58 protein-coding genes (2 of these 58 only partly in view) are annotated in these 54,311 nt (G+C 71.0%); 21 read left to right on the top strand and 37 right to left on the bottom strand.

Annotated elements, in window-relative coordinates; all coding sequences use genetic code 11:
- The 4 genes from ACIA8X_RS01430 to ACIA8X_RS01445 form a co-directional block, all read left to right on the top strand.
- On the top strand, positions 1-577 hold the 3' portion of the coding sequence (locus ACIA8X_RS01430; RefSeq protein WP_399457524.1) for an alpha/beta fold hydrolase. 2,315 nt of this gene lie to the left of the window's left edge; the window shows 577 of its 2,892 coding nt (coding positions 2,316-2,892); its start codon lies beyond the left edge, outside the window; it ends in the stop codon at positions 575-577.
- A gap of 146 nt (positions 578-723) precedes the next feature.
- A complete protein-coding gene (locus ACIA8X_RS01435; protein WP_393449686.1) occupies positions 724-954 on the top strand; it encodes a hypothetical protein in 231 nt (76 codons plus the stop codon).
- A gap of 37 nt (positions 955-991) precedes the next feature.
- A complete protein-coding gene (locus tag ACIA8X_RS01440) occupies positions 992-1,819 on the top strand; it encodes a proline hydroxylase (protein WP_393449689.1) in 828 nt (275 codons plus the stop codon).
- Between the two features lie 64 nt (positions 1,820-1,883).
- Positions 1,884-2,720: a PhzF family phenazine biosynthesis protein gene (locus tag ACIA8X_RS01445; RefSeq protein ID WP_393449692.1), complete on the top strand. Its 837-nt coding sequence runs from the start codon at positions 1,884-1,886 to the stop codon at positions 2,718-2,720.
- 48 nt (positions 2,721-2,768) lie between these two features.
- Here ACIA8X_RS01445 and ACIA8X_RS01450 read toward each other — a convergent pair whose 3' ends face one another.
- The 5 genes from ACIA8X_RS01450 to ACIA8X_RS01470 all read right to left on the bottom strand — a co-directional run bounded on the left by ACIA8X_RS01450 (position 2,769) and on the right by ACIA8X_RS01470 (position 5,554).
- Complete coding sequence (locus tag ACIA8X_RS01450; RefSeq protein WP_393449694.1) at positions 2,769-3,236, bottom strand: RidA family protein; 468 nt, start codon at positions 3,234-3,236, stop codon at positions 2,769-2,771.
- A gap of 54 nt (positions 3,237-3,290) precedes the next feature.
- Entirely contained in the window at positions 3,291-3,707 is a 417-nt protein-coding gene (locus tag ACIA8X_RS01455; RefSeq protein WP_399457525.1) for an SsgA family sporulation/cell division regulator, read from the bottom strand.
- A gap of 148 nt (positions 3,708-3,855) precedes the next feature.
- Entirely contained in the window at positions 3,856-4,518 is a 663-nt protein-coding gene (locus ACIA8X_RS01460) for a DUF5063 domain-containing protein (RefSeq protein WP_393449700.1), read from the bottom strand.
- Complete coding sequence (gene recR / locus ACIA8X_RS01465) at positions 4,511-5,110, bottom strand: recombination mediator RecR (RefSeq protein ID WP_393449703.1); 600 nt, start codon at positions 5,108-5,110, stop codon at positions 4,511-4,513. Before recR ends, ACIA8X_RS01460 begins: the two co-directional genes overlap by 8 nt.
- A gap of 99 nt (positions 5,111-5,209) precedes the next feature.
- On the bottom strand, positions 5,210-5,554 hold the full coding sequence (locus ACIA8X_RS01470) for a YbaB/EbfC family nucleoid-associated protein (RefSeq protein ID WP_048585591.1): 345 nt from the start codon (positions 5,552-5,554) through the stop codon (positions 5,210-5,212).
- 343 nt (positions 5,555-5,897) lie between these two features.
- On the opposite strand from ACIA8X_RS01470, the gene ACIA8X_RS01475 reads away from it, so the two are divergent.
- Complete coding sequence (locus ACIA8X_RS01475; RefSeq protein ID WP_093908685.1) at positions 5,898-6,650, top strand: SLATT domain-containing protein; 753 nt, start codon at positions 5,898-5,900, stop codon at positions 6,648-6,650.
- Positions 6,651-6,779: 129 nt separating this feature from the next.
- On the opposite strand, the gene ACIA8X_RS01480 is transcribed toward ACIA8X_RS01475, so the two are convergent.
- The 5 genes from ACIA8X_RS01480 to ACIA8X_RS01500 form a co-directional block, all read right to left on the bottom strand.
- Positions 6,780-8,213: a M28 family metallopeptidase gene (locus ACIA8X_RS01480; protein WP_399457526.1), complete on the bottom strand. Its 1,434-nt coding sequence runs from the start codon at positions 8,211-8,213 to the stop codon at positions 6,780-6,782.
- Positions 8,214-8,334: 121 nt separating this feature from the next.
- Positions 8,335-9,873 (bottom strand): PstS family phosphate ABC transporter substrate-binding protein, encoded by a 1,539-nt coding sequence (locus ACIA8X_RS01485; RefSeq protein ID WP_399457757.1) that lies wholly within the window; start codon positions 9,871-9,873, stop codon positions 8,335-8,337.
- 57 nt (positions 9,874-9,930) lie between these two features.
- Positions 9,931-11,772, bottom strand: coding sequence for a serine/threonine-protein kinase (locus ACIA8X_RS01490; RefSeq protein WP_399457758.1), 1,842 nt, complete (start codon positions 11,770-11,772; stop codon positions 9,931-9,933).
- A 92-nt stretch (positions 11,773-11,864) separates the two neighbouring features.
- Positions 11,865-12,329: a MarR family winged helix-turn-helix transcriptional regulator gene (locus ACIA8X_RS01495; protein WP_399457527.1), complete on the bottom strand. Its 465-nt coding sequence runs from the start codon at positions 12,327-12,329 to the stop codon at positions 11,865-11,867.
- Positions 12,326-12,952, bottom strand: a complete 627-nt coding sequence (locus ACIA8X_RS01500; RefSeq protein ID WP_399457528.1) for a type 1 glutamine amidotransferase family protein — start codon at positions 12,950-12,952, stop codon at positions 12,326-12,328. The genes ACIA8X_RS01495 and ACIA8X_RS01500 overlap by 4 nt, the downstream gene beginning before the upstream one ends.
- Before the next feature lie 189 nt (positions 12,953-13,141).
- On the opposite strand from ACIA8X_RS01500, the gene ACIA8X_RS01505 reads away from it, so the two are divergent.
- The 3 genes from ACIA8X_RS01505 to ACIA8X_RS01515 all read left to right on the top strand — a co-directional run bounded on the left by ACIA8X_RS01505 (position 13,142) and on the right by ACIA8X_RS01515 (position 16,433).
- A complete protein-coding gene (locus ACIA8X_RS01505; protein ID WP_399457529.1) occupies positions 13,142-14,497 on the top strand; it encodes an aspartate aminotransferase family protein in 1,356 nt (451 codons plus the stop codon).
- Between the two features lie 312 nt (positions 14,498-14,809).
- Positions 14,810-15,565: a GntR family transcriptional regulator gene (locus ACIA8X_RS01510; RefSeq protein WP_399457530.1), complete on the top strand. Its 756-nt coding sequence runs from the start codon at positions 14,810-14,812 to the stop codon at positions 15,563-15,565.
- A 217-nt stretch (positions 15,566-15,782) separates the two neighbouring features.
- The gene (locus ACIA8X_RS01515; RefSeq protein ID WP_393449722.1) at positions 15,783-16,433 is read left to right on the top strand and encodes a hypothetical protein; all 651 of its coding nucleotides are present in this window, start codon (positions 15,783-15,785) and stop codon (positions 16,431-16,433) included.
- A gap of 43 nt (positions 16,434-16,476) precedes the next feature.
- On the opposite strand, the gene ACIA8X_RS01520 is transcribed toward ACIA8X_RS01515, so the two are convergent.
- From ACIA8X_RS01520 to ACIA8X_RS01535, 4 genes are all read right to left on the bottom strand, one after another.
- Positions 16,477-16,890, bottom strand: coding sequence for a hypothetical protein (locus tag ACIA8X_RS01520; protein ID WP_393449725.1), 414 nt, complete (start codon positions 16,888-16,890; stop codon positions 16,477-16,479).
- A complete protein-coding gene (locus ACIA8X_RS01525; RefSeq protein WP_229915042.1) occupies positions 16,887-17,150 on the bottom strand; it encodes a hypothetical protein in 264 nt (87 codons plus the stop codon). Before ACIA8X_RS01525 ends, ACIA8X_RS01520 begins: the two co-directional genes overlap by 4 nt.
- A gap of 37 nt (positions 17,151-17,187) precedes the next feature.
- The gene (locus tag ACIA8X_RS01530; protein WP_399457531.1) at positions 17,188-17,820 is read right to left on the bottom strand and encodes a hypothetical protein; all 633 of its coding nucleotides are present in this window, start codon (positions 17,818-17,820) and stop codon (positions 17,188-17,190) included.
- A gap of 228 nt (positions 17,821-18,048) precedes the next feature.
- A complete protein-coding gene (locus ACIA8X_RS01535) occupies positions 18,049-18,444 on the bottom strand; it encodes a hypothetical protein (RefSeq protein ID WP_399457532.1) in 396 nt (131 codons plus the stop codon).
- 116 nt (positions 18,445-18,560) lie between these two features.
- Between ACIA8X_RS01535 and ACIA8X_RS01540 the strand changes: the two genes are divergently transcribed.
- The 4 genes from ACIA8X_RS01540 to ACIA8X_RS01555 all read left to right on the top strand — a co-directional run bounded on the left by ACIA8X_RS01540 (position 18,561) and on the right by ACIA8X_RS01555 (position 23,142).
- Complete coding sequence (locus ACIA8X_RS01540; RefSeq protein WP_399457533.1) at positions 18,561-19,406, top strand: Scr1 family TA system antitoxin-like transcriptional regulator; 846 nt, start codon at positions 18,561-18,563, stop codon at positions 19,404-19,406.
- Positions 19,403-19,663, top strand: coding sequence for a DUF397 domain-containing protein (locus tag ACIA8X_RS01545; RefSeq protein ID WP_399457534.1), 261 nt, complete (start codon positions 19,403-19,405; stop codon positions 19,661-19,663). The genes ACIA8X_RS01540 and ACIA8X_RS01545 overlap by 4 nt, the downstream gene beginning before the upstream one ends.
- 94 nt (positions 19,664-19,757) lie before the next feature.
- On the top strand, positions 19,758-21,569 hold the full coding sequence (locus ACIA8X_RS01550; protein WP_399457535.1) for an alpha/beta fold hydrolase: 1,812 nt from the start codon (positions 19,758-19,760) through the stop codon (positions 21,567-21,569).
- On the top strand, positions 21,562-23,142 hold the full coding sequence (locus tag ACIA8X_RS01555; RefSeq protein WP_399457536.1) for a serine hydrolase domain-containing protein: 1,581 nt from the start codon (positions 21,562-21,564) through the stop codon (positions 23,140-23,142). The genes ACIA8X_RS01550 and ACIA8X_RS01555 overlap by 8 nt, the downstream gene beginning before the upstream one ends.
- Here the strand turns inward: ACIA8X_RS01555 and ACIA8X_RS01560 are convergent.
- Positions 23,139-24,422, bottom strand: a complete 1,284-nt coding sequence (locus tag ACIA8X_RS01560) for an adenylosuccinate synthase (protein ID WP_399457537.1) — start codon at positions 24,420-24,422, stop codon at positions 23,139-23,141. The two genes, ACIA8X_RS01555 and ACIA8X_RS01560, sit on opposite strands and share 4 nt — an antisense overlap.
- A gap of 195 nt (positions 24,423-24,617) precedes the next feature.
- On the opposite strand from ACIA8X_RS01560, the gene ACIA8X_RS01565 reads away from it, so the two are divergent.
- Positions 24,618-25,520, top strand: coding sequence for a diacylglycerol kinase family protein (locus ACIA8X_RS01565; RefSeq protein WP_399457538.1), 903 nt, complete (start codon positions 24,618-24,620; stop codon positions 25,518-25,520).
- Positions 25,521-25,647: 127 nt separating this feature from the next.
- On the opposite strand, the gene eutC is transcribed toward ACIA8X_RS01565, so the two are convergent.
- Together eutC and ACIA8X_RS01575 are read right to left on the bottom strand one after the other, a co-directional pair.
- Positions 25,648-26,433 (bottom strand): ethanolamine ammonia-lyase subunit EutC, encoded by a 786-nt coding sequence (eutC, locus tag ACIA8X_RS01570; protein ID WP_399457759.1) that lies wholly within the window; start codon positions 26,431-26,433, stop codon positions 25,648-25,650.
- 20 nt (positions 26,434-26,453) lie between these two features.
- Positions 26,454-27,851 carry an ethanolamine ammonia-lyase subunit EutB gene (locus tag ACIA8X_RS01575; protein ID WP_399457539.1) on the bottom strand — a complete coding sequence of 466 codons (1,398 nt, stop codon included), beginning with the start codon at positions 27,849-27,851 and terminating at the stop codon, positions 26,454-26,456.
- A 253-nt stretch (positions 27,852-28,104) separates the two neighbouring features.
- On the opposite strand from ACIA8X_RS01575, the gene ACIA8X_RS01580 reads away from it, so the two are divergent.
- On the top strand, positions 28,105-29,613 hold the full coding sequence (locus ACIA8X_RS01580; RefSeq protein ID WP_399457540.1) for an APC family permease: 1,509 nt from the start codon (positions 28,105-28,107) through the stop codon (positions 29,611-29,613).
- A gap of 36 nt (positions 29,614-29,649) precedes the next feature.
- On the opposite strand, the gene ACIA8X_RS01585 is transcribed toward ACIA8X_RS01580, so the two are convergent.
- Complete coding sequence (locus ACIA8X_RS01585; protein WP_393449758.1) at positions 29,650-30,147, bottom strand: GbsR/MarR family transcriptional regulator; 498 nt, start codon at positions 30,145-30,147, stop codon at positions 29,650-29,652.
- A gap of 105 nt (positions 30,148-30,252) precedes the next feature.
- Here ACIA8X_RS01585 and ACIA8X_RS01590 point away from each other — a divergent pair, with 105 nt between their 5' ends.
- Positions 30,253-31,161 carry an ATP-binding cassette domain-containing protein gene (locus ACIA8X_RS01590; protein WP_399457541.1) on the top strand — a complete coding sequence of 303 codons (909 nt, stop codon included), beginning with the start codon at positions 30,253-30,255 and terminating at the stop codon, positions 31,159-31,161.
- A complete protein-coding gene (locus ACIA8X_RS01595) occupies positions 31,158-32,762 on the top strand; it encodes an ABC transporter permease (RefSeq protein WP_399457542.1) in 1,605 nt (534 codons plus the stop codon). Before ACIA8X_RS01590 ends, ACIA8X_RS01595 begins: the two co-directional genes overlap by 4 nt.
- Before the next feature lie 292 nt (positions 32,763-33,054).
- Here ACIA8X_RS01595 and ACIA8X_RS01600 read toward each other — a convergent pair whose 3' ends face one another.
- Positions 33,055-34,260, bottom strand: a complete 1,206-nt coding sequence (locus ACIA8X_RS01600; RefSeq protein ID WP_393449766.1) for a cytochrome P450 — start codon at positions 34,258-34,260, stop codon at positions 33,055-33,057.
- Between the two features lie 157 nt (positions 34,261-34,417).
- On the opposite strand from ACIA8X_RS01600, the gene ACIA8X_RS01605 reads away from it, so the two are divergent.
- Positions 34,418-34,702, top strand: coding sequence for a hypothetical protein (locus tag ACIA8X_RS01605; RefSeq protein WP_393449769.1), 285 nt, complete (start codon positions 34,418-34,420; stop codon positions 34,700-34,702).
- On the opposite strand, the gene ACIA8X_RS01610 is transcribed toward ACIA8X_RS01605, so the two are convergent.
- From ACIA8X_RS01610 to ACIA8X_RS01620, 3 genes are read right to left on the bottom strand one after another with little or no spacing between them, the layout of a single operon-like run.
- Positions 34,699-35,133, bottom strand: coding sequence for a VOC family protein (locus tag ACIA8X_RS01610; protein ID WP_393449772.1), 435 nt, complete (start codon positions 35,131-35,133; stop codon positions 34,699-34,701). The two genes, ACIA8X_RS01605 and ACIA8X_RS01610, sit on opposite strands and share 4 nt — an antisense overlap.
- Positions 35,112-35,309 (bottom strand): DUF397 domain-containing protein, encoded by a 198-nt coding sequence (locus ACIA8X_RS01615; RefSeq protein ID WP_393449775.1) that lies wholly within the window; start codon positions 35,307-35,309, stop codon positions 35,112-35,114. The genes ACIA8X_RS01610 and ACIA8X_RS01615 overlap by 22 nt, the downstream gene beginning before the upstream one ends.
- Positions 35,309-36,160, bottom strand: a complete 852-nt coding sequence (locus ACIA8X_RS01620; protein ID WP_393449778.1) for a helix-turn-helix domain-containing protein — start codon at positions 36,158-36,160, stop codon at positions 35,309-35,311. Before ACIA8X_RS01620 ends, ACIA8X_RS01615 begins: the two co-directional genes overlap by 1 nt.
- Positions 36,161-36,382: 222 nt before the next feature.
- On the opposite strand from ACIA8X_RS01620, the gene ACIA8X_RS01625 reads away from it, so the two are divergent.
- The 3 genes from ACIA8X_RS01625 to ACIA8X_RS01635 all read left to right on the top strand — a co-directional run bounded on the left by ACIA8X_RS01625 (position 36,383) and on the right by ACIA8X_RS01635 (position 37,502).
- A complete protein-coding gene (locus ACIA8X_RS01625) occupies positions 36,383-36,808 on the top strand; it encodes an ATP-binding protein (RefSeq protein WP_393449781.1) in 426 nt (141 codons plus the stop codon).
- A 137-nt stretch (positions 36,809-36,945) separates the two neighbouring features.
- Positions 36,946-37,191: a hypothetical protein gene (locus tag ACIA8X_RS01630; protein WP_393449784.1), complete on the top strand. Its 246-nt coding sequence runs from the start codon at positions 36,946-36,948 to the stop codon at positions 37,189-37,191.
- On the top strand, positions 37,188-37,502 hold the full coding sequence (locus ACIA8X_RS01635; protein ID WP_393449787.1) for a hypothetical protein: 315 nt from the start codon (positions 37,188-37,190) through the stop codon (positions 37,500-37,502). Before ACIA8X_RS01630 ends, ACIA8X_RS01635 begins: the two co-directional genes overlap by 4 nt.
- A 25-nt stretch (positions 37,503-37,527) precedes the next feature.
- Here ACIA8X_RS01635 and ACIA8X_RS01640 read toward each other — a convergent pair whose 3' ends face one another.
- The 7 genes from ACIA8X_RS01640 to ACIA8X_RS01670 all read right to left on the bottom strand — a co-directional run bounded on the left by ACIA8X_RS01640 (position 37,528) and on the right by ACIA8X_RS01670 (position 45,319).
- Entirely contained in the window at positions 37,528-38,193 is a 666-nt protein-coding gene (locus ACIA8X_RS01640; RefSeq protein WP_393449790.1) for a response regulator, read from the bottom strand.
- Positions 38,190-39,524 (bottom strand): sensor histidine kinase, encoded by a 1,335-nt coding sequence (locus ACIA8X_RS01645; protein ID WP_393449793.1) that lies wholly within the window; start codon positions 39,522-39,524, stop codon positions 38,190-38,192. The genes ACIA8X_RS01640 and ACIA8X_RS01645 overlap by 4 nt, the downstream gene beginning before the upstream one ends.
- A 146-nt stretch (positions 39,525-39,670) precedes the next feature.
- Positions 39,671-40,345, bottom strand: coding sequence for a response regulator (locus ACIA8X_RS01650; RefSeq protein WP_393449796.1), 675 nt, complete (start codon positions 40,343-40,345; stop codon positions 39,671-39,673).
- Positions 40,342-41,754 (bottom strand): sensor histidine kinase, encoded by a 1,413-nt coding sequence (locus tag ACIA8X_RS01655; protein ID WP_393449799.1) that lies wholly within the window; start codon positions 41,752-41,754, stop codon positions 40,342-40,344. The genes ACIA8X_RS01650 and ACIA8X_RS01655 overlap by 4 nt, the downstream gene beginning before the upstream one ends.
- A gap of 10 nt (positions 41,755-41,764) precedes the next feature.
- A complete protein-coding gene (locus ACIA8X_RS01660; RefSeq protein ID WP_399457543.1) occupies positions 41,765-43,006 on the bottom strand; it encodes an acyltransferase in 1,242 nt (413 codons plus the stop codon).
- Positions 43,007-43,010: 4 nt separating this feature from the next.
- Entirely contained in the window at positions 43,011-44,141 is a 1,131-nt protein-coding gene (locus ACIA8X_RS01665; protein WP_393449805.1) for an alpha/beta hydrolase, read from the bottom strand.
- Between the two features lie 212 nt (positions 44,142-44,353).
- Positions 44,354-45,319, bottom strand: a complete 966-nt coding sequence (locus ACIA8X_RS01670; RefSeq protein ID WP_393449808.1) for an alpha/beta hydrolase family protein — start codon at positions 45,317-45,319, stop codon at positions 44,354-44,356.
- Positions 45,320-45,544: 225 nt separating this feature from the next.
- On the opposite strand from ACIA8X_RS01670, the gene ACIA8X_RS01675 reads away from it, so the two are divergent.
- Positions 45,545-46,156 (top strand): TetR/AcrR family transcriptional regulator, encoded by a 612-nt coding sequence (locus tag ACIA8X_RS01675; protein ID WP_393449810.1) that lies wholly within the window; start codon positions 45,545-45,547, stop codon positions 46,154-46,156.
- Positions 46,157-46,171: 15 nt separating this feature from the next.
- Here ACIA8X_RS01675 and kynU read toward each other — a convergent pair whose 3' ends face one another.
- From kynU to ACIA8X_RS01715, 8 genes are all read right to left on the bottom strand, one after another.
- Positions 46,172-47,389 carry a kynureninase gene (gene kynU, locus ACIA8X_RS01680; protein WP_393449813.1) on the bottom strand — a complete coding sequence of 406 codons (1,218 nt, stop codon included), beginning with the start codon at positions 47,387-47,389 and terminating at the stop codon, positions 46,172-46,174.
- Positions 47,382-48,254 (bottom strand): tryptophan 2,3-dioxygenase family protein, encoded by an 873-nt coding sequence (locus ACIA8X_RS01685; protein WP_393449816.1) that lies wholly within the window; start codon positions 48,252-48,254, stop codon positions 47,382-47,384. Before ACIA8X_RS01685 ends, kynU begins: the two co-directional genes overlap by 8 nt.
- 180 nt (positions 48,255-48,434) lie before the next feature.
- Positions 48,435-48,848: a DUF3151 domain-containing protein gene (locus tag ACIA8X_RS01690; RefSeq protein WP_393449819.1), complete on the bottom strand. Its 414-nt coding sequence runs from the start codon at positions 48,846-48,848 to the stop codon at positions 48,435-48,437.
- A gap of 278 nt (positions 48,849-49,126) precedes the next feature.
- The gene (locus ACIA8X_RS01695; RefSeq protein WP_393449822.1) at positions 49,127-50,590 is read right to left on the bottom strand and encodes an MFS transporter; all 1,464 of its coding nucleotides are present in this window, start codon (positions 50,588-50,590) and stop codon (positions 49,127-49,129) included.
- Between the two features lie 103 nt (positions 50,591-50,693).
- On the bottom strand, positions 50,694-51,716 hold the full coding sequence (fbaA, locus tag ACIA8X_RS01700) for a class II fructose-bisphosphate aldolase (protein ID WP_399457544.1): 1,023 nt from the start codon (positions 51,714-51,716) through the stop codon (positions 50,694-50,696).
- Between the two features lie 156 nt (positions 51,717-51,872).
- Positions 51,873-52,421 carry an orotate phosphoribosyltransferase gene (gene pyrE / locus ACIA8X_RS01705; RefSeq protein ID WP_393449828.1) on the bottom strand — a complete coding sequence of 183 codons (549 nt, stop codon included), beginning with the start codon at positions 52,419-52,421 and terminating at the stop codon, positions 51,873-51,875.
- A gap of 18 nt (positions 52,422-52,439) precedes the next feature.
- On the bottom strand, positions 52,440-53,237 hold the full coding sequence (locus tag ACIA8X_RS01710) for an aldose 1-epimerase (protein ID WP_399457545.1): 798 nt from the start codon (positions 53,235-53,237) through the stop codon (positions 52,440-52,442).
- A gap of 383 nt (positions 53,238-53,620) precedes the next feature.
- Positions 53,621-54,311, bottom strand: the 3' portion of a protein-coding gene (locus ACIA8X_RS01715) for an SRPBCC domain-containing protein (protein ID WP_399457546.1). 128 nt of this gene lie beyond the right edge of the window; the window shows 691 of its 819 coding nt (coding positions 129-819); its start codon lies beyond the right edge, outside the window; the stop codon is at positions 53,621-53,623.

Raw genomic sequence — 54,311 nt, forward strand, 5'->3', positions numbered from 1 at the left:
GACGGAGATTCTGACCGACCGCCACCACGACACCCTGGCCAGCCGCCACAAGCTGGCCCGGGCCATCCTGGAGCAGGACCGGGCACCCGAGGCCGAGAAGATCCTGCGGTCGGTCGTGGAGCACGAGAAGGGCGTCCGGGGCCCCGAACACGCCGACACCATGGTCGTACGGCACACCCACGCGCGCGCCCTGCTCGCGCTGGACTCGCTCGCCGAGGCGGAGACCCATCTGCGCGAGATCCTGGAGATCAGGCTGCGCAAGTGGGCACCCGGCACGCCGGAGACCCTGCACGTCCGGGAGAGTCTGGGGTGCGCGCTGCTGGAGCAGCTGAAGGTGGACGAGGCCTTCGCCATGATCGACAGCGGGCTCCGGGACGCCCGGCAGTCCCTCGACTCCCACCCGGTGATGCGGCTGCGCTACGTCCGGGGCAAGGCCCTGCTGATGCGCGGACAGGTCGAGGAGGCCACCACCGCCCTGAACTCACTGCTCGCGGACCAGGTGCGGGTCCTCGGAGAAGCGCATCGCGAAGTACGCCTGACGCGGTACCTGCTCAACCGTATGGACGAAAACCTCTAGCAAAGGCCTTGGGACTGCTGTGAGTTGGCAGGAAACAACGCCCGGATGGGGGCTTGCGTCCTACCATCGACACCCCTCACTCTCTGAATGCTGAGGGTGACACAACCGTGACACCGCATGAACGACATAGCACCAGGGGGGCCTGTGTGAAACACGTCGACGACAGGGACAAGGATCCCGAGCACGACGAAGCCTTAGCGGCAGAGAAAACCTTGGCGGCGGAGCCGGAACAGGAAAAGCCGGACCACTCCGCGGAGTTATCCCGACACGAGATCGCACGACAGATCGCCCTCGACGCCCTGCGGTCCGACCGTCATGTCCTGGAGACCAGCGCGGCCACCGCCTTCCGGGACTTCAGCTACGCCCACCAGGCGTGACACACCGTACGGTCCTGCGAGAGACGGGGTGCCAGACATGCGTCTTGCCGACTTGTCCGCTCATCCTCAAGCCGTACCGCACGACCCCCACTTCTCCGTGGTGTCCACCACGGCCTTCTCCCGCGAGCACATAGCCGACCTCGCGGCCGGCCGTCGCGCCGCCGTCCGGGTGCCCGGCCTCATGCCCGCCACCACGTGCGCGGAGATCCTTCGCGCGCTGGAGAGTTCCCCCTTCGAGTCGTACGGCAGACAGCGCGTCCAGCCGCCCGTGCTGCGGTTCGGCGTCGGCGTCAGCGACCACCGCGCGAACGGCGCTATAGCCGACAGCTACTGGCCCGCGGTCGCCTCCAGCCGAGAGGCCTGGCAGCGCCTCGGACTCCCCTACGACCCCTTCGCGCTGTGCCGCGAGGCACTCGGCGCCCAGTGGCCCGGCAGGGTGGCGGTCGGCACCAACGGCGGGCGGGAGCTGACGCCCGGCGTCGCCCGCGAACCCAACTACGGCTTCCAGGTCCACTTCGACGAGGCACTGCGCGAGTTCCAGGGAGATCTGCTGGACTCCCCACTGGTCGCCCAGTTCGCGTTCAACCTGTATCTGTCCGTCCCGGACACCGGCGGCGAGACGGTCATCTGGCGGCACCGCTGGCACCCCGCCGACGAGGCCCACCGGCTGCCGCACTCCTACGGCTATGCCGAGACGGTCGTCAGCGACGCGGAGTCGGTCGAGATCAGGCCCGCCGTCGGCGAGGCCCTGCTCCTCGACCCGCGCAACTTCCATGCCGTACGCCCGAGCGAGGGGGGCCGCCGTATCGCACTGGGGTTCTCGATGGGACTGAGCATCACGGGCGACCTGCTCACCTGGGGCTGACCGGTCGCCGTCAACTCCACCCGATCCGCTGGCGCTTGACAGCCTCCGCCGCTACGGTCGGCGGATGGAGGTTCTACGCTACGTAGCGTTCGCCACCGACCCCGCCGGAGGCAACCCGGCGGGTGTCGTGCTGGACGCCACCGGGGTCGACGAGGCGGCGATGCTGGCGACCGCGGCCGACGTCGGCTACTCCGAGACCGCGTTCATGCTGCCGTCCACCGACGGCACCCTGGGCGTCAGGTACTTCAGCCCGCTCGCCGAGGTGCCGTTCTGCGGCCACGCGACCATCGCGGCCGCCGTCGCCTACGCGCACCGGCACGGCCCCGGGCCGCTGCGGCTGCGCACCAAGGCGGGCCCGGTACCCGTCACCACGACCGTCGAGGCGGACGGCTCCCTGGTCGCCTCCCTGGTGAGCGTCGAACCCCGGAGCGCACCGATCCCCCAGGACGACCTGGCCGAGCTGCTCACCGCCCTGCACTGGCCCGCCGAGGACCTCGATCCGGCGCTGCCGCCGCGCGCCGCGTACGCCGGCGCCTGGCATCCGGTGGTCGCCGCCGCCGACCGGGAACGCCTGGCCGACCTGGACTACGACATGCCCGCGCTCTCCGCCCTCATGGACCGCAAGGGCTGGGCCACCGTCGACCTGATCTGGCGGGAGTCGGCGACGGTGTTCCACGCCCGCAATCCGTTCCCGCCCGGCGGTGTCGTCGAGGACCCCGCCACCGGCGCGGCGGCCGCCGCTCTCGGCGGCTACCTGAGGGAGCTGCGGCTCGTGCCCACGCCGGCCACCCTGACCGTCCATCAGGGCGCGGACATGGGGCGCCCCAGCACGATCTCGGTGTCGATTCCGCACGAGCCCGGCAGCGGCATCGGAATCACGGGCACCGCTGTCCGTATGTGAACCGACCCGCCCTCGGTCCACCGATCCCCGTCCGGGCCGGCGGGCGTCTCACGCGGTCTCGAAGACGACCTCGATCTCGACGGGAGCGCCCAGCGGCAGCTCCGCGACGCCGACCGCACTGCGCGCGTGACGGCCCGCCTCGCCGAAGACCGCGAGGAAGAGATCGCTCGCACCGTCGACGACACCGGGCTGCCCGGTGAACCCGTCGGCGGACGCCACATACCCGACCACCTTCACCACACCCACCACGGCCCGCTCCCCCGCGACGGAGACGGCCGCGGCCAGGGCGGCGAGCGCACAGCGCCGACTGAGCGCGTATCCCTCCTCGGTGGTCACACCGTCCCCGACCTTGCCGGTGGCCACCAACTCGCCGTCCGCCATGGGCACCTGGCCGGCCACAAACACGAGGGAGCCGCTGCGCACCGCCGGCACGTAGGCACCCCGAGGCGGGCTGACCTCCGGCAGGCGCAGGCCCAACTGGGCGAGTCGGCCGGTGAGTTCGACATCGATACTCATACCGACGACGTTACCCGCTGCGCCCGGTCCGGCACCCCGTGCAGTGGCCGCGCATCACACCCGCCCCCCGAACAGCGCCACGAGACCCTGGTCCAGCTCCGCCCCGACCGTCTCCTCACCGGGGGCGATCACGGTGTAGGTGCGGGCCAGGAAGCGGTACAGGTCCGCGGTGGCGAAGCGGAGCACGGCCGTGCCCTCCGACGAGTGGAACTCGACGTACGTGTGCGACTCCCCGCACGGCCGGACGCGCACGGTGCCGAGCCCGGCGGGGGTGCCCAGCCCCTCACCCAGGAGCGTGCGGGCGAACGTCCATGTCACACCCTCGCCGTCGAGGGTGACATGGGGCGGGAAGACGATGTGCACGGCGAGCGGGTCGGCGGAGGTGTAGCGGAGGGTCGCGGGTATCGCGATGTCCTGGTCCGCGGCGGTGATCAGGCGGGCGCCGGTCGGCTGCTCCAGGGTGACGTGCATGGGCGGGGCTCCGTTCGGGGGGGGCGGGGCACCGGTCGGGTGGGCCAACCGGTGTGCCAGTGAGACCCCCCGAGGGGTCGGAGCATTACGCCACTTCAGAGGCCTTTCTCTGTAACCCGCGTCACACGGTGCGCGCGGGCCACATGGGTCACTTCGCCGGGCGCAGCCCCAACTGGTCGCCGATCTCCTGCTGCATCACCCTGCCGGCCTCGAATTCGAGGGTCTCGTCGCCCATCACACCCTGGTCCGTGTCCAGGCCGTCCAGCTCCTCCAGCGGCTGGTTGAGGCGGACGTGGGCCAGGACCGAGTGCAGGGCGCGCAGGGTCGCGGACGCCGTGGAGCCCCAGTTGGAGAAGTACGAGAACTGCCACCACCACAGGGCCTCCGCGGTGCGGCCGGCGCGGTAGTGGGCCATGCCGTGGCGCAGGTCGGTGATGACGTCGGCCAGGTCGTCGGAGATGCGGGCCGGGACCGGGGCCTTGCGGGGCTCGTAGGGGTCGAAGACCTCCGAGTAGACGTCCACCGGGTCCAGCAGGCGGGCGAGGTTCATGCGGAGTTCGTCCACGTCCGGCTCCGGGCCCAGGTCGGGCTCGTAGCGCTCGTCGGGGACGATGTCCTCGTGGGCGCCCAGGCGGCCGCCGGCCAGGAGGAGTTGGGAGACCTCCAGGAGGAGGAAGGGCACGGTCGAGCCCGGCTCGTCGCCCTTCGCGACCTCCGTGACGGCGACCAGGAAGCTCTCGATCTGGTCCGAGATCTGGACCGCGAAGTCGTCCGGGTTCTGCTCGGTCGCGTGCAGCGTGGCGTCAGACATCTAGGAGTCGTCTCCCCTCGAAGGCGCGGCCGAGGGTGACCTCGTCCGCGTATTCCAGGTCGCCACCCACCGGGAGGCCGCTGGCCAGGCGGGTGACCTTCAGGCCCATGGGCTTGATCATGCGGGCGAGGTACGTGGCCGTGGCCTCGCCTTCCAGGTTCGGGTCCGTGGCCAGGATGAGTTCCGTGACCGCACCGTCGGCCAACCGCGCGAGAAGTTCTCGTATACGCAGGTCGTCCGGCCCGACACCCTCGATCGGGCTGATCGCGCCGCCGAGGACGTGGTAACGGCCGCGGAACTCTCGGGTCCGCTCGATCGCGACGACGTCCTTCGGCTCCTCGACCACACAGATCACCGCCGGGTCGCGGCGCGGGTCCCGGCAGATGTTGCACAGCTCCTCCTGCGCGATGTTGCCGCATGTCGCGCAGAAGCGGACCTTCGCCTTGACCTCCATCAGGGCCTGGGCGAGGCGCCGTACGTCCGTCGGTTCCGCCTGGAGGATGTGGAAGGCGATCCGCTGCGCGCTCTTGGGACCGACGCCGGGCAGCCGCCCCAGTTCGTCGATGAGGTCCTGGACCACGCCTTCGTACAACGGACTGCCGTCCTTCCTGGGTCCTGCGGTTCCTTACGGTACGTACCGTAGTTGGCGGCGGCCCGTCTTAGAAAGGCAAGCCGGGCAACACCCGCGGCGTCAGAAGGGCAGGCCGGGGATGCCGCTGCCGCCGCCCAGGCCCTGGGCCAGCGGGCCCAGCTTCTGCTGCTGGAGCGTCTGCGCGTTCTCGTTGGCCGCCTGTACGGCCGCGATGACCAGGTCGGCGAGGGTCTCGGTGTCCTCCGGGTCCACCGCCTTCGGGTCGATCTTCAGCGCCCGCAGCTCGCCGGAGCCCGTCACCGTGGCCTTCACCAGGCCGCCGCCCGCCTGGCCCTCGACCTCCGTCTGCGCCAGTTCCTCCTGCGCCCTCGCCAGGTCCTGCTGCATCTTCTGGGCCTGCTGGAGCAGCTGCTGCATGTTGGGCTGGCCACCACCGGGGATCACGATCAGCTCCTTGCGTCTGTCCCGCGTGTCTCTACGCGTGCCTGCACGGGTTGTCCGTACGGGATTCCCGCTCGGCTTTGCCGTTCAGCACGAGCCTACGTGGTCCGCGCGGCCGTCGCCCCAGCACTCTTTCGAGTGAGAGGAACTGAAGGTCTATACCTGATCAAGGCCCCCTTCCGGGCGGAAAAGAGGCGAAAGGCATCTCTTCGCCACCCATTGGGCGGTAGGAAGGATTCCGGCGCGTCAGCCTCAGGTGCTGCGTGACGTTCTGTGCATTACGGGGGTCGATTTCACCGCGTAGTTCGCATGTGATGTCACGCACCGTGACAGTAGGGAGTGCCGGGTGGGTCAGCCGGAGATGCAGCCCGAGAGGTCACCGCAGGACGGGCGGGGCGGCGAAGGGGCGGCCGGACTGCGGCCGGGTGATCTGACGGGGCGGGCGTTTCCGCATGGCGACTGGGGGGAGACCGCGGTACGGCTGGACGAGCTGTACCGGTGGGTGGAGCGGGGGGCGATGAACACCGCCGCGTGGTATCTCGCGGATCGGGTGTGGAAGCGGCGGGGGGCTCGGGCGTTGCGGGGCGGGGCGGCGGTGGGGGCGGTTGTGGGGGCCGCGCTTCCTCTGCTGGATCTGACGGGGGTGGCGAGCGGGACGGCGCCGTGGGGGTATCTCGCGCTGGTGCTGGGGGTGGCGTGTATGGCGGTCGACCGGTTCTTCGGGGTGACGTCCGGGTGGATAAGGGACGTCGCCACCGCGCAGGCCGTGCAGCGGCGGCTGCAGGTGTTGCAGTTCGACTGGGCGACGGAGAGTGTGCGGGAGGTGCTGGGGCCGGCGGAGGGGACGGCCGGGGAGGCGGCGGAGCGGTGTCTGGGGGTGTTGCGGCGGTTCTCCGAGGACGTGACGGAGTTGGTGCGGGCGGAGACGGCGGACTGGATGGTGGAGTTCCGGACCGGGTCCGCGCCGATGGGGATTCAGTCGGCGGTGGCCGGGGGGACTCGGCAGGATGCGGGGGTGGGGGTGGGGCGGTTCGCGGTGCCGCCGGGGAATGGGGCGCGGCCGAACATGCCCCGGCAGCGGCCGCCCGAGCCGCGGTGAGGTGACGCGGGGTTCTTCTCGCCCCCGCCGCCCCTACCCGTCCCGTCCCTGGGGGCTGCCGCCCCCAGACCCCCGCTTCGGCCCCGAAAGGGCCTCGTCCTCAAACGCCGGACAGGCTGAAATGCCTGCCTACGCCTGTGGGGCCGGGAAAGCCACCGGACTCCGCAGGCCCGCCCGGTTCACCGCTCTCACCCCGACGAACACGTTGTCCTTCGACAGGTCCACCTCGTGGGTCGTCACGTCGCCCGCCGGGAGGACGTGGGTCCAGTTCGGGGATGTCGTCTCGCGCCAGACGATCTCGTAGCCGGTGAGGTCGGGTTCCAGGCCCTTCGTCCAGGTCAGGGTGGTGGAGTTCGTCAGGTCGGTGGTGATGATTTTCGCGGCTTTCGGGGTGCCGGGGGCCTGGGACAGGGTCCACAGGGTCGCCGCGTTCACCCTTGCCACCCTCGCCGTGTAGGCGAAGTCGCAGAACTCCGGCAGGTCGCCGTACTGCTTGCCGGTCTCGTCGACGCGGACGTCCTGGTGCTGGTGGGCGAAGTCCTCGGCCGGCTCGGTGAAGCGGGCGGCCGGGTAGCCACGTTCGAGGAAGGGGATGTGGTCGCCGCCCCGGCGGTAGCGGTCTCTGCGGTAGATGACCCGGATGTTCATGGCTGTCGCGTCGTTTTCGGCTACGTCCGCGACGAATCGGGCCAGTTGGCGGGTCGGTGAGTCGTTCTCGCCGCCCACCGAGCGGCGGGTCGCCGCCTCCTCGGGGGTTTCGGAGGACGGGACGCCCTCGGCGAACAGGCGGATCGTGTACGGGTCGCGCGTGCCGTCGTCCGCCGTGGAGCTGCCGACGATGTCGTTCGTGAACATGGCCTGGACGTCCGCGCCTGATGACTTCAACTGCTGTGCCAGGTGCGCCGCGCCATACAGTCCCTGCTCCTCCCCCGCCACCGCCGCGAACACGATCGTCGACGCCGGGCGGCGTTTCGCCATCACCCGCGCCAGCTCCAGTACGACGGCCACGCCGGACGCGTCGTCGTCCGCGCCCGGCGCGTCGGAGGTCGCGTCCATGACGTCCGTGACGCGGGAGTCGTAGTGGCCGGAGACGACGTAGACGCGGTCGGGCGTCACCGCGCCGCGGAGGGTCGCGATCACGTTCGTGATGCGGGTGGCGGTGGGGATGCGCGGGGCCGGTTCCTGGACGTACGACTGGAGTTCCACCGTCATCCGGCCGCCCGAGGCCGCCGCGTACGACCTCAGCTCCGCCGCCAGCCAGTCGCGGGCCGCGCCGATGCCGCGTACGGGGTCGTCCTGGACGGAGAGGGTGTGCCGGGTGCCGAAGGAGACCAGTTTGCGGGTGGTGGCCTCGATGCGGGCGGGGTCGATCTCCCGGAGGAGCGTGCGGAGTTCGCGGGTGGGGCGCTGGGCGGTGGCGGGCGGGTGATCGCCGGTTGGCGGGGGGTTGTCGGCTGCGGGCGACTCCGGTGCCGCGGCCGCCGTCCCCGCCGCTCCCAACGCCGCGACGCCCGTCGCCGCCGTCGTGGTCAGAACCGTTCTCCTGGTGGGGCTGGGACGCATGTGTCCTCCCGGGGCTGCCGATGCCGACCGACGTCGTCCGTCATGGTTGTGGACACAACAACAGACGCAACAACAGACAGCAAGAGCGCCTCAGTTGCCTCAGTAGCGCTACCGCAGCGCCTCAGTTGCACAACCTCACCCCTACCGGCGTCCCGCACGGCAGATGCCCCCGCGTGCGGATCACCTGCCGGCTGCTCTCCTCGTCCAGGTAGGCGAGGAACCCGGCCGTGAGGGAGTCGTCAGGGGGCGTGCCGTCGGTGTAGGCGTACTCGATGTCGCGGTACGGGTAGGAGCCGTCGCCGCGCTCGATCTCGTCCACGTTCGCGCGGTCGCCGTCGAGCGCCACCGTCCGCACGCCCTTGTGCTCGGCGGCGACGGTCAGCTCGCTGTACCCGATGGCGCCGGGCTGTTCGGCGACCTTGTCCAGGACGTCGCTCGTGCCGGCGAGTTCGCACCGCGTCACGGCGGTGACCGTGCCCTTGGGCGGACGGCAGTCCAGCGACGTGCTCTGCGCCTGCTCCCACTGCCCCAGCACCCGGTCCTGGAAGACCTGCCGCGTCCCCGAGCTGTCGCTCCGGCTGACGAGGACGATGGGCAGGTCGGCGAGCGCCTTTCCGGCGTCCGGGATCACCTCGCCCCAGCGCTTGTACCGGCCCTTGTAGAGGTCCCGCACCTGCCGCACGGTCAGGCCGGCCGGCCCGAGATCGATCCCGTCGTTGACGACGAGCGTGAAGACGGACAGCGCGACCTTCTTCCCCCTCAGGCCCAGGCGGTCGCCCAGCGGACCGTCGGAGAACGCGATCACCGACCGCGCCCCCGACGTCGACCGGTCGGCCAGGGCGGCGAGTTCGGCGACGCCCGCCTCGCTGCCGCGCGTCTGGACGTCGATCTCGGCGCCCGCGCACTTGCGTTCGTAGCTCTTCTCCAGCGTCTCGATCACCGGCTCGAAGGCGGTCGAGCCGATCACCGTCAGCTCGCCCTCCTCGCACTCGATCGGATTGCCGTCCCGGAAGACGACGATGCCCGCGAGGGCGAGGACGGAGAGGGTGAGCAGTCCGGTGAAGATCCTGGCCGGGAGGCTGAACACCGGCGCCTTGTCGTCCGGCGTCGCGCTGCGGTTGGGGTGCACCTCGCCGCCCCGGATGCCGCCGCGCACCCGGATGTCACAGCCCACGTCACCGCCGGACAGCATCACCAGCAGCTTGTAGTGGTCGCCGGGGTTGAGCGGGACGCGCGGGACGCGCAGCCGGTTGCCCTCGTAGCCGAAGCCCCGTTGGGCGGTGAAGTGGTCCATCAGGTGGTCGATGTCGGTCGGCTGGGTGACCGAGACGCCCCGGATGGTGCGGTCGGTGAACACCGCGGTGAGGCCGTGCGGTTCGGGGCCGGTGTAGTCGTCGCGGTCGATGCTCTGCGAGCCGTCGTTCTCGACGCGCAGCAGTACGAGGGTCGCGTCGTCCATGTCGGCGTCGAACAGGCCGAGCCGGACGTTGGCCCGGCCCGACCGCACGTCATCGCCTATGGGGTTGTCCATCTGGACGCGGTACCCGATGCGCTTCTTGCGCGGCACCCGCCGCTCGTACCAGACCATGACACCGGACGCGACGACGCCGAGCACCGCGGTGCCGACGGCCACGACGTTCTCCGCGCTCAGCCACTCCACCGGGGTCACAGTAGGTTCCTGTGACCTCAACGGCCTTACGCGCACAGGTATTTGGGGTTACTGCCTGGTGTACGTCAGTTTCTCCCCGCTGCTCGTGTTCACGCGCTCCAGCGTGCCGTCGGGCAGCAGCCTGATCTCGGTGGCCTCGCCCGGCGAGCACGCGGAGGCCGGCTCGCCGGTCCTCACGGTGGACGGACCGATCGCCAACGGGCCGGCGTCGCCGGGCTCTTCGGCCAGCGGCGCCTCGAACTCGCAGTGGTAGGTGCCGGTGCCGGCTGGTCCCTCGGCGACGAGGGAGAGGACCGGGTCGCCCACCTCGCCCTGCCGGATGGTCAGCCGACGGGTGTTCTCGCCGGTGGCGTTGTCGATGGAGGCCGTCCAGGTGCCCAGGTAGTCGGCGGGGATCGTGCCGTCCGCCGAGGTCGAGGGGGTTGGGGTGGGGGACGTACTGGGCTCGGTGGTGTCGGTGGTCGTGGTGACGGTCGGGGTGGCGGTCGGATCACCGCCGGCCCTGTCGTCACCGCTGCCGTTCATGAGGGCGTACACCGAGCCACCGGCCGCGAGCGCGACGACCAGCGCGATGAGGACGAGCGCCACTGTGGTGCGGCCGTTTCGCTGGGGTGGTTCGGGCGGGGTGGTGGGGAGGAACGGCGGGGGTGGGCCGTAGGGCGGGGTGGGGCTGTACGGCGAGTTCGGGCTGTACGGCGAGTTCGGGCCGTATGACGGGGACGGGCTGTAGGGCGGGTTCGGGCTGCCGTACGACGAGCTCGGGGCGTACGGCGCCGGTGGGCCGGCCGGAGCGGGCGCCCCGGGCGGCGAGGGCGGGCCCGTCTGCGGATAGCCGTACGCCGGGTGCTGCGGATGCTGGGGGTGCTGCGGGTGCTGCTGCGGGGAGGCCTGCCCGTTCTGGGTGGCGGCCATGGTGGGGAGTTGGTCCGGCGGCGTCACGCCGGACGCGGGAGCGTGCTCGGGGGAGGCAGTCGGATCCTCGGTGTCCAGCAGCCGCACCGCATGCCGCCCCAACTGCGCCACCAGCGCACTCGGCAGCCACGGATCCCGGGACCGTCCGTCCGAGACGGTGTCCTGGGCCCCCGTGCGTTCCAGGATCCGGTCCAGCGTCGGCCTGGTCCCCGGGTCCTTCCGCAGACAGTCCCGGACCAGTTCGGCGATCCCCTCGGGCACGCCCTCCAGATCGGGTTCCTCCTGGGCGATCCGGAACATCACGGCGTGCGCGCCGCTGTCGACGGATCCGAAGGGCAGGTTGCCGGTCGCGGCGTACGCGAGCACCGAGCCCAGGCAGAACACGTCGCAGGCGGGCGTGATCCGGTCGCCGCGCACCTGCTCGGGCGCCATGAACCCCGGCGACCCGACGAGCGCGCCGGTGCGGGTGAGCCCGCTCTCGTCCACCGTCTCCAGCGCGCGGGCGATCCCGAAGTCGATGACGCGGGGCCCGTCGATGGTGACGAGGACGTTGGACGGCTTCAGGTCCCGGTGCACTATCCCCGCGGCGTGGATGTCCTTGAGCGCGTGCGCCAGCCCCGCCGCCAGGATCCGTACCGAACGCTCGGGCAGCGCCCCGTGGTCGCGCCCGACGACCTGCTGGAGGCTGGGCCCGGCGACATACCCGGTGGCGACCCAGGGCACCTCGGCCTCGGTGTCCGCGTCGAGCACCGGCGCGGTCCAGAACCCACCGACCCGCCGAGCGGCCCCCACCTCCTGCCGGAACCGGGCCCGGAACTCCTCCTGGGCGGCCAGCTCACGCCGTACGAGTTTGACGGCGACGGTACGGCCGCGGTCCGACCGGGCGAGATAGACGTCGCCCATGCCGCCCGCGCCCAGCCGCGCCAGCAGCCGGTACACCCCGATCCCCTGCGGATCCCCCGCCCCCAGCTTCTCCATCGCACCCACGCCCCCACCCCGCCTACGCAAACCCCCGTCTACGCGACGGCCCCACGATAGTGCGGCAAATGGGGAGGTGAGCGGGTCGGCGTCTACGGTTCCGTAACAGGAACGCCAAGGTCGTCGAGGACTGTCGACAACCGTTCCAGAACCCGTACGGCATCGGCGAGTTCCGCCTCCCCGAAAGCCTGCGCCAGCTGGTCCGCGAAGGCCGCGTGGCCCGGGTCGATGCGACCGATCGCCGCGCGACCCTCCTCGGTGGGCGCGAGGAGCTTCGCGCGGCGGTGGGCGGGGTTCGGCCGGTACTCGGCCAGCCCTTTCTCCACCAGCAGGTCGGCGATGCGCTGCACGCTCTGCCGGGTGATGCCCATGACACGGGCGACGCCGGAGACGGGGAGGGGCTCGCCGAGTACCGCGCCCAGGACCTGCCACCAGGCCGCCGTCAGCCCGGCCGGCCGGGCCAACTCCTCGGCGACCGCGAGGAACTGGCCGTTGAGCCTGAAGACACCGAGCGCGCTGCGGCTGAGCAGGTCCTGGGGTCGGGGTTCGCGGCTCACAGGACCCCGGCCTTCTCCAGTACGGCGTAGGCCTCGACGTCCGAGTCGTGGAACAGGCGGTACCAGGCGTCGACGGCCTCGTCCTCGTACACCTTCAGCAGTCGCAGGATCTCCCGGGCGAAGGCGACGGGCTCGGTCGGTCCTGCGGTGACGAGTCCCCTGTCGGTGACGGCGTCGGCCTCGACGTACCGCTCGCCGCCGCCGTACCCGGTCGCGGCCAGGTAGAAGGAGACAGCGCTGGTGTGGTCCCGGTCGTCGAGCAGCCCCTCGCGGGCCACACCGACCGTCGCCCCGCAGATCGCGGCCACCGGCACTCCGGCGTCCAGGAAGGCGCGGGCCGTGCGGGCGAAGGGGGCGAGTGCGTCGCCGGCGTCCCAGAGGTCGGCGCCCGGGAGGATCAGCAGGGACGCGTCGGACGGGCGTACGTCGTCCAGGGCCAGGTCGGGCTGGATGCGCAGGCCGCCGACGGTCGTGACGGGTTCGCGGGTCGGGCCGACGGTGCGGATCCCGTATCCGGCGCGGGCCAGCTGGGCGGTGGCGTGGCCGGGCTCCCAGTCGGCGAGGGTGTCGTAGACGGCGAGGTACACGGGCTTGCGGGTGGTGCCGGTGCTGCTGCTGGTCATGACTCCTCCTGGAGCCTCGAAGACAACCCAAAGATGACAACACGCTGTCACTTGGACAGCTTACTGTCAATACTCGGTGTCCCTCGTCCCCTCCGTGTGGCCGATGTCGACAACTTGTCGCGGAATCCCCCCGACCGCAGACATGACGCCGATACCTCCGCCACACCCCCCGCTCCTACGCTCGCCCGCATGACCCCTCAGCCAAATCCCGAGGTCGGCGCCGCCGTGAAGGCCGCGGACCGTGCGCATGTGTTCCACTCCTGGTCCGCACAGGAGCTCATCGACCCGCTCGCCGTCGCCGGTGCGGAGGGTTCGTACTTCTGGGACTACGACGGCAGGCGCTACCTGGACTTCACCAGTGGGCTCGTCTTCACGAACATCGGCTACCAGCACCCGAAGGTCGTCGCCGCGATCCAGGAGCAGGCCGCGCGGATGACGACCTTCGCGCCCGCGTTCGCGGTCGAGGCGCGGTCGGAGGCGGCGCGGCTGATCGCCGAGCGGACGCCGGGTGACCTGGACAAGATCTTCTTCACCAACGGCGGCGCGGACGCCGTGGAGCACGCGGTGCGCATGGCACGGCTGCACACCGGCCGCGCGAAGGTGCTGTCGGCGTACCGCTCCTACCACGGCGGCACCCAGCAGGCCGTGAACATCACCGGCGACCCGCGCCGCTGGGCCTCCGACAGCGCGGCGGCCGGAGTCGTGCACTTCTGGGCGCCCTTCCTCTACCGCTCCCGCTTCTACGCGGAGACCGAGGAGCAGGAGTGCGCGCGGGCGCTGGAGCACCTGGAGACGACGATCGCCTTCGAGGGCCCGTCGACGGTGGCCGCGATCATCCTCGAAACGATCCCAGGGACGGCCGGGATCATGATCCCGCCGCCCGGATACCTCGCCGGCGTCCGCGAGATCTGCGACAAGTACGGGATCGTCTTCATCCTGGACGAGGTCATGGCCGGGTTCGGGCGGACCGGGGAGTGGTTCGCGGCGGACCTCTTCGACGTGACCCCCGACCTGATGACCTTCGCGAAGGGCGTGAACTCCGGGTATGTCCCGCTGGGCGGCGTCGCCATCTCGGGAGCCATCGCCGAGACCTTCGGCAAGCGCCCCTACCCCGGCGGCCTGACCTACTCCGGGCACCCGCTGGCCTGCGCCGCCGCCGTCGCGACGATCGAGGTCATGGCGGAGGAGGGCGTCGTCGAGAACGCCGCCCGGCTCGGCACGGAGGTGCTCGCACCGGCGCTGCGTGAGCTGGCCGCGCGTCACCCCAGCGTGGGCGAGGTACGCGGCGTCGGCATGTTCTGGGCACTGGAACTGGTACGGAACCGAGAGACCCGCGAACCGCTGGTCCCCTACAACGCGACCGGCGAGGCGAACGCCCCCATGGCAGCGTTCGCCTCCGCGGCGAAGGCCTCCGGCATCTGGCCGTTCATCAACATGAGCCGCACCCACGTAGTACCGCCGTGCAACGTGAACGAGGCGGAACTGAAGGAGGGCCTGGCAGCGCTGGACGCTGCGCTGGCTGTGGCGGACGAGTACGCGGAGTAGGCCCCCACACCGCGAAGGGGCGCTGCCCCGTCAACCCCGCCAGGGGGCTATGCCCCCTGGACCCCCGCTCCTCAAACGCCGGAGGCGCTGGCCCAGGCATTTCAGCCCGTCCGGCGTTTGAGGACGAGGCCCCTTAAGGGCCGAAACGGGGGTCTGGGGGCGGAGCCCCCAGGGACGGGAAGGGGCGGCGGGGGCGAGAAAAAGCACCCCTGCCCGCAGAAACGTCCCACCGAACCCGAACGCGTAAGGTGGCGTGCTCGTAGACATATACGTGTACGCCCCCTCATCGCGACGACGGGAGACGCCCTGACCATGCCCGGCACCGGCAGCAACGGCTCCGTGACCCGGAGCACCCTGCGGCAGCAGCTCGCGGACGCCCTTCGGGACGAGGTGCTGGCCGGACGGCTGCAGGCAGGGCGAGAGTTCACGGTGAAGGAGATCGCCGAGCAGTACGGCGTCTCCGCGACCCCCGTACGCGAGGCCCTCGTCGATCTCTCCGCACAGGGCCTGCTGGAAGCCGACCAGCACCGCGGCTTCCGCGTCCACGAGTACTCCCTGGACGACTACCGCGGCATCATCGAGGCCCGCGGCCTGGTCATCGACGGCATCTTCCAGGTCCTCGCCGCCGAACGCGCCACCAACCGCACCACCGACCCCACTTCCGGCCGCCCCGGCGCACCCGGCCGCCCGAGCCACCGCGACCCCGACGACCCCCGCGTCCTCGCCGCGGTAGTCGGCGTACGCCGCCGCGCCGAAGAAGCCCAGCGCGCCGCCACCGCCGGCGACCTCACCGTACTGATCGGCTACGACCTGCGCTTCTGGCGCGAACTCGGCGCCCTCTTCGGCAACCCCTACCTCGCCGACTTCCTGCACCGCCTGCGCGTGCAGTCCTGGGTCTGCGCGGTCCAGCACCTGCGCCGCCTCGACGACCTGCGCGGCCACCTGTGGTCCGGGCACACCGACCTGGTCGACGCCCTGATGCGCCGCGACCTGCCCGCGGCCCGCTCGATCATCACCGCGCACGACGCGGACTCCCTCGCCCTGATCGAGCGGCTGGCATCAGGATGAGCCAAGCTCTGTAGAAGTTGGCGGGGTGGAGAAGTTGATGGGCGGCCCGGGGAGGTGGGTCGCCGGGGTGTGGGTATGGGACCTGCACGAAACAGGGACTCGCCCCAGGGGCCTGCCGAAGGATCCGGATCAGGACGATGAGCCCGCACAGGGGGTCCGCCCACGACCCGCACCGACTACCCTTCCCTGACCACTGTGCTACCTGAGGAGCCCTCTTTTGGCCTGTGACCTGTGGCTGGTACCGCTCGTCGACGTGTTGTGCCACACCCCCGACAACCCGTTCGCCGAGGAACTCGCGGAATACAACAAAGTCCTCGCCGAGGCCGGGCTGCCGCCGGTGCCGGTGTACCAGTACATGCCGGGCCTGTCCGGCGACGTCGCGCCGGTCGCCGGTTTCGACTACGACGCGCTGCACTTCCTGCGCCGCGCCTACCTGCTCCAGGTCTGCGGGCTCCCGGTCACCCCGGTCGACGACCTGGGCGGCGACTACGAGCAGCTCCTGGAGATGTTCGAGTCGACGGCCCAGCAGTCGCACCTGGTCTGGCACTACGACCACGCGGGCGCCTACGTCCCCGTCGACTTCCCGGCCCCGCTCTCCAGCGACGAACTCCTCGCGGGCGGCGGCCCCTTGGGCTCCTCGCAGGCCCTCCTGCGCGAGCTGGACTTCGTGGCCCAGGTGATCGGCATCGACCCGGCCAACCCTCCGGCGGCCCCCCAACCCCCGGCGGCCCCCACGGCCCTGGAGGAACCGGCCAACCCCGCCCCCTACGACCCGAGCCCCTTCGCCCGCGAACGGCATGTCTGGCTGGGGCTGCACGCGGCGGCGACGCGGAGTCTGGCGCAGGGTTCGATGATCGTCTTCAGCTGACGCCGGGGCGGGGAGGGCACCGGGCGGGCGCCCTCCCCTCGCTTTATCGCTGGTGTGGCAACCTGATGGTCCGTACGAGGGGCATCTCCGCGTACAGGTCGGGGTCGGCGGTCAGCACATGACGCCCGTCCGGCCAGTCCGGCGTCGGCCGGGAGAGATGGATCGCGTGGCCGAGCCGCCACTCCACCCCGCCACGCAACAGCGCACCCACGGTGGACGCCCCGGAGAAGTCCAACTCGACGATCTCCACGGCGGGCAGCGATCCGACATGCTCGGCGAGCCCCTTGCGCATACCGTCGGCAGCGGCCAGGCACAGCGCCGGAACATACACGTGCCGGATGGGCCCGTGCTCGGTGTTCGCGACGAACTGAGAAGCCAGTGAGTTCCCCGAGCCGAGCGCCAGCAGGGCCGACTCGTCGAAGACGACGCCGGTCGACCCGGCCTTCGTCGCGCTCACAGGCTGTCCACGGGCCGGCCGGCCTCAAGGTCCTGCCAGACCTTCTCCACCCTGTCGTGGTCCTCGTCCGTGAGCGTCACACCGAAGTGCGTCTCGCAGTACGCCTTGGTCGCCTCGTACCGCTTCCGCAGCTCCTCCTTGGTCGGCGTGGCCCCCGCCAGCTCTGCGATCAGGTCACGCATGGTCATCCCGCGCTCGCGGGCGAGGACCATGAGGCGGTCACGGACAGCGGGATCGACCTTGACGGTGGTGTCAGCCATGAGCGCAGTATACCCACGGTATACCACGTCGGGCCGCTCAAGTACGACGGTCATCGAAAACGCTCCATTTCTCTCGAAGAACTCGAAGGAATCGCCGGACGAGGCCGCCCGACTCACGGAAATCAACCTCAACGGCCGTAATCTGCAAGGCCGTTGGCGCCACGGGACGGCGCCGCCCACCCCGCAGCCGAGCCTCGACATGGCCGTACGCCGACCCCACCCACCGCGGCCAACCCCCCGTCACCGCAGCGCGCACCTCGGCACTGCTCGCCCCCCGCCGCCACCACTCCTCCACCAGCGGCGCAAGCCGCAGCGCCTCGGCGGCGTCGAGCGTGAGGCGCCGGTCGAACCCCCCGAGCGAGAGCAGCAGATGCGCGGCTACGACGGCCCGGTCGCCCCTCGACGCACACCGGTCCGGCACTTTTTCGGTTTCACCCGTTCGTGGCACGGCCTCGTACGGGGCGTCGAACACGTCGTAAACGACGGAGAGTTGCCCCGCCTCCCCACCCTCGCTCCCCGCGCGCACCACCCGGCGCAGATACCGCCGTTCCTCCAGTTCACGAAGGGCGGCGACGACCCGTGACCGCCCATCGACACCTGGCGCGGCAAGCGCGCGAAGGGTGACGCGGGTGGGGTTCGGGAGGGCCAGCAAGTACGTCAGTACGCTCACCGCGCACCAGGAGATGCTCCGGTCGCGGAGAAGGGCGGCAGAGAAGCCTGAAAAGACGCGCGCAGGCGTCGTACGATGAGTATGCATCCGGAGGGGTTTCTCCTGGGTGACGAGCCCCCGGATGTTGGCGCATCGCGGGGGCATTTCGTTGTTGGCGTGACTCTAAGGCCACGCAGAGCGACGATTGCAAGTCGAAACCGTCTTTTCCCGGGCGGAAGTTCGCGTTCTTCACTCCTGCGAGTGAAGGGCTGTGCACAGCAGACGCGTGTGGACGAGGCGGTCGGGGGCCGTGGGCCGATAGCGCCAACTCAAGGGCCAGGTCAGGCCGTCGAGCGCGGGCACCGGGACGTACGAGACATGGCCCGGGCCTGCGATGAAGCGGGTGACTCCATCGGGCCAGGCGCGGTGGGACGTACTGCCGACCGGCACGAGGAAGTACACCCCGCGCCGACCCGTCGCCGTCTCGACGATCGGCCCCGGATCCCCGCCGGTCATCCGCGCGAGCCAGTCGGCGACGTCCCGACCCCGCTCACCGTCGACTCTGATCGCGTCGAACTGGACGCCCGCCTTGCGGAGTTGAACGCCGGATTCCGGGAGCCAGGTCAGCTCACTTTGCGTATTCACGGGGCCAGTTTGCGGGTGCGGAGCTAGCGTGATCCATGACTCTGAGTCGCTGGTTGACCACGGTTGGGCACCGAGGGCTGGGAGTTGTGACCGGTTGAGTTCGGTTGAGTTCGGAGGTGACCGCAATGGCGCGGGCGGAGAACAAGGCGCAGGCGGGCGGTACGGCGCATCTGGTCGCCGCTTTGGCGAAGGCGTTGCGGGAGCAACAGGGGCTGACGCAGCCGCAGTTGGGCGACAAGCTCGGGTATACGGCAGCGGCGATCAGCGCGATGGAGACCTGTGCGCAGCCCGCGAGCGATCAGATGCTGGTGGGGTTGGAGGTGGAGATCGGGGCCGGGCTGGGCGTCTTCGAGAAGGCGCGCAAGTGGATGCTGTTGGAGAAGTACCCGGCTCGCTTCCGTGGGTTCTCGGAGCTGGAGGCCGGGGCGGTCACGCTGTGCTCGTACCAGACGCTCATCGTCGACGGCCTGTTCCAGACCGAGGACTACGCGCGGGCGCTGATCGGCGGCAGCTATCCACCCGTATCAGAGCAGAGGCGCGAGGAACTGGTGGAGGCCCGGCTGGCCCGCAGGGCGCTCTTCGACCGGGATCCATCCCCGCACATCGAGCTGATCCTCGAAGAAAGCGTGCTGCGGCGGCCGTTCGGCAGCTGGGACATCATGCGCGGGCAACTCCACTCGCTCGCCGAAGACGCCCAGCGGGACAATGTCTTCGTACAGGTGCTGCCCCTGGACCGTGGGCTGCGTGGAACGTATGCGGGCGATCGCGGCGCCATGCAGCTCGTGGAGACCAAGGACCACGAGCACGTCGTCTACATGGAGATCGAGGACCAGGGCATCCTGATCAACGATCCGGCCGAGGTGTCCCATCTCGCGCGCCGCTATGCAAGTATCCGTGCACAGGCCCTGAGTCCCGACGAATCACTGGCCTACATCGAGAAGTTGGCAGGAGAGGAACGATGACCGGCACCGGAAGCCTTCGCTGGTTCAAGTCGAGCTACAGCGACGGGGGCGGCGGCCAGTGCGTCGAAGTCGCCTACGCCTGGCGCAAGTCGTCGTACAGCGACAGCGGTGGCGGGGCCTGCGTCGAAGTCGCCACCTGCCCGCACACCGCCACCACCATCCACATCCGCGACTCCAAGACCCCCGACGGCCCGAACCTCACCGTCTCCGGCAAGGCCTGGTCCGCCTTCATCGCGCCCGCGTCGTCGGTCGGCTAGGGAGCTTTCCCCGGGCTGCGCGGCGGGGGCCGCGCGTGACCCCATTGGCCGTGCCGGAGTGCGGCGCGCGTGTGGCCTTCGCAGCATGGACGGCATGCCGATACGCAACCGCCGCACGGCTGCCGCGGCCGCCATGTTCCTGGCCAGTCTGACGGTGCCGTGCGCGCCCCCGGTCCACGGTGCGCCCGGCGCGGTCACCGCCCGCCAGCCGGCCAGGGAGCCCACACCGCCCGCGGACTCGAAGGCCGCCGCGCACACCGTCGCCTCCGGCGACACACTGTGGGACATCGCCCAGCAGGCCCTCGGCAGCGGACAGCGGTGGGACAGCGTCTACAGCCTCAACCGGCAGACCATCGAGGACGCGGCCCGACGGCGCGGATACGCCTCCAGTGACCGCGGCCACTGGATCTTCCCCGGAACCGTGCTCGACCTGCCCCAGCCCTCGACGTCTCAGACGCTGCCGGCGTCGCGGTTCGAGGCCGGTCCGTGCCCGACCAGGTACGAAGAGCTGACGGACGACGTCCGCTGCGGGTTCCTCGTCGTACCGGAGAACCGAGCCCGTCCGTCCTCGCGGACCCTTCGCCTGGCCGTTGCGAGGGTCCCCTCGGCGTCGCCGACGCCACACCCCGATCCGATCGTGTTCCTCGCCGGCGGGCCCGGCGCGGACGCCCTCGGGGACATACCGGAACTCACCGAGGCCGGTCTGAACCGTGACCGCGATCTGGTCGTCATGTCGCAGCGCGGGACGCTGCCGTCCCGGCCGACGCCGCTGACGTGTCCTGAGATCGACCGGTTCTACCAGCAGCGTGTCCAGCTGCTCTATGACGCTCCCTCCACCGGACGCGGCTATGCCCGGGCGGCGGCCCGGTGCCACGATCGCCTGACAGCCCAGGGAGTCGACCTCTCGGCCTACAACACCACCGAGAATGCCGCGGACTTCGCGGATCTGCGCAGGGCCCTGGGAATCCGGCGGTGGAATGTCCTTTCACATTCCTACGGGACGCAGTTGGCGCTCACCTACATGCGCATGTTCCCGGAAGGAATCCGCTCCGTGACCATCGACGGCGTCGTACCGCCGTTCGTGGCGACGCCCGGGTGGACGTGGAGCAGCGTGAAGGAGTCGCTCGACGCGATCCTGCGTGCCTGCGCGGCCCAGCCCTCCTGCCGGCAGCGCTACCCGGACCTCGGTGACGGGTTCCTCCGCCTGGTGCGTCGGCTGGAGGCCCGTCCGGTCACCACCTATGTGACGGTGCCGCAGGCCGGGAAGGTGAAGGTGGTGCTCGACGGTGGGGCGCTGCTGAACTGGATGGTCCGTGCCAGTCACGAGGCCGAGATCTTCCCGTTGGCCCTCGACGAGTTGGCTCACGGCCGCCCTCAGCGCGTCGCCGAGATGTGGGCGGCCATGCGTATTCCCGGCACGGTGGGGGAGTTCGCTCACGGGCTGTCGCTCAGCGTGTGGTGCAGCGAATGGGTTCCGTACGAGACCCCTCGCGAACAGCTTGCCCGCGGGCAGCGCGCCTTTCCCGGCCTCCCCCACTCGGTCCTGGCCCAGCCGCCCCAGCTGGCGTTCCTGCGGCAGGCATGCCAGGCCTGGAAGGTCCCGAAGGCACCCGCCTCCTATCGTGCGGTCACGCGCGGCGACATCCCGACCCTGGCCCTCTCCGGAAGTTTCGACGCCCAGACCGGGGCTCAGTGGGGGCGCTACGCGGCTCGGACGCTTTCCCGCTCCAAGGTGGTGACCCTGCCCGGTCTCGCCCACGGGGGGACGTTGTTCACCAGCGCGTGCGGGGTACAGGTGGTCACCTCCTTCTTCGACAAGCCCGAGAACCCCGACACCGGATGCGTGGCCTCGGTGAAAGCGAAACCGTTCGTCCCCGGCGTTGCGGGAGGCGGTACCGGTGAGTGAAGGCCCCGCACACTGGTCCCGCCGCGGCATTCTGAAGGCGGCGGCCGCGGTGGGCTGCGCGACCGTTTCACTGGCTCCGGCGGCGGCGTCGACCGCGTCCCCGCGATCCGCTGTTTCCGGCGGCGACACCGGCGACACCGGCGACACCGGCGAGACAGGGGGCACAGCCGGCAGGGGGGCGGCGCTGTTCAGCGAGCTCGACGCCAAGATCGAGGAGGCCATGAAGGCCTACGTGATCCCCGGGGCGGCGGTGGGCGTGCTCCTGAACGGCGAGGAGTACGTCAAGGGTTACGGGATCACCAGCGTCGACAACCCGGTCCCGGTCGACGGTGACACCGTCTTCCGGGTCGGCTCGACAACCAAGACCTTCACCGGTACGACACTGATGCGGCTGGTCGAGCAGGGCAAGGTCGAGCTGGACGCCCCGGTGCGCCGCTATCTGCCCGAGTTCGCGGTGGCCGACCCGGACGCGTCGGCGCGGGTCACCGTGCGGCAGTTGCTCAACCACAGCGCCGGCTGGCTGGGCGACGACTACCAGGAATTCGGCCCCGGCGACGACGCGCTGGCCCGCTTCGTGACGTCCATGGCCCGCCTGCCCCAACTCACGCCCCCTGGAGAGGTGTTCGCCTACAACAACGCGGGCCTGTGCGTGGCCGGACGGATCATCGAGGAGCTGACCGGCACGACCTACGAGGCGGCGGTGCGCAAGCTGGTCATCGATCCGCTCGGGCTCGACCACAGCCGCTTCTTCAGTGACGAGATCGTGGGCTTCAAGGTCGCGGCGTCACACAACGTCGTCGACGGCAAGGCCGTACTGGACCCGGCCTTCTGGCCCCTGCCACGCAGCCTCACACCGACCGGCGGCCTGATCTCCAGCGTGCGCGACCAGCTGAGCTGGGCCCGCTTCCACCTCGGCAACGGCACGGCCCCCGACGGCACCCGGCTGCTGAGCAGGGCGTCGTTGGCCCAGATGCGCTCGCGGCCCGGCCCCGGCGGCACGCTGGTCGTGGAACTCGACGGGATGGGAGTCACGTGGATGCTGCGCCCGACGGCGCAGGGACCACGGATCGTGCAGCACGGCGGGACCTGGCCAGGCCAGATCTCGGGCTTCCTGATGGTCCCCGGCCGGGGCTTCGCGCTGACCCTGCTGACCAACTCGGAAGGCGGGACGCGGCTCAGGGACGAGCTGTTCACCGAGGACTGGGCCCTGAGCCGGTTCGCCGGGGTGACCAACCGGCCGGCCACGGCCACCACGTTCAGCGGCCGGGAGCTGGCACCTTACGAGGGCCGCTACATGGCACAGCGGATCAATGAGAAGGGCGCGATGGAGGACACCGTCATCGAAGTCGACCGGCTGGGCGGCCGGCTGGGCGGTACCCAGACGTCCCAGGGGCAGACCGGCGAGTTCGGTGTCGCTCTCTACCGAAAGGACTTCGGGCTGGACCTCGGCCCCGACGGCAAGCCGATCGGCACGCGTTCCGACTTCGTGCGCGGACCCGACGGGAAGGTGGCCTGGTGGCGCTACCACGGACGGCTGCACCGCCACCAGACACCTTCAGAGCCTGCGAACTAGAGGAACGAGTTGATCTCGATCGTCTCGTCCCGACCCGGCCCCACACCGATCGCGGAGATCGGCGCCCCTGACATCTCCTCCAGCGCCTTGACGTAGTTCTGCGCGTTCTTCGGGAGGTCCGAGAAGGACTTGGCCGACGTGATGTCCTCCGACCAGCCGGGCAGGGTCTCGTAGACCGGCTTGGCGTGGTGGAAGTCGGACTGGGAGTACGGGAGTTCCTCGACGCGCTTGCCGTCGATCTCGTACGCCACGCAGACCGGGATCTCCTCCCAGCCGGTCAGGACGTCCAGCTTGGTGAGGAAGAAGTCGGTCAGGCCGTTGACGCGGGTGGCGTAGCGGGCGATGACCGCGTCGAACCAGCCGCAGCGGCGGTCACGGCCGGTCGTCACGCCCCGCTCGCCACCGATGCGGCGCAGCGCCTCGCCGTCCGCGTCGAACAGCTCGGTCGGGAAGGGACCGGAGCCGACGCGGGTCGTGTACGCCTTGAGGATGCCGATGACGCGGCTGATCTTCGTGGGGCCGACGCCCGCGCCCGTGCACGCACCACCGGCGGTGGGGTTGGACGACGTGACGAAGGGATAGGTCCCGTGGTCGATGTCGAGGAGCGTGCCCTGGCCGCCCTCGAAGAGGACCACCTTGTCCTGCTCCAGGGCCTGGTTGAGCACCAGGACCGTGTCGGCGACGTACGGTGCGAGCTTGTCGGCGTAGCCCAGCAGCTCCTCGACCACCTGGTCGACGGCGATCGCGCGCCGGTTGTAGAGCTTGGTGAGGATCTGGTTCTTGGCGTCGAGGGCCGCCTCGACCTTCTGGGTCAGGATCGACTCGTCGTAGAGGTCCTGGACCCGGATCCCGACGCGGTTGATCTTGTCCGCGTAGGTCGGGCCGATACCGCGGCCGGTCGTCCCGATCTTCCGCTTCCCGAGGAAGCGTTCCGTCACCTTGTCCACCGTCACGTTGTACGGCGTGATGATGTGAGCGTTACCGCTGATCAGGAGCTTCGACGTGTCGACGCCGCGCTCGTTCAGCCCGTTCAGCTCGGAGAACAGGACCGACGGGTCGACGACGACACCGTTGCCGATGACCGGGGTGCACCCCGGGGACAGGATTCCGGAAGGGAGCAGGTGGAGGGCGTACTTCTGATCACCCACGACTACCGTGTGGCCGGCGTTGTTGCCGCCCTGGTAGCGCACCACATAGTCGACGGATCCGCCTAGCAGGTCCGTCGCCTTTCCCTTGCCTTCGTCACCCCACTGAGCACCGAGCAGCACAAGTGCGGGCACGCGCGTACACCCCTTCCGGGCGGGGCATGTCCAAGGTCAGGGGTGCACGCGTAGTGTTCCGCCGCGTGCACCACCGCCGGCCGCGACCGTCGTTGGGCGCGAACCGTCGTACCGGATGGCCCCGGAATAGACGAAGCCCCTGGCGCAATAGCGCAAGGGGCTCTTGCACAAAGATGCTACCCGAGGAAGCGAGGCATGGCCGAGGTGGCGACTTTCGCGATGTCCGACCAGCTGCTGGTGGTGATCGATCCGGTCGCTCGGATGACGGACGGGGAGTCGGTCAGGATCGCGAAAGACGTGCTCAGCGCGGGTGCGGCGACGAAAGTGTGCCTGCCGGACGATCCCCACGAGTTCGCCCGGGCCCTGGCGCGCCGTGGGTTGCGGCGGCCCGTGGTCGTCGGCGACGACCGGGCGCTGACGCGCGCGGTGACCCTGCTGCACCGGCAGCGGGAGCTGGCCGAATGCGCACTGTCGGTGGTGCCGGTCGGGGGTGCGCTGTCGCTGGCCGGATCCCTCGGGGTGCCGACGAGCGCGGTGGCGGCGGCCCGGGCCGTGCTGGAGGGCGTGGAGCGGCGGCTCGATCTGCTCGTGGACGACAGCGACGGGGTGGTGCTGGGCGCGCTGCGGATCCCGCCGGTACGGGAGCCCGTCGCGCCGGACGGCGCCGAGGGGGAGGGGCTGGGGTCGGGTGCGGGCTCGGGTGCGGGGTTCGGGGTCGGGCGGCCGTGGTTGCGGACGTGCCAGTCGTTCGTACGGACGCTGGTGCCTGCGCGTCCTGCCTCCGGCGCCGGGTCCGGGTCCGGGGCCGGGCCGTCGCGGCTGCGGGTCGAGGTGGACGGCGTGATGCTGGTGGATCTCGACCAGCCGGTGGAGGCGATGTCGGTGACGCCGGGGATCGCCGGTGTGGCCGCGGTGGAAGTACGGCCGGTGTCGGTGGGCGCAGAGGCCACACCGCTGCGGGCCGAGGGGCGGACCGTGACCGTCTCGGGCGCGGATTTCCGGTACCGGGCGGATGCGGTGGTGGCGGGGCCGGTACGGCGGCGGACGTGGACGGTGCGGGAGGGGGCTTGGGGGTTGACGTTGCCGGCGTCGGGGTGAGGTCGGGCGAGGGGCGGGTGCGGCGCTACGACGGGCAGGTGCGGCGCTACGACGGGCAGGTGCGGCGCTACGACGGGCAGGTGCGGCGCTACGACGGGCGGATGCGGCGTTACGGCAGTGCCCGGCGCTACGGCAGCAAGGGCGTCGCGTCCGACTCGTCCTTCAGGCCCACCCCGGTTCCCCCCGCCTCCCGCGCCCTCCCCATCAGCCCCGCCAGCTTCCCCGCCGCCACCTCATAGGTCAGGCCCAGGGGCGGGCGGATGTTGGAGAGGCAGTTGCGGTCGGCGTCCGTCGTCACTGCCGGCACCGGCCGGTACGTCAGGTACGCGCCCAGCGAATCCGCCGCCGACATGCCCGGCCGCTCCCCGACCAGGACCACCACCAGCACCGCGCCCATCGCCGCCGCGATGTCGTCACCGAGGGCCACGCGGGCCTGCTCGGCGAGGACGACCGGGGCCACCTGCCAGTCGGCGGGGAGGCGGGCGACCGTCTCGCGGACCATCGTCGCCGCGTGGTCGTGCACCGCGCGGCTGGACAGGCCGTCCGCGATCACGAACAGCACGTCCCACTCCCCCACCGGGAGGTGTGCGCGGTCGGTCGGGTCGAGGCGTCGGCCCAGGTCCGGGCGCTGGAGGTACGTCAGCCGGTCGGGCGCCGCGCTGCGGACCCGTACCGTCGGCAGGCCGGGCAGCGCCGCCGCCACCGTGTCCGAGTCGAAGGGCGAGTGGACCGCGTCCCGCGCCGCCGCGTGCGCGGTCTGGAGTTCCAGGCGGTGCCGGGTCCGCAGCGAGGTGCCCGCCCGGCCCAGGCCGATGCGTGCCTGCGTGTGGCGGCGCAGGGCAGCCCACAAGGGCGCGTCGGGCTTACGGTCACCTGCCCTTGCCGTCGCCAAGTCAGCCGTAGCAGAAGGCATTTGATGTCCCGTCATGTCCGTCATGCCGCCAGCTCCCTTCCGATCGCTGTCAGCGGATGCGCCCCCGCCGTGTCCGAGACGTCCCGGATCGCGCCCCGTTCGTCCAGCAGGCCCATCGACTCCAGCCACGCCTCGAACTCCGGAGCCGCGCGCAGCCCCAGGACCTCCCGCAGGTACAGCGCGTCGTGATACGAGGCCGACTGGTAGTTGAGCATGATGTCGTCGCCGCCCGGCGTGCAGATCACGAAGGACGCGCCCGCGACGCCGAGCATGGTCAGCATCGTCGCCACGTCGTCGTCATCGGCGTCCGCGTGGTTCGTGTAGCAGATGTCCAGGCCCATGGGCAGGCCGAGCAGCTTGCCGCAGAAATGGTCCTCCAGGGCCGCGCGGAGGATCTGCCGGCCGTCGTAGAGGTATTCCGGGCCGATGAAGCCGACCACCGTGTTCACCAGCAACGGCCGATAGCGGCGGGCCACCGCGTACGCCCGCGCCTCCACCGTCTGCTGGTCCACCCCGTGGTGCGCGTCGGCCGAGAGTGCGGCGCCCTGGCCGGTCTCGAAGTACATGACGTTTTGGCCGACCGTCCCCCGGTCCAGCGCGAGCGCCGCCTCGTACGCCTCGTCCAGCAGCGGCAGGGTCACTCCGAAGGAGGCGTTCGCCGCCTGCGTGCCCGCGATGGACTGGAAGACCAGGTCGACGGGGGCGCCCCGCTCCATCAGCCCGACGCTCGTCGTGACGTGGCACAGGACGCAGGACTGGGTGGGGATGGCGTACCGCTGGATCACCCCGTCGAGCAGCTCCAGCAGGTCGCGTACCGCCTTCGGGCTGTCCGTCGCCGGGTTGATGCCGATCACCGCGTCGCCGGAGCCGAGCAGCAGGCCGTCCAGCAGTGCGGCCGCCACTCCCGCCGGGTCGTCGGTGGGGTGGTTGGGCTGGAGGCGCGTCGCCAGCCGTCCGGGCAGGCCGATCGTCGAGCGGAACGCCGTCACCACCCGCACCTTGCGGGCGACGGCCACCAGATCCGCGTTGCCCATCAGCTTCGACACCGCCGCCACCATCTCCGGCGTCAGCCCGGGGGCCACGGCCGCCAGCGTCGTCGCGTCCACCGCCTCCGACAGCAGCCACTCCCGGAACTCACCGACCGTCATCCCGGCCACCGGCGTGAAGGCGGCCGGGTCATGGGTGTCCATGATCAGCCGGGTCACGTCGTCGGTCTCGTACGGGATCACCGGCTCGGCCAGGAAGGCCGTCAGCGGTACCTCCGCCAGCGCCCAGCGCGCCGCGACCCGCTCCTGGGCGCTCCCGGCCGCGAGCCCGGCCAACCGGTCCCCCGAGCGTTCGGGGCTCGCGGCGGCGAGCAGACGGGCGAGGGAGTCGAAGCGGTGGCGCTCGCCGCCGACCGTGGAGGTGTAGCTCATGGCGGCGACCGTACGAGGGGCCCGCGGGGCGGGTCCATGGCCCGCCGGAGAGTTAACAGAAGCGTTCGACCGGCCCGTCTTCCGGCAGCTTTCCAAAGGTATGGGTGACAAACATTTAACGCACCGACCCCCTTGGCCGACTCATTCGGACCGCAGAGTTCCACTCCGGAGTTGCACTCCCGAGCTCCATTCCGGAGTTCCGATCCGGCACCAGTGCGCAGCGCGACCACGGCAACCAGGAAGGGGCCACCCGATGGCAGTACAGGAGGGCGTCGTCCCGGAGGCGAAGGCGGGCGACACAGGAACCGTGCACCGGCTCAAGCCCAATGCCGTGGGCCTGCTGGGCGTGGTCTTCATGGCCGTCGCGACCGCCGCGCCGATCACCGCGATGACGGGCAACGTGCCCTTCATGGTCTCCGCCGGAAACGGCATCGGAGCCCCGGCGAGCTACCTGGTCGCAATGGTCGTCCTGGCAATCTTTTCCGTCGGCTTCACCTCGATGGCGAAGCACATCACCTCCACCGGGGCCTTCTACGGCTTCATCTCCCACGGCCTCGGCCGCTCGATCGGCCTGGCCTCGGGCCTGTTGGCGACCTTCGCGTACGTCGTCTTCGAGCCGGCCCTGATCGGCATCTTCTCGACCTTCGCGACGGAGACCCTCAAGGACCAGACGGGACTCGACGTCCCCTGGTGGGCGTTCGCGGCCCTGATGCTCGCGATCAACGCGACCGGCACCTGGTTCGGCGTCTCGGTCGCCGAGAAGCTGCTCGTCGTGCTGCTGGCGACCGAGGTGACGATCCTGGCCGCGATGGCGATCTCGGTCGCCCTCCACGGCGGCGGCCCGGACGGCTTCAGCATCGACCCGGTCAACCCGGTCAACGCCTTCACCGGCACGTCCGCCGGCCTCGGTCTGTTCTTCGCGTTCTGGTCGTGGGTCGGCTTCGAGTCGACGGCGATGTACGGCGAGGAGTCCCGCAACCCGAAGAAGATCATCCCCAAGGCGACGATGATCTCCGTCCTGGGCGTCGGCGTCTTCTACGTCTTCGTCTCCTGGATGGCCATCACGGGCACCGGCGAGTCGAATGCCGTGAAGGTCGCCACCGCCGACCCGCTGGCCCTCTTCTTCAACCCCACCGAGCAGTACGTCGGCCACTGGGCGGTCGTCGTCATGCAGTGGCTGATGATCACCGGCTCGCTGGCCTGCGGCATGGCCTTCCACAACTGCGCCGCCCGCTACATGTACGCCCTCGGCCGCGAGGGAGTCGTGCCTTCGCTGCGGAACACCGTGGGCCGCACCCACGCCAAGCACGGCTCCCCGCACGTCGCGGGCCTGGTCCAGACGGTCGTGAGCGGCGTGCTGATCGCCGCGTTCTGGATCGCGGGCAAGGACCCGTACACCGGTACGTACGTCCTCCTCGCCATCCTCGGCACCATGGCGATCCTCGTCGTGCAGGCGGTGTGCTCCTTCGCGGTGCTGTGGTACTTCCGCTCCCACCACCCCGAGAGCCGTCACTGGTTCAGGACGATGACCGCCCCGCTGGTGGGTGGCGTGGCCATGCTCGCGGTGGTCGTGCTGCTGGTGTCCAACATGGGGGTCGCGGCCGGCCCGGAATCCGGCTCACTGGTACTGAAGGCGACGCCGTGGATCGTCGCCCTGATCGCGCTGGGCGGCATCGGGTACGCGCAGTACCTCAAGCGCCGGTCGCCGGAGCGGTACGCGTTGCTGGGGCGGACCGTGCTGGAGGAGACGAGGGAGCGGTAACGCGGGGGAGGCGCGGGATCGGGGCCGGGGCCGGGGTCAGCCCTGGCCGAAGGTCTTGTCGCGGTGCTCCCGCCAGCGTTCCATCAGCTTGCCGAGTTCGCCCTCCAGGTACTCGAAAAAGGCCAGCGTCTCGGCGATGCGCAGGCCGCCGGGGGACTCGGCGCCGAGGTTGTCGACGCCCTCGCGCAGGGTCTGTTCCCAGCGCTTGAGGACGGCGTCCCGGTTGGTCAGCGCCTCGTACCACTGGTCGCTGTGCACCCGGTAGCGCTCACGCCGTGAGCCCGGCTCCCGCTCGCGGGACACCATGTGCACCTGGGCGAGGTAGCGCACCGCGCCGGAGATGGCGGCCGGGCTGACCTGGAGCTGTGCGCCGAGTTCGGCGGAGGTCATGGCGCCGGAGTCGGAGGCGAGCAGCGCGGCGAACACGCGCGCGGCCATGCGCTGCATCCCGGCCTCGACGAGCTGGGCCGCGAAGGCCTCCACGAACTTCGACAACGCCTCGGGGTCGCGCCCCGCCGCACTCGGTTCCGTCATCCGTAGATCATCTCCCCTGCGCCTTTCCCGTGCCGCCGAGTCTATCCGCGATTTATACGCTTCCTTAACTTCACAAATTCCTGAAAGAAGCGTACGTTCTGAAGCATGACGAAGGCCATCACCGTCGCCGGACTGCACAAGTCGTTCGGCGAGACACACGCGCTCGACGGGCTCGACCTGGACGTCGAGGCCGGCGAGGTCCACGGCTTCCTCGGCCCCAACGGCGCCGGCAAGTCCACCACCATCCGCGTCCTGCTCGGTCTGCTGCGTGCCGACTCGGGCGGCGCGCAGGTGCTCGGCCGCGACCCCTGGACGGACGCGGTGGAGGTGCACCGCCGGATCGCCTACGTGCCCGGTGACGTGACGCTGTGGCGGAACCTGTCCGGCGGTGAGGTCATCGACCTCTACGGCCGTCTCCGCGGGGGTCTGGACACCCGCCGCCGGGCCGAGCTGATCGAACGGTTCGAGCTGGACCCGACGAAGAAGGGCCGCACCTACTCCAAGGGCAACCGGCAGAAGGTCGCCCTGGTCGCGGCGTTCGCCTCGGACGTGGACCTGCTCATCCTCGACGAGCCGACCTCGGGCCTCGACCCGCTGATGGAAGAGGTCTTCCAGCACTGCGTGGAGGAGGCGCGGGACAGGGGCCGTACGGTCCTGCTCTCCTCGCACATCCTCAGCGAGGTCGAGGAGCTCTGCGACCGGGTCAGCATCATCCGCAAGGGCCGTACGGTCGAGAGCGGTTCGCTCGCCGACCTGCGCCACCTGACCCGGACGAGCGTCACGGCCGAGCTGGCGGGGGCGCCCAACGGGCTGTCCCATCTCCCGGGCGTCCACGACCTGGACGTACAGGGGCGTCGCGTCCGCCTCCAGGTCGACACCGACAAACTGGACGCCGTACTGCGCTCGCTGAGCGAGTCCGGCGTGCGCTCCCTGACGTCGACACCGCCGACGCTGGAGGAGCTGTTCCTGCGGCACTACCAGGACGACGTGCGGGAAGGGGTGGCCGCACGATGACCGCCACCGCCTTCGACGTACGACCGGGAGGCTCGCGCCAACTGGCGGGCACCGGAACGCTGTTGCGCTTCGCGCTGCGCCGCGACCGGTTGATGATCCCGGTCTGGGTGGGCGTGAACGCGCTCATGATCCTCTCCATGCCGAACACGCTGGAGAACCTGTACGACTCCCCGGCCGACCGCGCCAAGCTGCTGCAGGACACGGCGGGCAACGCCTCCTTCCGCGCGCTGATCGGCCCCGTCTTCGACGACTCGATCGGCGCCCTGACGGCCTGGCGGGTCGGCGTGTACGCGGGCGCCCTCGCGGCCGTGGTCAGCCTGCTCCTCGTCGTACGGCACACCCGGGACGAGGAGGAGAGCGGCCGTCAGGAGCTGGTGGCGTCCGGGATGGTGGGGCGCCGGGCCTCGCTGACGGCCGCGCTGCTGACGGCGGCGGTCGCGAACGCCGTGCTGGCCCTGCTGGTGACGGCCGGACTGGCCGGACAGGGCGCCTCCGGTGCGCTGGCCTTCGGGCTGGGCCTCGCCGGGGTCGGCATGGTGTTCGCCACGCTGGCGGCGATCGTCGCCCAGTTCACGGAGAGCGCCCGGCTGGCGCGGGGGCTGACGGCGGGGTTGGTGGGCGCCGCGTTCGTGCTGCGGGCGGCGGGCGACTCGGCGTCGGACGACGGTTCGTCGGCGCTGACGTGGGCGTCGCCGCTGGGCTGGCTGGAGAACCTGCGGGCCTTCGCGGACGAACGGTGGTGGGTGCTGCTGCTGTTCGCGGGGGCGGCTCTGGTGCAGGGCGCGGTGGCGTACGAGCTCGCCGGGCGCCGGGACGTGGGGATGAGCTTCCTGCCCGCCCGGCCGGGGCCCGCCTTCGGCCGTCTCGGCACGGCGGGGGCGCTGGCCTGGCGGCTGCAGCGGGGCAGCGTGCTCGGCTGGAGCATCGGTTTCTTCCTCGCCGGGGTCATCTACGGCGGGCTCACCGACGGGGTGGCCGATCTGGTCGGCGACAACGACAACGCGCGGGAGATCTTCGAGCGCATGGGCGGCCAGGCGGGGCTGACGGACGCGTTCCTCGCGTCGATGGTCGGCATGCTCGGGCTGATCGCGGCCCTGTATGTCGTGTCGTCGGTGCTGCGGCTGCATGGCGAGGAGACCTCGATGCGGGCCGAGCCGATCCTGGCGGGCGCGGTGAGCCGTGTGCGCTGGGCGGCCGGGCACCTCGTGATCGCCTTCGCCGGCTCGGCGCTGATCATGCTCCTCGCCGGCCTGGGCTTCGCCGTCGGCTACGGCAAGCAGGTCGGACCGGTCCTGGGCGCCTGCCTGGTCCAGCTTCCGGCGGTGTGGGTCGTCGGTGGGCTGGCGGTGCTGCTGTACGGGGTGCTGCCGCGGGCCGCGATGGCGGCGTGGGGTGTGGCCGGGGCGGTGCTGCTGATCGGCTGGGTGGGTCCTGCGCTCGATGTCCCGCAGGCGGTGCTTGATCTGTCGCCGTTCGGTCATCTGCCGAAGTTGCCGGGTGGGGGGATGGAGTGGGGGGCGGTGCTGGTCTTGCTGGGGCTGGCGGTTGTGCTGGTGGTTGGGGGGCTGGTGGGGGTGCGGCGGCGGGATCTGACGACGTGAGGGGTGGTGGTGGGGGTGCGGGTGGGGTTCTTCTCGCCCCCGCCGCCCCTACCCGTCCCGTCCCTGGGGGCCTGCGGCCCCCAGACCCCCGCTTCGGCCCTTAAGGGGCCTTGTCCTCAAACGCCGGACGGGTTGGAATGCCCTGACCGGCGCCGAGAATTTCAGCCCCTCCGGCGTTTGAGGAGCGGGGGTCCAGGGGGCAGAGCCCCCTGGCGGGGTCGAAGGGGCGGAGCCCCTGGAGGACGGGACGGGTAGGGGCGGCGGGGGCGAGATCGGGACGGGCTGAACTTGCCTACGCCGGCTCGACCAGCAGGCCCTCCAACCCCCGGATCACGAAGTTCGGCTTCCGCTGCGGCTCCGCCGTCAGGCGTAGTGTCGGGGCCTGCTCCAGCAAGGCCGTCATCGATGCCGCCAACTCGATGCGGGCGAGCGGCGCGCCGATGCAGTAGTGGATACCGGCGCTGAAGGAGATGTGCGGGTTCTCCTTGCGGGTGAGGTTCAGCCGGGACGGGGACTCGAAGACCTCCGGGTCATGGTTCGCGGAGCCGAAGAGCATGGCGATCTCCGCGCCGCGCGGGATCGTCGTGCCGTCGATCTCGATCTCGTCCAGGACCCAGCGTTCGAAGAGCTGGAGCGGGGTGTCGTAGCGCATCAGCTCCTCGATCGCGGAGGGGATCAGGGAGTGGTCGGCGCGTAGGGCGGCCAGCTGGTCGGGGTTGCGGAACAGGGCGTACCAGCCGTTGACGGTGGCGTTGACCGTGGCCTCGTGCCCCGCGTTCAGCAGCAGCACGCACGTCGAGATCATCTCCTGCTCGGTGAGCCGGTCGCCCTCGTCGTGGGCGGCGATGAGCCCGGAGATGAGGTCGTCACCCGGCTCCTTGCGCCGCTCGGCGATCAGCTCGCGCAGGTAGTCGGAGAACTCGACGGACGCCCGCACCGCCTTGGCGGCGACATCCTCCGCCGGGTTGAGCTCGTACATCCCGCAGATGTCGGCCGACCAGGGCCTCAGAGGCGCACGGTCGGCCTCCGGAATGCCGAGCATCTCGGCGATGACGGCCACGGGGAGTGGCTCGGCGACATCGGTGAGCAGGTCGCCGCCGCCCTCCTTCACGAGTTCGCCGACCAACTGCCCGGCGAGCTCGGCGACATACGGCTTGAGCTGCTCGACCGTGCGCGGCGTGAACGCCTTCGACACCAGACGCCGGATCCGGGTGTGGTCCGGCGGTTCGAGGTCGAGCATCCCGTGGTCGTTGAGCGTGTGGAACGGCTCGTGCTCGGCGGGGGGCGCCGTCCGCCCGAAGTCCTCGTGCGAGAAACGGTGCTGGTACGTCCGCCCGAGCCGCCGCTCCCGCAGCAGTGCCGCTACGTCGGCGTGGTGCGGGACGAGCCACTGGTCCGTGGGCTCGTAGTAGTGCACGCGGCCCTTGGCGCGCAGCTCGGCATAGGCGGGGTAGGGGTCGGCGAGGAACGCCGGGTCCCACGGGTCGAAGGCTGCCATGAGCGGACGCTAGCCCGGGGACGGGCGGTCTGACCAGGGGGGTCTCATCCGGTCTCATACGGACGGGGCGCTTGCGGGCTCGGCGGGATGCCTGCCTGCTCCGGATCGTGGAGCCCGGGGTTCGGACCCTCACCGGACCGGCAGACGTGCAGCGGGTGTGGCTGGAACTGGCGGGCGGCACCGCCGACACCGCCCCACGCGGGAAACCGTCCGCCGCAAGGTCGAGCAGATCCGCAAGGCCCAGGAGGCCGGCCACCTGGACTCCGCCTGGGAGCCCATCGACATCCCCGTCTTCCTCAACCAGATCGCCATGGCCTGGCCCGGCCAGCTCGACCTCGTGGAGGCAGCCGCCGGCCAGGTCCGCGACCCGTCCCTGGCTGCCCGCCGCGCGGCGGTCGTCGCGGCGGTCCAACGCCTCTTTCCGGCCGCGGAACGGGTCTAGGCCTGGCCGAAGTCGGGGAGGGTGACCGTGCCGTCCTCGCCCAGCGGGAAGCCGGGGTTGTGAGCGACCTCCCAGGCGTGGCCGTCCGGGTCGGTGAAGGCGCTGGAGTAGAACCCGATCTCGTTCATGGCGGCGGGCTTGGTCACGGTGCCGCCGGCTCGCTCCGCGGCGGCGAGCAGTTCGTCGACCTCGGCCTCGGACCGCACGTTGTGCGCGAGCGCGATCCCGCCGAACCCGTCTGCCTTGCCCGGCTCCAGCCCACAGTCCTCGGCGAGCTTGTCCCGGCCCCACAGCGCGAGCCCGAGTCCACCGGCCTGGAAGAAGACGGTCTCCTGGACTTCCTGCCCCTGCCAGCCGAGGGCTTCGTAGAAGGCCTTGGAGCGGGCGAGGTCCAAGACGCCGAGGGTGATCAGAGTGACTCGCTGTTCCATGAGGGGTGGCCCTTCAGGTGGGTGATGAGGGCGGTGAAGGCCGAGGTGGGGAAGGAGAGGGTGGCGCGGGTGGGGGTCTTGGAGTCGCGGATGACTATGTGGGTGGGGAGTTCCGCGATCTCGACGCAGGTGTCGCCTTCGCCGCCGTCGGAGTACGTGGACTTACGCCAGTTCACTACAGCTCCCTCGCCAAACGGTGGATGAAATCGCGGGACGCCACAGGGTCCAGCGACGCACTCTCCACCCTACGGAGCAACGCCCGTAGTCGATTCAGCTGGGATTCGCCATCAATAAACGCAACCCCGGCGGGTGAGTCCCGCAGCCCGGTGTCCAGCCGAGACACAGGACCTCCCGCGTACATCATCGAAGCCCCGGAACCCGCGAAACCGTCCTGGTCGGTGGGGATGACGCGCACAGTGGCGGCGCCCTGCTCGATCAGGTCCAGAATCTGCCGGAGTTGGGCACGCGAGCACTCACGGTCGGAGACCCGGAGCCGCAGAGCCACCTCGTGGATGATCGCCTCGTACGGGGTGGGGTTGTCGCCCTCGATGACGGTACGGCGCCTCATCCGGTACTCCACCTTGAGGTTCACCGCGTCCTCGGACAGCCCGGGGTTCATGTAGGCGAAGACCGCACGGGCGTAGTCCGGCGTCTGAAGGAGTCCGGGGATACGGGTGATGACGACGTCTCGCAGACACCTCGCATGGTGCTCCGTCTCGGCGACGTCCAGGTTCACCTGGGGCAGGACCTCCCGGTACTCCTCCCACCAGCCACGCGTGCGGTCAGTCGCCATCGCCACGAGGGCATCGAGGAACGCCTCGTCCATGCACACGTAGTGTGCAGCCAGACGACGGACGCGCTCCGCACTGATGGCCGCGATGCCCAGCTCTACGTGACTCATCTGGCTCGACGTCGAGTTCAGGAACGCTGCCGCATCCCGGGCCTTCAAACCGGCAGCCTCGCGCAGCCTGCGCAGTTCGGTTCCCAAACGCACCTGTCGCGCAGTGGGATTACTCCTCGGCGGCATGCACCCTCCAGATCTCAACACCCCTGTCAGGGCGCCACGTTCGGGTGCCAGATTACGCCAACGGGTTGCACCGGCATGAATTAGTGCCATACCTTCAGTGACGCGACGCACACGCTGCGGAACCACCGGAACCTCGGAAGCGCACCGCTCCGCCCTGCCACGACGGCTGCGGCACTGCCACCGAACTCCCGGTCAACTCCCCCACACCCCAAGGAGCCAGCCGTGCCCGAGAACGAACCCACTGCACCAGACGAACCCTGGGAGTACTCCATCTACATCCCCAACGACCCCCGAGCCGTCACCGTCTGTCGCCGCACCCTCCGCCTGATCCTCACCATGCACGGCCTGATCACCCTCGCCGACACCGCGGAGCTCCTCGCCGCTGAGCTGATCTCCAACGCCGTACTGCACACCAAGGGCCCCGCCGCCCTACGGGTACGTTGCTCGGCCGGCGTCCTCCGCATCGGCGCCTGGGACGCGGACCCCGAACCACCCGAGCCACCAGTAGCGTCGGACCACTTGACCGACGCTGAGGGCGGCCGCGGTCTCGCCCTGATCCGCGCCTGCGCCGACCTGTGGGGGTGGCAGCCACAGTCCAGAAACGGCAACCGCGGCAAGTACGTCTGGTGCGAACTGGCCGCGGCATGAGTAGCCCACGACGAACGCGACCCGGAAGCCGCAGCGGGCGGCGGAATCATCCGGGTACGGTGAAAGCGACACCGCGGAAGGGAGCCGACCCCATGACCACGCAACCGGCAGAGTCCGGCCAGCCCCTCATCCCCCCGATGCGTACCATCGGGGAGCTTCGCGCCGCCCTCACCATGGGTTACGGCTTCCCCGGTGACGCCGACGACTTCGAGGCCGAGCTGGCCCGCGAGATCAACCATGCCGATCCCGCGGATCTCTCTGGGGTCGTCCGCCTCGTGGAGGAGTTCCGCGGCCGGGTCGCCGCACGTCAGGATCCCGACTTCGACGCAGCCGTGGCGGCGGCCGTCGCCGGAATCCGCAGGACTCGGGCAACCGATCAGTGAGCGAAGACCAGCAGCCGACCATCGCCGAGATCACCCATGAGGCCCACGCCCGCTGCCTCACCATCGGCGGCGGAGCACTTGAGGCCGTCGAGGCACTGCGAGCCGAACTGGAGAAGAGCCCGACGCTCGGTCGGCGAGCCCAGAGCGCCGTCGGGGGCATGAAGATCTATACGACGCGCCTCGAAGGCACGGCCGTCCGACCCACGCTGACCGTCACCTACGTCTACGACGCCCCTCCTCCCGAGCCCGGCCTGATCCGTATCGCGCTTGTGTCACCCGTACGTATCGCAGGCGGCGGCTCCGAGTTCTGACTCGGCGGGCACAGCCGTCCCTTCGTCAGCCCGGCGTGACCAACCGCGCCTCGTAGGCGAACACCGCTGCCTGGGTTCGGTCCCGCAGACCCAGCTTCACCAGGATGCGGCTGACGTGGGTCTTGATCGTCGACTCGGCGACCACCAGGCGCTCGGCTATCTCCGAGTTCGACAGGCCCTGGGCGATCAGGACCAGCACCTCCGTCTCGCGCTCGGTCAGTTCCCCGTACGCCGCGTGCGCCGAGGACATCAGGCGCGGGGAGTCGGACAGCTTGGAGAACTCCGTGATCAGCCGCCGGGTGATGGAGGGGGCGAGCAGGGCCTCGCCGGCCGCCACGACCCGCACACCGTCGGCGAGCTGGCGTGCCGAGGCGTCCTTCAGCAGGAAGCCCGAGGCTCCCGCACGCAGCGCCTGGTACACGTACTCGTCGAGGTCGAAGGTGGTCAGCACCAGCACCTTCGCCGAACCGTCGGCCGCCACGATCTCCCGGGTCGCCTCGATGCCGTTCAGCTCCGGCATGCGGATGTCCATCAGCACGACGTCCGGGGTGAGCTCGCGGACCCGGTCCACCGCCTCGCGGCCGTTGACCGCCTCGCCGACGACCTCGATGTCCGGCATCGCGTTGAGCAGGACCGAGAAGCCCTCGCGCACCATCATCTGGTCGTCCGCGATCAGCACGCGGATGGTCATGAGTTGTCCTCTGTGGTCGTGGTGACCGGCAGGAACACCGCCACCTCGTAGCCGCCGTCCTCGGTGCGGCCCGCCGTCATCTCACCGTTCAGCATGGAGACACGCTCCCGCATACCGGTGATGCCGTGCCCGGCGCCGGGTGAGGGTTTCACCAGGGCGGGCGCGGGCGGCGGGCCGTTGAATATGCGCAGGCCGAGGCCGCCGAGCACATACCCGATCTCGACGCGGGCGCTCGCGCCGGGCGCGTGCCGCAGGCTGTTGCTCAGTGCCTCCTGCACGATCCGGTACGCCGACAGCTCCACTCCCGGCGGCAGCTCGCGCACCGCGCCGGTCACCGCCTTCTCGACGGCCAGTCCTGTGTCCCGGACGTTCGCCAGCAGCGCGTCCAGGTCGGCGAGGGTGGGTTGCGGGGCGTCCGGGGCCTCGTAGTCCTCGGCGCGGACGACGCCCAGGACGCGGCGCAGTTCGGTGAGGGCCGCCACCGCGTTCTCCCGGATGGTGGCGAAGGCGCGCTCCAGCTCCGGCGGCGGGTTCTCCACCCGGTAGGGGGCGGCCTCGGCCTGGATGGCGACGACCGACATGTGGTGGGCCACCACGTCGTGCAGCTCGCGGGCGATCGTCGTGCGCTCCTCCAGCAGGGTGCGCCGGGAGCGCTCGTGCGCGGTCTCGGTCTGCTGGGCGGTGACCTCCTGCCGGGCGTCGCGGCGTATGTGCCACAGAGCGACGACGAGCAGGACCATCGTGGAGATGACCATCATGGGGCCGGTGTTCGTGCCGTAGTAGCCGCTGCCGCCACCGGCGTCCGCCACGAGGCCGTACGCCCCCGTCACCCCCCACATCCACGCCGCCGTGCGGGGCCTGGTGCGAAGGGCCACGACCGTCAGCACGGTCAGATGGCAGGCGAGGCTGCCCGGCATCCACGGCCATTCGCCCGCGCCGCCGATCACCGCGACGACCGGGGTGGCGGCCATGGACAGCCAGAACGCTCCGACGGGCCGCGCCATGGTCAGCAGAATCGGGATCGCACAGATCGGACCGACCAGCAGGGACGGCCCGTCGGTGTCGACACTGCCGATGAACAGGGCGAGCAGGGCCACCGTGGAGATCACGGCATGGGGCGTCCAGGCCGCGTACTCGCGCAGACGGCCGGGCAGCCGGCGCGTCAGCGGGCCGTCGACCCGCATCCGCGGCAGCGGACGGTAGGCGAAGGCGTCGTGGAACAGGTCCTGCCGCAGCCCGTGCAGGGCGTCCGCGGCCAGCCGGAACTCCGGGCTGCGCGGCTTGGGCCCGTTCCCCGGTGGCGGTGTCTGCGTGTGGGTCGTCTCGGTCACGTACAGAACGGTAGGCGCAGAGCGGTGTCGCGGTCGTCCCCAGTGAGAGGGGTTCCCGCAGGTCCCTCTCAGGTACTACGGGTCTCCCGCGCAACCCTGCAGGTCGAGCCCGTTGCCGGTCGTGCCCGCCGCCGGTCGTGCCCGAGTCAGTATCCGGCAGGCCGTACCAGTCCCGACTCGTACGCGAACACCGCCGCCTGTGTCCGGTCCCGCAGGCCCAGCTTCACCAGGATGCGGCCCACGTGGGTCTTCACGGTCTGCTCGGCCACGACGAGGCGTTCCGCGATCTCCGCGTTCGACATGCCCTGGGCGATCAGGGCCAGGACCTCCGTCTCGCGTTCGGTGAGGTCGCCGACGCGGTCCTTGAGCGGTGCGCGGGGCCGCTTGTCCAGGCGGGAGAACTCGGAGATCAGCCGCCGGGTGATGCCGGGCGCGAGCAGCGCGTCGCCGGCCGCCACGACCCGTACCGCCTCGGCCAGTTGGTCCGCGGAGGCGTCCTTGAGGAGGAATCCCGAGGCGCCGGCGCGCAGGGCCTCGTACACGTACTCGTCGAGGTCGAAGGTGGTCAGCACCAGCACCTTGATGTGCGGGGTCGCCGTGGTGATGCGGCGGGTGGCCTCGATGCCGCCGAGTTCCGGCATGCGGATGTCCATCAGGACGACGTCGGGGGCGAGTTCGGCGACCTGCGCGACCGCGTCCAGGCCGTCGACCGCCTGGCCGATGACGTCGATGTCGGGCTTGGTGTTGAGCAGCACGCTGAATCCCTGCCGGACCATCTGCTGGTCGTCGGCGATGACTACTCGGATGCTGCCGCTCGTCATGTGGTGCCCTTCTTGGGGTCGTCGGCGGTGCCGACAGCGGGGTCCTGGGCTTCGCAGTCCGGGGCGTCGGAATCCGGTGCGTCTGAGGCCGGGACCGTGGATTCCGGGGTTGCCGGGAGGAACGCGATCACCTTGAAGCCGCCGTCCGGCAGGGGGTGCGCCGTCATGGAACCGTCGAGCATCGCGACTCGCTCCCGCATTCCGAGCAGTCCGTGGCCGACGCCGGGTGACGGCGGTGCCGGGTGCGTCGGCCGCGAGTTGACGACTTCCACGTCCAGCCCCAAAGGGGTGTGGTCGAGGCTGACGCGGGCGGACGCGCCCGGCGCGTGGCGCAGGGCGTTGCTCAGCGCCTCCTGCACGATCCGGTACGCCGACAGTTCCACGCCGGACGGCAGCGGTCGCCGCTCGCCGCTGACCTCGACGCTCACGTCCAGGCCCGCCGCGCGGGTGTTCTCGACGAGCGCGTCGAGCCGGTCGAGGGTGGGCTGCGGGGTGTGCGGGGCGCCGCCGGCGCCGGGCTCGTCGAGCACACCCGTGCCGTCGGGATGCTCGGAGCGCAGGACGCCGAGCACCCGGCGCAGCTCGGTCAGTGCCTCCAGCGCGTTCTGCCGTATGCCGTGGAGGTTCTCCTTCAGCTCCTCGGGCGGGTTGTCGACGAGGTGCGGGGCGACCTGGGCCTGGATCGAGATGACGGACATGTGGTGGGCGACCACGTCGTGCAGCTCGCGCGCAATGCGGCTGCGCTCCTCCAGCAGGGTGCGCCGGGCGCGCTCCTCGGCGGTGAGCGTGGTCTGCTCGACGAGTTCCGCGCGTGCCTCGCGACGGCCGCGCAGGGCGACGCCCAGCACCACGACGACCGCGAACAGGATGATCGCGAGCACCCCGGTGGGCTGGTAGTTGCCCGCGCCCCAGGGCCCCTGGAGGACGTAGGTGACGAGCACGGTCAAGGTCAGCGTCTCGACCGACACCCGGGTGCGCACCCTCAGGGCGAGCAGCAGCAGCACGGCCATCTGCCCGATGATCCCGGCCGCGGTCCAGGGCCAGGTGAAGTCCTGCGCGTCACCGGCCAGCAGGTGGCGACGCACCTCGACGGCGCCCGCCACCATGGCCGCCATCGAGAGCCACCACCCGGGTACCGGCCGCCACAACGCGAGGACCACCGCGCCGCCCTGGGCGAGCCCGATCGCGAAGGCGACCTGAGGTCCCGCCCCGCCGTTGTCCCCCAGCTGCGCCACAGCCCCCAAGGTGACACCGAAGGCGACAAGGCAGAGCACGCCGTGCGGCAGCCAGCGCAGCCAGGTGGACGGGGGCAGCGGATCCGCCCGGCCGGTCCACAGATCGTCGCGCAACACCCGCAGCCAGCGCGGCACTCGGCTCGCGAGCGGGTGCTGGGTCCCCGTTTCCGTCACGTCGTCCACCTTAGGCACGGCGGACACCTGTCGCCGCCGCCCGATCCGAGGGGCGGTGCGCCCGGACGACCCGCGAGCGGCCCCGCCTGCGTCCGCTGCGTCCGCCCTGCTCGTAGGAGCGAAAGGCGGCCCAGCAGACCGCGAGGGCCAGCGTGAGGACCGGGAGCCAGAGCAGACGGGCCGCCACCCAGCCGAGGTGGTCGGGGAGGGTGTGCAGACCGGGGAGGTGGCCGGTCGGCAGAAGCGCGGCCGTGGTGGCCATCAGGGCCGTCTGGTGCCAGAGGAAGATCGTCATCGCGGAGAGGTTGACCAGGGCCACCGCCGCCCAGGCCAGGGGGCGGCGCATCGCGCGGCGCAGCGGCTCGCGCAGAAGCAGGGCGAGACCGCACTGGGCCAGGCCGAAGGTGACCGCGGCCAGCGTCGGCGGGTTGAGGTTGGAGATCTCGGCACCCGGGACGCCGACCATCGACGCCGGGTAGCCCGCCCAGGCGACCAGCGCGGCCGTCGCGACCGCGCCGCCCGTCAGCAGGATCCAGCCCGACCGGCGGCGCTCCAGCTCGCCCCGGGTCCAGGCCGCGCCCAGGGTGTACGGCACCAGCCAGCCCGCCGCCACGTTCGCCCAGCCGAGCCAGGCAGGGGCGCCGAATCCGAAGCGCAGGAGGTCCACATGGAGAACGACGGCCAAAGGCCACAAGGGGTTGAGGCGCAGGAGGAGGGGCGTTGCCGCCGTCAGCGCCGCGAAGACCAGGAGGAACCACAGCGGGGACAGGGCCAGTTTGAGCAGCGTGTGGATGGTGGCCGTGTCCGTGCCTGAGAGCAGCAGCAGGACCGATGCCACCGTCCACAGGGTGAGGACAGCCGCCACCGGTTTGAACAGCCGGGACAGACGGGACCGCAGCCACTGTCCGTACGACGTACCGCGCTCTCGGGCCGACCGGTAGCTCCGCGTCGCCACATGGCCCCCGACCAGGAAGAACACGGCAAGGGTCTGGAAGATCCAGGAGATCGGGGCCAGCCCGGGCAGGTGTTGGAGCGGGCTCGCCGTGCGCAGGCCCACTCCGTCGCCGTCCGCCACCAGGGCCGTGACCAGCCAGTGGCCGAGGACCACACCGAGGATGGCGAGGGCTCGCAGGGCGTCGACCGCCCGGTCCCGACCGGCGGGGGTGGCGGCGTCGACGCGGGCGGCGCCCGTGCGTATGCCTTGCCATACGCCCTTCCATACGTCGTCCGATGCGGACACAGACGCAGACATCGACTCAGCCATGAGCCACCTCCGAGGTCTCGCCCAGGACGATGCGGGTCAGGTTGGCCAGGGACGTCGACCCCGGCCTGAAGTAGTCGCTGTGGCCGCCGCCGCCCGCCGCGAAGACCCGGGCGCCGAAGGACGGGGACACCGGGTCCGTGCCGAAGCCGACGGTCGTGCCGAGCAGGTCGAGCTTGATGTGCGGGACCTCCGCGACCCAGTCGTCACTGCCGCGGCCCGCCCAGACGCGGGCCGGGGTGTGCAGCGCCGCCGCGGTGTCCGCGCCGGTGCCGGGGCTGCCGACCAGCGCGATGTCGTCCACGTCCAGGTGGGAGGCCGCACGGCCGCAGACCACCGAGCCGTAGGAGTGGCAGAGGAGGGAGATGTGGGGCCGGCGGTGGGGCGAGTCGGTCGGCTTGCCGTCCGTGCGTGCGCTCGGCTCGTGCCGGCCGCTGCTCGCCGTGAGGGCGCGCAGTTGCCGTATGAACTCCCGCAGTTTCGGGGCCGCATCCTCGGCTCGGCCCGCCGTCGCCACCGTGGTGCTGACCGTGGCCGGCGTTTCGTAGCCGAGCCAGGCGACGACCGCGGTGCGGGTGCCCTGCGGGGCCTCCCGGGTGAGCCGTTCGTGCAGGGCACCGGCGGCGTCGCGGAAGCGGTCGTAGGTGTCGATGGAGGTGTCGGAGCCCGGGACCAGGACCGCGATGCGGTCGGCGTGGGCGAGGTCGCCGAAGACCTCCGTCGCCAGGCCGAGACCGCGGCCGTCGAAGGTGAGGATGTGACGCGCCGGGTCGGCCATCGCGCGGTCCGCCGCGGCCCGTTCACGGTTGCCGTGGGCCTCGGCCATGCGAGACGCCTCGGCGGCGTTGGCACGGTTGGCCGCGTACGCCTCGTCCAGCGTCGCCGACGTCACCCGGGCGGCGACGGCGGCCGGGGCCGGGGCGGGTATCTCCGGGCGGGCGGCGCCGGCCAGCGGGACGACCACGGCGCCGGTGACGAGGGTGGCGAGAAGGGCTCGGCGCCAGCCGTGGGTTCGGCGGCGGGTGGGGCGCGGCGCTCTGTCCGTGCCGTCGGACTTCTTCGGCTCGCTCGCCTCGGTTGCCTCGATTGCCTCGCTCGCCTCGGCTGCCCCCGTCGTACGCCCCATGGTCGTCTTCCCTTCCAGTCCGCCCGGCCATCGGGCTTGCCTGGTTGGGAAATTACGGATCGGGACTCGTCGTCCGCGTCACGCCAGGGAGCTCATCTGCGATGTAGCTCTCAGGTATTACGGGTATCAGAGGGGCGGGCTGATGTCGGGCACTTACGGGTGCCGGAGGGCTTGCGGATATAGGTGTCAGAGATCCCGTACGAGACGACGCCTCACCACGCCAGCTGCGCGATCTCCTCCACCACCACCGCACACGCGTCAGCCGCCGGATCGATCAGCGGAAAGTGCCCGACGTCCTCCAGCAACGTCAGCCCGACGACCTCCCCCGCCTTGGCCGCCGCGTCCGCGTACGACTCGGCGACGGCGTGCGGAACGACGTCGTCCGTGCGGCCTTGGACGAGGGTCGTGGCGATGCCGGTCGGGAGCAGGAGCGCGGGGTCGGCGTACGGCCGACGCTCGGCGAACTCCACGGCTCCGCCCAGGAGTTGCCGTGCCGCTCCGCCGCAGACGTCCAGCTTGTCGGCGACCGTGAAGTCGGCGATCGGCGCCAGGGCGACCACACCTCGCAGAAGCGCGGGGCGGTCGGTGCGCCAAGGGGCGTCCGCGGGGAGGACATGGCGGGCCGCCGCCCAGAGGGCCAGGTGGCCGCCGGCGGAGTGGCCGGTGAGCACGGTCCGGCGCGAGTCGGCCTGTGGGAGCAGTTCCCGTACCAGCGCGGGCAGCGCGTCCAGCGCGGCGGCGACGTCATCGAAGGTCTCCGGCCAGCGCCCGGCGACGGGGCCACCGCCGGAACCCGCGGAGCCACCCGCACCCTCTACGCCCCCCGCAGCCTCCGCGCCCCCGGCAGCCTCCGCGACCCCCGCACCGTCCGCTCCCCCTGATGCCTCCGCCCCGCGCCGATACTCCACATTGGCCACGGCAAACCCCCGCCGCGCCAGAAAGTCCGCGAACGGCGTTACATGCCGTCGGTCGTACGGCGCCCGCCACGCCCCGCCGTGCAGCAGGACGACCAGCGGCGCCGGGCCGCCCGGACCGGCCTCGCCGCGTGGCGCGTAGAAGTCGATCACCTGATCGGGATGGTCGCCGTACGTGGCGATGGCGTCGGGGTCGACGGGCGGGTGCGAGAAGAGGGATTCCTCCTCTGCGGCGGTCCGGGCTGCTGCGACGTCGTCCGGCATGCTCCAACCTCTCAGCGGCGTAAAGGATTTGGACGGTGGTGGGGGTGTGGCGGACCAGGGTGGAGATTCGGCCGTTGGCGGGGACGGTACCAGGCGGGTGACGTGCGCCTACACGCGGATGTCACGCACGGTGAGGGTTAAACGGTTCTACTGTTTCGTTACGCTGGTGGCGCGGTGGCGATCCGCAGGTCGCATACCCGCCACACACGCACCCAGGAGGCCGACATGTCCGCCGAACCCGGCACCGTACGCCCCGGAGGGCGTACCGCGCGTGTCCGTGCGGCCGTGCTGCGGGCGGCCGGGGACGTCCTGGCGGAGCACGGATTCGACGGCCTCGACCTCGCGGACGTCGCCCGCCGCGCGGAGGTCGGCAAGACGACCGTGTACCGGCGGTGGGGCTCGGTGACGGGGCTCGTGGCCGATCTGCTCGCCGACATGGCCGAGCAGTCGTCGCCGCGCGAGGAGACCGGGTCCGTGCTGGGGGACCTGCGGGCCAACGCGACGCTGGTCCAGCGGACGTTGGCGGACCCCCGGCAGGGCGCGCTGTTCCGTGCCGTCATCGCCGCGGCGACGTGCGACGCACGGACGGCGGGCGCGCTGCGGCGGTTCTACGAGGTGCGGGTGGCGGAGTGGGCGCCGTGCGTGGACCAGGGCGTCGACAGAGGGGAGTTGCCGGCCGGGACGGACGCGGAGGCGGTCGTACGGGCCGTGTCGGCGCCCCTCTACTACCAGTTGCTGACGACCGGCGTGATCCCGGACGCCCCCGCCGCGGAGCGTGCCGCGCGGGCCGCGCATGCGGCTGCCGTGGCGGGGGCGTACGTCGGCTGGAGAGAGTGACCGGGGCAAGCGAGGTCAGCGCAGCCCCTCCCTCGGCAGCCCCTCCCCCGACAGCACCTCCCCCAACACCCGCGCCGCCCGCTCCACATCCGAGAACCCCACATACAGCGGCGTGAAGCCGAACCGCAGCACATCCGGATGCCGGAAATCGCCTACGACCCCTCGCTCGACGAGCCGCTTCATCACTTCCCCGGCGTCCTCGCACCGCAACGCCACCTGGCTGCCGCGCTCCGCGTGGGCCACCGGCGTCAACGACTCCACGCGCCCCTCCCCCGCATACGCCCCGACGCACTCCAGGAAGAAGTCCGTCAGCGCGAGCGACTTCGCCCGCACCGCCTCGATCGACACGCCGTCCCAGACCTCCAGGGCCGCCTCCAGGGCGAGCATGGAGAGGATGTCGGGCGTGCCGACGCGGCCGCGCAGGGCGCCGGAGGCCGGTGCGTAGGCGGGACGCATGCCGAAGGGCTCGGCGTGCGAGTTCCAGCCGGGCAGCGGGGAGTCGAAGCGGTCCTGGAGGTCGCGGCGTACGTACAGGTACGCCGGTGAGCCCGGGCCGCCGTTCAGGTACTTGTAGGTGCAGCCGACCGCCAGGTCCACGCCGTGCTCGTCGAGCCCGACCGGCAGCGCGCCCGCGCTGTGGCACAGGTCCCAGACGGCGAGCGCGCCCGCCGCGTGCACGGCGGCGGTCAGGGACGGCAGGTCGTGCAGCCGTCCCGAGCGGTAGTCGACGTGGTTCAGCAGGACGGCGGCCGTACGGTCGCCCAGCGCCGCCGGCACCTCCGCCGGCGTCACCGGCCGCAGCGTACAGCCGGTCATCCGGGCCGCCGACTCGGCGATGTACCCGTCGGTGGGGAAGGTCGTCGCGTCGACGAGGATCTCGTCGCGGTCGTCCCCGGCGATGCGCACCGCTGCCACAAGTGCCTTGAAAACATTGACACTTGTGGAGTCACCGACCACGATCTGGCCCGGCGCCGACCCGACCAGCGGAGCGATCCGGTCGCCGATCCGCTCGGGCGCGGTCCACCAGCCGCTCTCGTCCCAGGAACGGATCCGCAGCTCACCCCACTGCCGCCGTACGACGTCCTCGACGTGGCCGGGGACGTTCGCGGGCAGGGCGCCCAGGGAGTTGCCGTCGAGGTAGACCACCTCATCTTCGAGTACGAACCGCTTGCGGACCCCGGCCAGTTCGTCGGCGGCGTCGAGCGCGGCCGCCCTCGCCAGCGGCTCAGACATGGGACCTCGCCGTCCACAGCTCCGGGAAGACGTTCTTCTGCGCGCGCTTCTCCAGCCAGGCCACGCCGGCCGAACCGCCCGTACCGGCCTTGGCGCCCATCGCGCGCCGGGTGGCGACCAGGTGGTCGTTGCGCCAGCGCCACACCAGCTCCGCCACGTCGGTCAACGCCTCGCCGAGGCGGGTGAGTTCGGAGTTCTGGTCGCCCGCGTAGATCGCGGTCCAGACGGCCTCGACCTCGTCGGAGGGGACGTACCGCTGCGAGACGTCGCGGGTGAGGACGGCCTCGGGGATCGCGCAGCCGCGCCGGGCCAGGAACCGGAGCACCTCGTCGTAGAGGCTGGGCTCGTGCAGCGCCTTCTCCAGTTCCGCGTGGACGCGCGGGGCGCCGCGGTGCGGGACCAGCATGGACGCGGACTTCTCGGCGAGCAGGAACTCCATCCGGCGGTACATCGCCGACTGGAAGCCGGAGCCCTCGCCGAGGGCGCTGCGGTACGCGTTGAACTGGGCCGGTGTGAGCTGGCCGAGCGGCTTCCAGGAGGCGTTCAGGGCGTCCAGTTCCCGTACGGAACGCTTCAGGGCGTCGATCGCCACGGCCGGGCGGTCCTCGCGCAGGGCGTGTGCCGCCGTCTCCCACTCGTGGACGATGACCGTGAACCACAGCTCCATCACCTGGGTCGTGACCAGGAAGACCATCTCTCCGGGGTCGTCGGAGAGGGTGTGCTGGAGGTGGGTGAGCACGTCCGCCTTGACGTAGTCCTCGTACGGCGTCGTGCCTGCGAAGTCGAGATTCGGGGTCTCGGGCTCCTGGGTCTCCGTTGACGTCTCAGCGGACGTCTCCACGGGCTTGTGAGCCTGGTGGGACATTGCTGTCTCCTGTGTTGCTCCGGGTAGCGGTCCGCCCTGCCGTTATCGGCAAAGGGGCCCCGGTCCCCACCCGGCATACTCAGGGATCGCCCCGGACATCGCAAGGCCCGCCTGGTCACACCTGCCGGGCGGGCCCTGACGACGGTCGCTTCCGCCGGGGCTTGTCCGACGGAGCCTGTCCTAGCCCAGCGTCTGTGCCGCCGTCGGCGAGGAGTCCTTCAGGAACTGTGTGCAGCGCTCGTACTCCTCCTGCTCGCCGATCGCTCCGGCGGCGCGGGCGAGGGCGTGCAGGGCGCGCAGGAAGCCGCGGTTCGGCTCGTGCTCCCAGGGGACGGGGCCGTGGCCCTTCCAGCCGCTGCGGCGCAGGGCGTCCAGGCCGCGGTGGTAGCCCGTACGGGCGTAGGCGTACGACTCCACGACGCTGCCGCGCTCGAAGGCGTCGTCGGCCAGTTGGGCCCAGGCCAGCGAGGAGGTGGGGTACTTCGCGGCGACGTCCGCGGGGGCCGTGCCGGCGGCGAGGAGCTCGCGCGGGCCGGGGTCGTCGGGGAGGTGGGTCGGGGGCGGTCCCCCGAGGAGGTTTTCGTGAATGGCCATGGGGTCCAGTCTGGCCCATGGGGCGGGTACGGCGGGGCGGTGTGGCTCCGCCATGGCTGCGGCGTGGTGAGCGCCGGGTTTTCCTCGCCCCCGCCGCCCCTTCCCATCCCGTCCCTGGGGGCTCCGCCCCCAGACCCCCGTTTCGGCCCTTAAGGGGCCTCGTCCTCAAACGCCGGACGGGCTGAAATCAGCCCCTCCGGCGTTTGAGGAGCGGGGTCTGGGGCGGAGCCCCAGAAGGACGGGAAGGGTAGGGGCGGCGGGGGCGAACTCAAAACCACCTACAACCGCCCCCTGCTCCGCACCCCCTCCAACGGCGGCGCCGTCACCCCACCATGCGTGCGGCACTCCGGCCGGGTGCAGTCCGGTGGCAGGCGTCGTACCGTCGCGAAGGCGAGCAGCGCGCCGGCGACCAGAACCCCCGCGCACAGGACCATCGCCTGGTCGAACGCGTCATCGAAGGCGCCCGGTGAGCGGTACGCCTCCTGGCCCATCCCGGTCAGCAGCGGCAGCGCGGCCACCGCCACCAACCCCGCCGCGCGGGCCGCCGCGTTGTTGATGCCGCTGGCCAGACCCGCCCGGGAGACGTCCACCGAGGCGAGGACGGTCGCGGTCAGCGGGGCGACCAGGGTGACCAGGCCGAGGCCCAGGACGAGGACGGCGGGGAGTACGTCGGCGACGTACGAGGCGTCCGGGCCGACCCGCAGCATCAGCAGCATGCCGACCGCGCACAGCAGGGGCCCGACGGTGAGCGGGATGCGCGGGCCGATGCGGTCGGCCAGGGCGCCGGAGCGGGCGGAGAGGAGCAGCATCAGGAGGGTCGTCGGGAGCAGTGCCGTACCGGCGCCGAGGGCCGAGTAGCCGGAGACGACCTGGAGCTGGAGCGCGGCGAGGAAGAAGAAACCGCCGAGGGCCGCGTACACGCACAGGGTGACGACGTTGACCGCGGTGAACTGGCGGGACGCGAAGATGTCGGGCGGCATCATCGGATCGGGGCGCCGCTTCTCGACGACCACGAAGGCGATACCCGCCACCACGCCCGCCACCGCCGTCACGGCCACTACCACCCCGCCCTCCGGGGCCTCGATCAGCGCGTACGTCACCAGGGCCAGGGACGCGGCGCCCAGAAACGCGCCGAGTACGTCGAAGCGGCCGTGCTTGGTGCCGTCGCCCGACTCGGGGACATGCCGTACGGCGATCGGCGCGCACAGCAGGGCCAGCGGGACGTTGAGCAAGAACACCCAGCGCCAGCCCGGCCCGTCCACCAGCCAGCCGCCCAGGAACGGGCCGATCGCCGCGCCGATGCCGCCGAACCCGGACCACAAACCCACCGCCCGTCCCCGGTCGTCGGGGTGGAAGGACGCCTGGATGAGCGCGAGCGAGCCCGGCGTGAGCAGCGCCCCGCCGATGCCCTGCAGGGCCCGGGCCGCGATGAGCACCCCCGCGTTCGGGGCGAGCCCGCACAGCAGCGAGGCGACGGCGAACCACACGACCCCGATGACGAAGATCCGGCGCCGCCCGTACCGGTCCCCCAGCGAACCGCCCAGCAGGATCAGCCCGGCCAGCGTCAACATGTACGCGTTGACCGTCCACTGGAGGCCGGCGAGGTCGGCGTCCAGGTCCTCGCCGATGCGCGGGAGGGCGACGTTGACGACGGTCGAGTCCAGCATGGCCATGCTGGAGCCGAGCACGGTGGTGAGCAGGATCCACTTGCCTTGCGGCGAGGCCAGCCGGACATCGGGCATGACCTCACATATACACCCGCCCGCTACGCCCACATACGAAACGAGCCCGGTGCCGTGGCACCGGGCTCGTCGCGGAGAACGCGGAGAACGCGCAGAACGCGGGTTACTTGATCTTCGTACCCGTGGAGCGCAGGTTGGCGCACGCCTCGGTCACGCGCGCGGCCATGCTCGCCTCGGCCAGCTTGCCCCAGGTACGGGGGTCGTAGGTCTTCTTCGACCCGACCTCACCGTCGACCTTGAGCACACCGTCGTAGTTCTTGAACATGTGGTCGGCGACCGGACGCGTGAAGGCGTACTGCGTGTCGGTGTCGATGTTCATCTTGACGACGCCGTTGTCCAGCGCGATCGCGATCTCCTCCTCGGAGGAGCCGGAGCCGCCGTGGAAGACGAAGTCGAACGGCGAGGCCTTGCCGTACTTGGCGGCGACGCCCTCGTTCAGCTCCTTGAGCAGGTCGGGACGGAGCACGACGTTGCCCGGCTTGTACACGCCGTGCACGTTGCCGAAGGACGCGGCGAGCAGGTAGCGGCCCTTCTCACCGAGACCGAGCGCCTCGACCGTACGGATGGCGTCGTCGACCGTCGTGTAGAGCGAGTCGTTGATCTCGTGCGAGACGCCGTCCTCCTCGCCGCCGGTCGGGGTGATCTCGACCTCAAGGATGATCTTCGCGGCGCGGGCGCGCTCCAGCAGCTCCTGCGCGATGGAGAGGTTGTCGGCCAGGGTCTCGGCCGAGCCGTCCCACATGTGCGACTGGAACAGCGGGTTCTCACCGCGCGCGACGCGCTCCTCGGACACGGCGAGCAGCGGACGTACGTACCCGTCGAGCTTGTCCTTCGGGCAGTGGTCCGTGTGCAGGGCGACGGTGATGTCGTACTTCTTGGCGACGATGTGCGCGAACTCGGCCAGGGCGACGGCGCCGATGACCATGTCCTTGCTGTGCTGACCGCCCAGGAACTCGGCGCCACCCGTCGAGATCTGGATGATGCCGTCGCTCTCCGCCTCCGCGAAACCGCGCAGGGCCGCGTGCAGGGTCTGGGACGAGGTCACGTTGATGGCCGGGTAGGCGAACTTGCCTGCCTTCGCCCGGTCGAGCATCTCGTTGTAGACCTCGGGGGTTGCGATGGGCATCTGTCCGCTCCTTGAGTGTGCGGGTTGACGTACTACGTAGCTGCGTACGGCGTTCTGCTTACGGCCCTGACCTAGACCTTGGGGGGTGTGACGTCATCGTCGGCCCCATCTTTCCAGACGAACCGGGATGCTCCGAGCGCCCCTCGGCCCCGTCCGTCAGTCGAGACCGAGCTCGTCCTTGGAGTAGGCGAAGAGGTACGGCACACCGGCCCCCTCCTGGATCTTCTCGGCCGCGCCGGTGGCCCGGTCGACGATCGTCGCGACGGCGACGACCTCGGCGCCGGCCGCCCGCACGGCCTCGACGGCGGTCAGCGGCGAGCCCCCGGTGGTGGAGGTGTCCTCGACGACGAGCACGCGCCGCCCCGCGATGTCCGGCCCTTCGACCTGCCGCTGCAGCCCGTGCGCCTTGGCGGCCTTGCGGACGACGAAGGCGTCCAGCCTTTTCCCGCGCGCGGCGGCGGCGTGCAGCATCGCGCCGGCGACGGGGTCGGCGCCCATGGTCAGCCCGCCCACCGCGTCGAACTCCAGCTCCGCGGTCAGGTCGAGCAGCACCTGCCCGACCAGGGGGGCCGCCTCCCCGTCGAGGGTGATGCGCCGAAGGTCGACGTAGTAGTCGGCTTCCAGACCCGACGACAGGGTCACCTTGCCGTGCACCACGGCCTTGTCCTTGATCTGCTGCAGCAGCTCGCCGCGTACGTCAGTCATGCCTGTCAGCTTAGAAGCTCACAGTCGCCGCCAGGTCCAGGTGGTCGTGGCCTCCAGCGGCTCCAGGGGCGTGACCAGCCGGGGCAGGGTGTTCAGCCCGTTGGGCGGCCCGGTCTGCGGCTCGACACACACGGCGGCCTCCTGCTCGTCGTACACGACGACCCACTCCTCCCGGCTGCCGACCTTCAGCTCCAGCTGCCCCGGCCAGGTGAGGGTGACGTCGACGCCGCCGGGCATGCCGAAGCAGTCGTCCCAGGGTCCGGGCCGGGGATCGATGCGATGGCCCGTCGGCAGGTGGTCGTCCCCGCGCTCCTCCTGCCAGGCGGGCGAGAAATCGAGCCGTACGTCCTGGGCACCATCACCACCGAGGTTCCGGTTGAACCAGGGGTGCCAGCCGATCTGGGCCGGGAACGACGCGTCGTACGTCTCGACGGACATGGTGAGGCTGAGGCTGTCCGGGGTGAGCGCGACGACATGGGTGACGCGACCGGCGTACGGCCACGGCTCGACCAGGTCGTACGTGATGACGGCCTCGCCCTCGGCGACCCGGGCGACGCTCCAGGCGCCGTCCCGCACGGTGCCGTGGATGGCGTTCGGCGGCGCGTTGAGCGGCATCTGCCGTACCTCGGCCCCATCAAGGAACCGCCCGTCCCGGATCCGCCCGCACCAGGGAACCATCGGAAAACACCCGAACCGCTCCCCCTGCCGCAACAACTCCGTCCCCCCGACGCGCAGCCCTCCGACCCGCCCACCGTTCCCCGGCAGCACGTCCACCTCCGCGTCACCCGCGGTCAGCGTGATGTCATCGTTACTCACGGGACGACCCTACTGGGACGATCAAGGCGCCAGAAGAGGATCCAGTCCCAACGACCACGAGCACGGCCACCTCTTGACCCCGGCCAGGCATTCCAGCCCGTCCGGCCGTTTGAGGGGGCGCCCTGGTGGAGCGACGGTAACTCCTCGACGCCGACCCGAGCATTCCAGCCCGTCCGGCGTTTGAGGACGAGGTCCCGCCGTCCCGACCCCCCACCCACCCGCTGGGTCCGTGTTGGTGGAGCGACGGCGACTTCCAGGCGCCGGCCCAGGCGTTTCAGCCCGTCCGGCGTTTGAGGACGAGGCCCCTTAAGGGCCGAAACGGGGGTCTGGGGGCGGAGCCCCCAGGGACGGGACGGGTAGGGGCGGCGGGGGCGAAACACCCTTCAGCGACGCCGCCGCAACATCCGCCCCACCACAATCGCCGAAGCCACCACAATCGCCGCAGCCGGAGCCGCCCACCGCAACGTGGAGTTCGGCGCCACCGTCTGCGGCGCGGGAACCGGCGCATACCGCCCCCGCGGCGGCGCATGATCCACTTCCTCCGCACTACGCCCGATCATCGTCCGCCGAGCATGCGCCGCCTCGGCAACGGGCGGCTCACCGGCACCCTCACCCGCCGCAGGCGCAGACGCAGATTCAGGCGCCGGCTCAGACACAGGCACAGGCGCATCATCCGCATCCGGCGTCGTCTCGAACTCACTGGTCACCCGCGGTTCGAACTCCCCCGGCGCCAGGCCCTCCTCCAGCCCCTCACCTTCGCCGACTTCAGCCCGCTCCTCCCCCGCAGCAACCCCCAGATTCTCCGCAAACCGACTCAGCAGCCGCGTCACCGCCGCCCCCACCGCATCCCCCGGCAACTCCGACACCCGCCCGTCCGCCGAGGCCGTCCCCTCGAACCGCACCGTGGAGCCCTCCTCCGCCTCCACCAACCGCAGCGTGAGCGCGAGCTTCACCGAGCCGCTGCCGCGCGCCTCACCGGCGTCACCCTCGACGGCGTACGAACCGTCCTCGCGCGCGGAGAGCCGTACGACCCCCCGGTAGGTGATGGTGTGCCCGCTGATCCGCACCTTCAGC

Origin of the sequence: Streptomyces sp. NPDC051738 (assembly GCF_044453205.1) — a bacterium.
Taxonomy (GTDB): Bacteria; Actinomycetota; Actinomycetes; order Streptomycetales; family Streptomycetaceae; genus Streptomyces.

Bases quoted from the DNA above. Each gene is read 5' to 3' on its own strand.
- ACIA8X_RS01440 (WP_393449689.1), top strand. From the start codon at position 992: ATGCGTCTTGCCGACTTGTCCGCTCATCCTCAAGCCGTACCGCACGAC.
- ACIA8X_RS01445 (WP_393449692.1), top strand. From the start codon at position 1,884: ATGGAGGTTCTACGCTACGTAGCGTTCGCCACCGACCCCGCCGGAGGC.
- ACIA8X_RS01450 (WP_393449694.1), bottom strand. From the start codon at position 3,236: ATGAGTATCGATGTCGAACTCACCGGCCGACTCGCCCAGTTGGGCCTG.
- ACIA8X_RS01455 (WP_399457525.1), bottom strand. From the start codon at position 3,707: ATGCACGTCACCCTGGAGCAGCCGACCGGCGCCCGCCTGATCACCGCC.
- ACIA8X_RS01460 (WP_393449700.1), bottom strand. From the start codon at position 4,518: ATGTCTGACGCCACGCTGCACGCGACCGAGCAGAACCCGGACGACTTC.
- ACIA8X_RS01480 (WP_399457526.1), bottom strand. From the start codon at position 8,213: ATGCGTCCCAGCCCCACCAGGAGAACGGTTCTGACCACGACGGCGGCG.
- ACIA8X_RS01490 (WP_399457758.1), bottom strand. From the start codon at position 11,772: ATGGAGAAGCTGGGGGCGGGGGATCCGCAGGGGATCGGGGTGTACCGG.
- ACIA8X_RS01500 (WP_399457528.1), bottom strand. From the start codon at position 12,952: ATGACCAGCAGCAGCACCGGCACCACCCGCAAGCCCGTGTACCTCGCC.
- ACIA8X_RS01505 (WP_399457529.1), top strand. From the start codon at position 13,142: ATGACCCCTCAGCCAAATCCCGAGGTCGGCGCCGCCGTGAAGGCCGCG.
- ACIA8X_RS01510 (WP_399457530.1), top strand. From the start codon at position 14,810: ATGCCCGGCACCGGCAGCAACGGCTCCGTGACCCGGAGCACCCTGCGG.
- ACIA8X_RS01525 (WP_229915042.1), bottom strand. From the start codon at position 17,150: ATGGCTGACACCACCGTCAAGGTCGATCCCGCTGTCCGTGACCGCCTC.
- ACIA8X_RS01545 (WP_399457534.1), top strand. From the start codon at position 19,403: ATGACCGGCACCGGAAGCCTTCGCTGGTTCAAGTCGAGCTACAGCGAC.
- ACIA8X_RS01550 (WP_399457535.1), top strand. From the start codon at position 19,758: ATGCCGATACGCAACCGCCGCACGGCTGCCGCGGCCGCCATGTTCCTG.
- ACIA8X_RS01565 (WP_399457538.1), top strand. From the start codon at position 24,618: ATGGCCGAGGTGGCGACTTTCGCGATGTCCGACCAGCTGCTGGTGGTG.
- eutC (WP_399457759.1), bottom strand. From the start codon at position 26,433: ATGCCTTCTGCTACGGCTGACTTGGCGACGGCAAGGGCAGGTGACCGT.
- ACIA8X_RS01575 (WP_399457539.1), bottom strand. From the start codon at position 27,851: ATGAGCTACACCTCCACGGTCGGCGGCGAGCGCCACCGCTTCGACTCC.
- ACIA8X_RS01580 (WP_399457540.1), top strand. From the start codon at position 28,105: ATGGCAGTACAGGAGGGCGTCGTCCCGGAGGCGAAGGCGGGCGACACA.
- ACIA8X_RS01585 (WP_393449758.1), bottom strand. From the start codon at position 30,147: ATGACGGAACCGAGTGCGGCGGGGCGCGACCCCGAGGCGTTGTCGAAG.
- ACIA8X_RS01590 (WP_399457541.1), top strand. From the start codon at position 30,253: ATGACGAAGGCCATCACCGTCGCCGGACTGCACAAGTCGTTCGGCGAG.
- ACIA8X_RS01595 (WP_399457542.1), top strand. From the start codon at position 31,158: ATGACCGCCACCGCCTTCGACGTACGACCGGGAGGCTCGCGCCAACTG.
- ACIA8X_RS01600 (WP_393449766.1), bottom strand. From the start codon at position 34,260: ATGGCAGCCTTCGACCCGTGGGACCCGGCGTTCCTCGCCGACCCCTAC.
- ACIA8X_RS01610 (WP_393449772.1), bottom strand. From the start codon at position 35,133: ATGGAACAGCGAGTCACTCTGATCACCCTCGGCGTCTTGGACCTCGCC.
- ACIA8X_RS01620 (WP_393449778.1), bottom strand. From the start codon at position 36,160: ATGCCGCCGAGGAGTAATCCCACTGCGCGACAGGTGCGTTTGGGAACC.
- ACIA8X_RS01630 (WP_393449784.1), top strand. From the start codon at position 36,946: ATGCGTACCATCGGGGAGCTTCGCGCCGCCCTCACCATGGGTTACGGC.
- ACIA8X_RS01640 (WP_393449790.1), bottom strand. From the start codon at position 38,193: ATGACCATCCGCGTGCTGATCGCGGACGACCAGATGATGGTGCGCGAG.
- ACIA8X_RS01650 (WP_393449796.1), bottom strand. From the start codon at position 40,345: ATGACGAGCGGCAGCATCCGAGTAGTCATCGCCGACGACCAGCAGATG.
- ACIA8X_RS01660 (WP_399457543.1), bottom strand. From the start codon at position 43,006: ATGTCTGCGTCTGTGTCCGCATCGGACGACGTATGGAAGGGCGTATGG.
- ACIA8X_RS01665 (WP_393449805.1), bottom strand. From the start codon at position 44,141: ATGGGGCGTACGACGGGGGCAGCCGAGGCGAGCGAGGCAATCGAGGCA.
- ACIA8X_RS01670 (WP_393449808.1), bottom strand. From the start codon at position 45,319: ATGCCGGACGACGTCGCAGCAGCCCGGACCGCCGCAGAGGAGGAATCC.
- ACIA8X_RS01675 (WP_393449810.1), top strand. From the start codon at position 45,545: ATGTCCGCCGAACCCGGCACCGTACGCCCCGGAGGGCGTACCGCGCGT.
- kynU (WP_393449813.1), bottom strand. From the start codon at position 47,389: ATGTCTGAGCCGCTGGCGAGGGCGGCCGCGCTCGACGCCGCCGACGAA.
- ACIA8X_RS01685 (WP_393449816.1), bottom strand. From the start codon at position 48,254: ATGTCCCACCAGGCTCACAAGCCCGTGGAGACGTCCGCTGAGACGTCA.
- ACIA8X_RS01690 (WP_393449819.1), bottom strand. From the start codon at position 48,848: ATGGCCATTCACGAAAACCTCCTCGGGGGACCGCCCCCGACCCACCTC.
- ACIA8X_RS01695 (WP_393449822.1), bottom strand. From the start codon at position 50,590: ATGCCCGATGTCCGGCTGGCCTCGCCGCAAGGCAAGTGGATCCTGCTC.
- fbaA (WP_399457544.1), bottom strand. From the start codon at position 51,716: ATGCCCATCGCAACCCCCGAGGTCTACAACGAGATGCTCGACCGGGCG.
- pyrE (WP_393449828.1), bottom strand. From the start codon at position 52,421: ATGACTGACGTACGCGGCGAGCTGCTGCAGCAGATCAAGGACAAGGCC.